The 56,567-nt window shown below is 62.2% G+C and carries 52 protein-coding genes and 1 tRNA gene (2 of these 53 running past the window's edge); 10 read left to right on the top strand and 43 right to left on the bottom strand.

What is annotated here, in order from left to right; genetic code table 11:
* A protein-coding gene (locus tag JFN91_RS05125) for a sugar phosphate isomerase/epimerase family protein (RefSeq protein WP_199388116.1) crosses the window boundary here: on the top strand, window positions 1-73 show its 3' portion. 722 nt of this gene lie to the left of the window's left edge; only the last 73 of its 795 coding nucleotides appear in the window; the start codon falls outside the window, past its left edge; its stop codon occupies window positions 71-73.
* Here JFN91_RS05125 and JFN91_RS05120 read toward each other — a convergent pair.
* The 12 genes from JFN91_RS05120 to JFN91_RS05065 form a co-directional block, all read right to left on the bottom strand.
* Window positions 63-518, bottom strand: coding sequence for a universal stress protein (locus tag JFN91_RS05120; RefSeq protein WP_199388115.1), 456 nt, complete (start codon window positions 516-518; stop codon window positions 63-65). The genes JFN91_RS05125 and JFN91_RS05120 overlap by 11 nt on opposite strands.
* 496 nt (window positions 519-1,014) lie before the next feature.
* Window positions 1,015-1,827, bottom strand: coding sequence for an inositol monophosphatase family protein (locus JFN91_RS05115; RefSeq protein WP_199388114.1), 813 nt, complete (start codon window positions 1,825-1,827; stop codon window positions 1,015-1,017).
* Entirely contained in the window at window positions 1,817-2,260 is a 444-nt protein-coding gene (locus JFN91_RS05110; RefSeq protein WP_199388113.1) for a ferritin family protein, read from the bottom strand. Before JFN91_RS05110 ends, JFN91_RS05115 begins: the two co-directional genes overlap by 11 nt.
* Before the next feature lie 254 nt (window positions 2,261-2,514).
* Window positions 2,515-4,065 (bottom strand): ammonium transporter, encoded by a 1,551-nt coding sequence (locus tag JFN91_RS05105; protein WP_199388112.1) that lies wholly within the window; start codon window positions 4,063-4,065, stop codon window positions 2,515-2,517.
* Window positions 4,066-4,117: 52 nt separating this feature from the next.
* Window positions 4,118-4,456, bottom strand: a complete 339-nt coding sequence (locus JFN91_RS05100) for a P-II family nitrogen regulator (protein WP_183346759.1) — start codon at window positions 4,454-4,456, stop codon at window positions 4,118-4,120.
* Window positions 4,457-4,939: 483 nt separating this feature from the next.
* The gene (locus JFN91_RS05095) at window positions 4,940-7,123 is read right to left on the bottom strand and encodes a putative bifunctional diguanylate cyclase/phosphodiesterase (protein WP_236014966.1); all 2,184 of its coding nucleotides are present in this window, start codon (window positions 7,121-7,123) and stop codon (window positions 4,940-4,942) included.
* On the bottom strand, window positions 7,117-9,582 hold the full coding sequence (locus JFN91_RS05090; RefSeq protein WP_199388111.1) for a response regulator: 2,466 nt from the start codon (window positions 9,580-9,582) through the stop codon (window positions 7,117-7,119). Before JFN91_RS05090 ends, JFN91_RS05095 begins: the two co-directional genes overlap by 7 nt.
* Before the next feature lie 117 nt (window positions 9,583-9,699).
* Entirely contained in the window at window positions 9,700-10,386 is a 687-nt protein-coding gene (locus JFN91_RS05085; RefSeq protein ID WP_199388110.1) for a type 1 glutamine amidotransferase, read from the bottom strand.
* A 175-nt stretch (window positions 10,387-10,561) separates the two neighbouring features.
* Window positions 10,562-11,584 (bottom strand): CapA family protein, encoded by a 1,023-nt coding sequence (locus JFN91_RS05080; RefSeq protein ID WP_236014965.1) that lies wholly within the window; start codon window positions 11,582-11,584, stop codon window positions 10,562-10,564.
* A gap of 233 nt (window positions 11,585-11,817) precedes the next feature.
* Window positions 11,818-13,812, bottom strand: a complete 1,995-nt coding sequence (locus JFN91_RS05075; RefSeq protein ID WP_199388109.1) for a (Fe-S)-binding protein — start codon at window positions 13,810-13,812, stop codon at window positions 11,818-11,820.
* A 69-nt stretch (window positions 13,813-13,881) separates the two neighbouring features.
* Entirely contained in the window at window positions 13,882-15,207 is a 1,326-nt protein-coding gene (locus JFN91_RS05070; protein ID WP_199388108.1) for an FAD-binding protein, read from the bottom strand.
* Window positions 15,208-15,229: 22 nt separating this feature from the next.
* The gene (locus JFN91_RS05065; RefSeq protein WP_199388107.1) at window positions 15,230-16,042 is read right to left on the bottom strand and encodes an electron transfer flavoprotein subunit beta/FixA family protein; all 813 of its coding nucleotides are present in this window, start codon (window positions 16,040-16,042) and stop codon (window positions 15,230-15,232) included.
* Window positions 16,043-16,254: 212 nt separating this feature from the next.
* Here JFN91_RS05065 and JFN91_RS05060 point away from each other — a divergent pair, with 212 nt between their 5' ends.
* A complete protein-coding gene (locus tag JFN91_RS05060) occupies window positions 16,255-17,109 on the top strand; it encodes an energy transducer TonB (RefSeq protein WP_199388106.1) in 855 nt (284 codons plus the stop codon).
* A 70-nt stretch (window positions 17,110-17,179) separates the two neighbouring features.
* Here the strand turns inward: JFN91_RS05060 and galU are convergent, their stop codons facing one another.
* From galU to JFN91_RS05025, 7 genes are all read right to left on the bottom strand, one after another.
* A complete protein-coding gene (gene galU, locus JFN91_RS05055; RefSeq protein WP_199388105.1) occupies window positions 17,180-18,046 on the bottom strand; it encodes a UTP--glucose-1-phosphate uridylyltransferase GalU in 867 nt (288 codons plus the stop codon).
* Between the two features lie 307 nt (window positions 18,047-18,353).
* The gene (gene folD, locus JFN91_RS05050) at window positions 18,354-19,199 is read right to left on the bottom strand and encodes a bifunctional methylenetetrahydrofolate dehydrogenase/methenyltetrahydrofolate cyclohydrolase FolD (RefSeq protein ID WP_199388104.1); all 846 of its coding nucleotides are present in this window, start codon (window positions 19,197-19,199) and stop codon (window positions 18,354-18,356) included.
* A gap of 174 nt (window positions 19,200-19,373) precedes the next feature.
* Window positions 19,374-19,616 (bottom strand): FmdB family zinc ribbon protein, encoded by a 243-nt coding sequence (locus tag JFN91_RS05045; RefSeq protein ID WP_199388103.1) that lies wholly within the window; start codon window positions 19,614-19,616, stop codon window positions 19,374-19,376.
* A gap of 85 nt (window positions 19,617-19,701) precedes the next feature.
* Complete coding sequence (locus JFN91_RS05040) at window positions 19,702-20,160, bottom strand: CBS domain-containing protein (RefSeq protein WP_199388102.1); 459 nt, start codon at window positions 20,158-20,160, stop codon at window positions 19,702-19,704.
* Window positions 20,157-20,471: a DUF167 domain-containing protein gene (locus JFN91_RS05035; protein ID WP_199388101.1), complete on the bottom strand. Its 315-nt coding sequence runs from the start codon at window positions 20,469-20,471 to the stop codon at window positions 20,157-20,159. Before JFN91_RS05035 ends, JFN91_RS05040 begins: the two co-directional genes overlap by 4 nt.
* Window positions 20,471-20,917: a DivIVA domain-containing protein gene (locus JFN91_RS05030; RefSeq protein WP_183346772.1), complete on the bottom strand. Its 447-nt coding sequence runs from the start codon at window positions 20,915-20,917 to the stop codon at window positions 20,471-20,473. The genes JFN91_RS05035 and JFN91_RS05030 overlap by 1 nt, the downstream gene beginning before the upstream one ends.
* Window positions 20,914-21,246: a YggT family protein gene (locus tag JFN91_RS05025; protein ID WP_199388100.1), complete on the bottom strand. Its 333-nt coding sequence runs from the start codon at window positions 21,244-21,246 to the stop codon at window positions 20,914-20,916. The genes JFN91_RS05030 and JFN91_RS05025 overlap by 4 nt, the downstream gene beginning before the upstream one ends.
* Before the next feature lie 249 nt (window positions 21,247-21,495).
* Between JFN91_RS05025 and JFN91_RS05020 the strand changes: the two genes are divergently transcribed.
* From JFN91_RS05020 to JFN91_RS05005, 4 genes are all read left to right on the top strand, one after another.
* Window positions 21,496-21,593: transfer RNA gene (locus tag JFN91_RS05020), tRNA-Sec, on the top strand.
* Window positions 21,594-21,792: 199 nt separating this feature from the next.
* The gene (locus JFN91_RS05015) at window positions 21,793-23,028 is read left to right on the top strand and encodes a tyrosine-type recombinase/integrase (protein WP_199388099.1); all 1,236 of its coding nucleotides are present in this window, start codon (window positions 21,793-21,795) and stop codon (window positions 23,026-23,028) included.
* Window positions 23,029-23,209: 181 nt separating this feature from the next.
* Window positions 23,210-23,380: a helix-turn-helix transcriptional regulator gene (locus JFN91_RS05010; RefSeq protein ID WP_268898687.1), complete on the top strand. Its 171-nt coding sequence runs from the start codon at window positions 23,210-23,212 to the stop codon at window positions 23,378-23,380.
* A 101-nt stretch (window positions 23,381-23,481) separates the two neighbouring features.
* Window positions 23,482-24,669 carry a Fic family protein gene (locus JFN91_RS05005; RefSeq protein WP_199388098.1) on the top strand — a complete coding sequence of 396 codons (1,188 nt, stop codon included), beginning with the start codon at window positions 23,482-23,484 and terminating at the stop codon, window positions 24,667-24,669.
* A gap of 129 nt (window positions 24,670-24,798) precedes the next feature.
* Here the strand turns inward: JFN91_RS05005 and JFN91_RS05000 are convergent, their stop codons facing one another.
* The 6 genes from JFN91_RS05000 to mobF form a co-directional block, all read right to left on the bottom strand.
* On the bottom strand, window positions 24,799-25,314 hold the full coding sequence (locus JFN91_RS05000) for a GNAT family N-acetyltransferase (protein ID WP_236014964.1): 516 nt from the start codon (window positions 25,312-25,314) through the stop codon (window positions 24,799-24,801).
* Window positions 25,295-25,606, bottom strand: coding sequence for a type II toxin-antitoxin system TacA family antitoxin (locus tag JFN91_RS04995; RefSeq protein ID WP_199388097.1), 312 nt, complete (start codon window positions 25,604-25,606; stop codon window positions 25,295-25,297). Before JFN91_RS04995 ends, JFN91_RS05000 begins: the two co-directional genes overlap by 20 nt.
* A gap of 157 nt (window positions 25,607-25,763) precedes the next feature.
* Complete coding sequence (locus tag JFN91_RS22475) at window positions 25,764-26,219, bottom strand: STY0301 family protein (protein WP_407932146.1); 456 nt, start codon at window positions 26,217-26,219, stop codon at window positions 25,764-25,766.
* Window positions 26,220-26,230: 11 nt separating this feature from the next.
* Window positions 26,231-26,620 (bottom strand): BPSL0067 family protein, encoded by a 390-nt coding sequence (locus tag JFN91_RS04990; protein WP_199388096.1) that lies wholly within the window; start codon window positions 26,618-26,620, stop codon window positions 26,231-26,233.
* 530 nt (window positions 26,621-27,150) lie between these two features.
* A complete protein-coding gene (locus JFN91_RS04985) occupies window positions 27,151-27,528 on the bottom strand; it encodes a hypothetical protein (protein ID WP_199388095.1) in 378 nt (125 codons plus the stop codon).
* Between the two features lie 236 nt (window positions 27,529-27,764).
* Window positions 27,765-30,914: a MobF family relaxase gene (gene mobF, locus JFN91_RS04980; protein ID WP_199388094.1), complete on the bottom strand. Its 3,150-nt coding sequence runs from the start codon at window positions 30,912-30,914 to the stop codon at window positions 27,765-27,767.
* Window positions 30,915-31,233: 319 nt separating this feature from the next.
* On the opposite strand from mobF, the gene JFN91_RS04975 reads away from it, so the two are divergent.
* The 4 genes from JFN91_RS04975 to JFN91_RS04960 all read left to right on the top strand — a co-directional run bounded on the left by JFN91_RS04975 (window position 31,234) and on the right by JFN91_RS04960 (window position 34,073).
* Window positions 31,234-32,040 (top strand): hypothetical protein, encoded by an 807-nt coding sequence (locus tag JFN91_RS04975; protein ID WP_199388093.1) that lies wholly within the window; start codon window positions 31,234-31,236, stop codon window positions 32,038-32,040.
* Between the two features lie 140 nt (window positions 32,041-32,180).
* Complete coding sequence (locus JFN91_RS04970) at window positions 32,181-32,597, top strand: hypothetical protein (RefSeq protein ID WP_199388092.1); 417 nt, start codon at window positions 32,181-32,183, stop codon at window positions 32,595-32,597.
* 168 nt (window positions 32,598-32,765) lie between these two features.
* Window positions 32,766-33,296: a hypothetical protein gene (locus tag JFN91_RS04965; protein ID WP_199388091.1), complete on the top strand. Its 531-nt coding sequence runs from the start codon at window positions 32,766-32,768 to the stop codon at window positions 33,294-33,296.
* A 153-nt stretch (window positions 33,297-33,449) separates the two neighbouring features.
* Window positions 33,450-34,073, top strand: a complete 624-nt coding sequence (locus JFN91_RS04960) for a hypothetical protein (protein ID WP_199388090.1) — start codon at window positions 33,450-33,452, stop codon at window positions 34,071-34,073.
* Window positions 34,074-34,749: 676 nt separating this feature from the next.
* On the opposite strand, the gene JFN91_RS04955 is transcribed toward JFN91_RS04960, so the two are convergent.
* The 18 genes from JFN91_RS04955 to oadA all read right to left on the bottom strand — a co-directional run.
* A complete protein-coding gene (locus JFN91_RS04955; RefSeq protein WP_199388089.1) occupies window positions 34,750-34,971 on the bottom strand; it encodes a hypothetical protein in 222 nt (73 codons plus the stop codon).
* Between the two features lie 37 nt (window positions 34,972-35,008).
* Complete coding sequence (locus tag JFN91_RS04950) at window positions 35,009-36,211, bottom strand: bifunctional 3,4-dihydroxy-2-butanone-4-phosphate synthase/GTP cyclohydrolase II (protein WP_199388088.1); 1,203 nt, start codon at window positions 36,209-36,211, stop codon at window positions 35,009-35,011.
* 286 nt (window positions 36,212-36,497) lie between these two features.
* A complete protein-coding gene (locus tag JFN91_RS04945; RefSeq protein WP_199388087.1) occupies window positions 36,498-37,418 on the bottom strand; it encodes an electron transfer flavoprotein subunit alpha/FixB family protein in 921 nt (306 codons plus the stop codon).
* 11 nt (window positions 37,419-37,429) lie between these two features.
* Window positions 37,430-38,206, bottom strand: coding sequence for an electron transfer flavoprotein subunit beta/FixA family protein (locus tag JFN91_RS04940; protein WP_199388086.1), 777 nt, complete (start codon window positions 38,204-38,206; stop codon window positions 37,430-37,432).
* Between the two features lie 10 nt (window positions 38,207-38,216).
* Complete coding sequence (locus JFN91_RS04935; RefSeq protein WP_199388085.1) at window positions 38,217-40,166, bottom strand: (Fe-S)-binding protein; 1,950 nt, start codon at window positions 40,164-40,166, stop codon at window positions 38,217-38,219.
* 64 nt (window positions 40,167-40,230) lie between these two features.
* Entirely contained in the window at window positions 40,231-41,571 is a 1,341-nt protein-coding gene (locus tag JFN91_RS04930) for an electron transfer flavoprotein subunit alpha (RefSeq protein ID WP_199388084.1), read from the bottom strand.
* A gap of 16 nt (window positions 41,572-41,587) precedes the next feature.
* Window positions 41,588-42,400: an electron transfer flavoprotein subunit beta/FixA family protein gene (locus tag JFN91_RS04925; RefSeq protein WP_199388083.1), complete on the bottom strand. Its 813-nt coding sequence runs from the start codon at window positions 42,398-42,400 to the stop codon at window positions 41,588-41,590.
* A gap of 137 nt (window positions 42,401-42,537) precedes the next feature.
* The gene (sucD, locus tag JFN91_RS04920; protein ID WP_199388082.1) at window positions 42,538-43,467 is read right to left on the bottom strand and encodes a succinate--CoA ligase subunit alpha; all 930 of its coding nucleotides are present in this window, start codon (window positions 43,465-43,467) and stop codon (window positions 42,538-42,540) included.
* Window positions 43,464-44,642: an ADP-forming succinate--CoA ligase subunit beta gene (sucC, locus tag JFN91_RS04915; protein WP_199388081.1), complete on the bottom strand. Its 1,179-nt coding sequence runs from the start codon at window positions 44,640-44,642 to the stop codon at window positions 43,464-43,466. The genes sucD and sucC overlap by 4 nt, the downstream gene beginning before the upstream one ends.
* A 304-nt stretch (window positions 44,643-44,946) precedes the next feature.
* A complete protein-coding gene (locus tag JFN91_RS04910; RefSeq protein WP_199388080.1) occupies window positions 44,947-46,947 on the bottom strand; it encodes a heterodisulfide reductase-related iron-sulfur binding cluster in 2,001 nt (666 codons plus the stop codon).
* A gap of 363 nt (window positions 46,948-47,310) precedes the next feature.
* On the bottom strand, window positions 47,311-48,093 hold the full coding sequence (locus JFN91_RS04905; RefSeq protein ID WP_199388079.1) for an enoyl-CoA hydratase/isomerase family protein: 783 nt from the start codon (window positions 48,091-48,093) through the stop codon (window positions 47,311-47,313).
* A gap of 11 nt (window positions 48,094-48,104) precedes the next feature.
* Entirely contained in the window at window positions 48,105-48,953 is an 849-nt protein-coding gene (locus JFN91_RS04900) for a 3-hydroxybutyryl-CoA dehydrogenase (RefSeq protein WP_199388078.1), read from the bottom strand.
* Window positions 48,950-50,137, bottom strand: a complete 1,188-nt coding sequence (locus JFN91_RS04895) for a thiolase family protein (protein WP_199388077.1) — start codon at window positions 50,135-50,137, stop codon at window positions 48,950-48,952. Before JFN91_RS04895 ends, JFN91_RS04900 begins: the two co-directional genes overlap by 4 nt.
* A gap of 334 nt (window positions 50,138-50,471) precedes the next feature.
* Window positions 50,472-51,368 (bottom strand): amidohydrolase family protein, encoded by an 897-nt coding sequence (locus JFN91_RS04890; protein ID WP_199388076.1) that lies wholly within the window; start codon window positions 51,366-51,368, stop codon window positions 50,472-50,474.
* A 1-nt stretch (window position 51,369) separates the two neighbouring features.
* Window positions 51,370-52,233: an enoyl-CoA hydratase-related protein gene (locus JFN91_RS04885; RefSeq protein ID WP_199388075.1), complete on the bottom strand. Its 864-nt coding sequence runs from the start codon at window positions 52,231-52,233 to the stop codon at window positions 51,370-51,372.
* Between the two features lie 37 nt (window positions 52,234-52,270).
* Window positions 52,271-53,125, bottom strand: a complete 855-nt coding sequence (locus JFN91_RS04880; RefSeq protein WP_199388074.1) for a class I SAM-dependent methyltransferase — start codon at window positions 53,123-53,125, stop codon at window positions 52,271-52,273.
* Window positions 53,126-53,135: 10 nt separating this feature from the next.
* The gene (locus tag JFN91_RS04875; protein ID WP_199388073.1) at window positions 53,136-55,469 is read right to left on the bottom strand and encodes an NADP-dependent malic enzyme; all 2,334 of its coding nucleotides are present in this window, start codon (window positions 55,467-55,469) and stop codon (window positions 53,136-53,138) included.
* A gap of 356 nt (window positions 55,470-55,825) precedes the next feature.
* Window positions 55,826-56,567 carry the end of a sodium-extruding oxaloacetate decarboxylase subunit alpha gene (oadA, locus tag JFN91_RS04870; protein WP_199388072.1) on the bottom strand. It continues 1,331 nt past the right edge of the window, so the window shows 742 of its 2,073 coding nt (coding positions 1,332-2,073); its start codon lies beyond the right edge, outside the window; its stop codon occupies window positions 55,826-55,828.

The following is a 56,567-nucleotide window of genomic DNA, read 5'->3' as shown; positions in this document are numbered from 1 at the left end:
AGGGATCATCCAGGAAAGCCTCAAGGAGATCCTCGCTTACCTGAGGCAGGAAACCGCCAAGACTACCCCCTGACCACGTAGACCGAGCACTTGGCGTCCCGCACCACCTTGTGCGACACGCTCCCCAGCAGCTTCCGCTTCAGAAACCCCTTGCCGGTGCTCCCGATTACGATCACGTCGATCTCCTCCTTCTGCGCGAAACGGATCAGTTCGTCGGCGGGATCCCCGTAGACCACTGCAGTCTCCAGCGGCACCTCCAGCTCACCGGCAAGCTTCTCAACGACGTAGAAGATGCGTTCCTTGAGCTCGGTCCACTGGTCCTGTTCGGTGATGGGTTTCGCGGGGACGAAGTCGGTGAAGGTGTTGCGTGTCGCGTTGGGGAGTACCAGCAGCCCGTAGACCTTGCTCTTGAACTGGCTCGGGATGCCCGCCGCGAAACGAACCGCCTCCTCGGCGGCCTTGTCCGAAAGCGGTGAGCCGTCGATGGCCACCAGGATCTTCTTGCGCAGGTTGAGCATCTTTCCTCCGGGGTGCGGCTGGGGGGTGAAAGGCTGCACAACTATATAACATCGCCGCGGTTTTTCCTACATCATTTTAACGGAAATCCCCCCTGTCCCCCCTTCGCAAAGGGGGGACGCGAGGGCTCGTGCAGCGCTTCATGGCAAAGGCATCGTCGTTCGCAGGATTCTCAGAAGAGCCTTTACTGTCCATTGATCTCGTTCCCAAGGTCCGCCTTGGGAACGCAAAGCCTCTCCGAAGCTCCAACTTCCCTCGGATGCAAAGCTGGAGCTTTGCGCAATATGGGGTTCCCAAGCTGGAGCTTGGGAACCAGGAAAACGTGACTACTACGCTCCCCCCTTTGCGAAGGGGGGACGGGGGGGATTTGCTTGGGACTGGGGGGACATCATGCCGCGCTGCATTTTGAGTCCAGTGCATCTTATAGCTGAGGGGCTGGGAATTGGAGCAATAAAAAAGGCGCCCGAAGGCGCCAGTTGTTGAGGTTGTTCCGCCGGTTCACAGCACCGGCTCGGCCCTTTCCGCCCGCTCCAGCAGCGTCTCTATCTCGTCGTGAATGAGGCCGTTGGTGGCCAGGATGCGGTGGTCGTCGATGCGGTGCGGCTCACCCTTGTGATTGGTCACGGTCCCGCCCGCCTCACGGACCAGCAACGCGCCGGCGGCCACGTCCCACGGCTTCAGCTTGCACTCCCAGTAGCCGTCCAGGCGCCCCGCCGCCACGTAGGCCAGATCGAGCGCCGCGGCCCCGGCCCGGCGCACCCCGCGCGCCGCGAGTTGCAGTTCAAAGAAGTTGCGGAAATTGTTCTCGTTGCCGCGCGCGGCATCGTAGGGAAACCCGGTGGCGATCAGGGACTGCCGCAAGGGCTTGCGCGACGAGACGTGGATGGGTGCGCCGTTAAGGAAGGCCCCTCCCCCGCGGATGGTGGTGAAGAGTTCGTCCATCATGCAGTGGTAGATCGCCCCCAAGGTAAGCTCGCCGTCCTGCTCCAGGGCGATGGAAACACAGAACCAGGGGAAGCCGTGGGCATAATTGGTGGTGCCGTCCAGGGGATCGATGACCCAGCGCCAGGCCGGGTCGCCGTCGGCGTAGAGGTTTTCTTCGGCAAGGAAACTGTGGCTGGGGAAGGCGCTCCGGATCCGGTTGACGATCATCTCCTCGCAGGCCCGGTCCACTTCGGTGACGATGTCGACCTCCCCCTTGAAGGAGAAAGTGAAATCGCCCCAGAGTTTCTGCTTCTGGAGCGCTCCGGCCTCGCGTGCCGCCGCCACCGCCACATCGAGCATCTGCTGCAGCCCTACATCATTGGACATCTGTATCCTCCAGCAGTTCCTGCATCTCCTCGAGCAGCGTGAAATGTATCTCGTCCTCGTCGGCCATGGTCTGGAACATGGCACGCTCCCAAGGGTGCTGCGCCTCGCGGGCCAGTTCGGAGCAGGCACGGGCGGAAAGCGCCTCGAACTGCATTGCATGCTGGTATACCCCGAGGTCGCCACGATACCGGGACAACTCCTCGGCCGAGAGCCGGCGCAGGATGCTGCGCGCCCCCTCCAGCGTCGCCGAGTGGCGCAGGTCCACCCTCCCCCCGTCCCGTAGCGCGCGCAGCGCCCCCGCGTGACGCAACTCATCCTCGCTGAACATCCTGAAGATGGTGGAGAGTCCCGCCACACCCGCCTCTGCGCTGCAGCGTTCGTAGTACCCCATGCCGTCGCCTTCCTTCCGGAGCTCCATGTCCCTGGAATTCATAATCTCCCTCCCGAGATGTCTTTTTCTGGCTGGAAAACAGTAACAGGAAATCTCTATATTTCAAAAGGGTAGGTGATATTTTCCCAAGGGGACTGGCTCCGCCAGGTGCCTGTCCCCTTAGTGCTTGTGGGAGCTGGCTGAGCTGAAAGAAGCGTTCCGCCAGAGGGCCAGGCACCTAACGGAGCCAGTCCCTTCAGCCAAAAAGAAAGGGGGACCTTGCGGTCCCCCTCTCATTGCAACCTGTGCGGGCAATCCTAGTTGTAGGCGGTCTCTGAGTGCTGGGTCTGGTCGAGGCCCATGATCTCGTCTTCCTTCTCGACGCGCAGACCGATGGTCTTGTGCAGGACGAAGGCGATTACCAGGGTCACCACCACCGCGTAGGCGGCTGCTGCGCCAACGGCGACCAGCTGGGTGACGAACTGCTTCATGTTGCCGGAGGTGAGGCCGGTGGCGCCGACGGTGGCGAAGACGCCGGTCAGGATGGCGCCGGTGGTGCCGCCTACGCCGTGCACGCCGAAGGCATCCAGGGAGTCGTCGTACTTAAGTTTCGCCTTGAGCAGCACGCCGCCGTAGCACACCAGGCCGCCGGCTACGCCCATGAGCAGGGCGGCACCCGGCTGCACGAAGCCGGCAGCGGGGGTGATGACGACCAGGCCGGCCACCACGCCGGAGCCGAAGCCCAGGGCGGAAGGCTTGCCGGCGTGGATCCACTCGGCGATCATCCAGGTCAGGCCGGCAGCGGCCGGTGCGATGGTGGTGGTCATGAAGGCGAGGCCGGCCAAGCCGCCTGCTGCGTCGGAGCAGCCGGCGCCTACGATGGCGGAACCCGCGTTGAAGCCGAACCAGCCGAACCAGAGCAGGCCGACGCCGAGCAGGGTCAGCGGCAGGCTGTGCGGAGCCATGCGCTCGTTGGGGAAGCCGTGACGCTTGCCGAGGAAGAACAGTACTACCAGTGCCGAGATACCGGAGGAGAGGTGAACGACGGTGCCGCCTGCGAAGTCAAGTGCGCCCATCTTGAAGAGCCAGCCGTCGGACATCCAGACCCAGTGTGCCAGCGGATCGTAGACCAGGGTGGTCCAGAGCAGCACGAACAGGCAGTAGGCGGAGAACTTGATCCTCTCGGCCAGTGCACCCGAGATCAGGGCCACGGTGATGATGGCGAACATGGCCTGGTACATGGCGAACACGTACTCGGGGATGGCGCCCGGCTCGGTCGGGACGTTCTGGAACAGCGCGTAGATGGCGTTGCCGTCCTTGAAGGTGATCAGCCCGTTCAGAAGAGCCTTGCTGAAGTCGCCCACGAGGCCGTGCCCCATGTCGGGGCCGAAGGCCAGGGAGTAGCCGATGATGGCCCACTGCACGCCGACGATGCCCATGGCCACCAGGGAGTGCATCATGGTGGAAAGGACGTTCTTCTGACGCACCATGCCGCCGTAGAACAGGGCCAGGCCGGGGGTCATGAAGAGGACCATGGCGGCGGAAACCAGCATCCAGGCGGTGTCGCCGGTGTTGAGGACCGGGGCCACGTTCTTGGCAGCCGGTGCTGCAGCCGGTGCAGCCGGTGCGGCGGCTGCTGGGGCGGCTGCGGCCGGAGCAGGCGCCGCTGCAGGGGCTGCGGTTGCGGTGGCGGCGGTTGCGGTGGCGGCAGCCGGTGCCGCGGCGGAATCGGCCGCCTTCTCCTCGGCGATGGCCAGGACCGGGACCAGCATCAGGCTGGCCAGGAGGGCCAGCTTCCCAAGTTTCATGGTGAGGCAGCTGGAAGCGGGCTTAGCTGCATCCTTTACCTTTCTAATGTCACGCATCATAACACTCTCCATTGATCGTATTTATGGGTTTGGATTGAGAGAACCTGAAGTCCTAGATCGCCTCGTCGCCCTTCTCGCCGGTCCTGATGCGGACCGCCTCTTCCAGCGACAGGATGAAGATCTTGCCGTCACCGATCCTGCCGGTCTTGGCGGTATCTTCGATGGTGGTCACGGCCTTTGCCGCGAGCTCGTCGGCCACCACGATTTCCAATTTCACCTTGGGTATGAAGTCCACGACGTACTCGGCGCCACGGTACAGTTCGGTGTGCCCTTTCTGGCGCCCGTACCCCTTCACCTCGCTCACGGTGATCCCCTCGATTCCGATCTCATTGAGGGCGTCCTTCACCTCGTCCAGCTTGAACGGCTTGATGATTGCTTCTATCAGCTTCATCGCTTGCCTCCTTTGTTAGTTAATGGCGGTGGATTGGTCGTTAGCACACTGCGTGCATCACAGGTCTTGCAGAACATTCAGCAGGCCGATCAGCCGGCTTGCAGACATAGCATCCATCGGTTCCAGGTTTTACCCTCTTTTCAGGCCCCTGAAGGCTTCGATGCCCTTGCCTCTTGTTCAACTTTGAATAAACAGATCTTTGCAGCCTTGAAAACAGTCCCCCTTTCCCAATAATGATGCCCCTCCACCTCGACCTGTGCACCATTGCCTAAACGGGCGGGAAAGCCTTCTGCGGCACACCATCGTGCCGTGTGACCATCCTTTAGCACAGGCTGTGCCAGCGCGTCGTTAGGCTCACAACCCATCGAAATCAGGTGATTATTTACTACATCACCGTAAACGCCGCTGCGAGGCGGTCGTTTATTGCGGCAGGCTTGATCATTTTTTAGGCAAGGAAAATGGGTGGGATGCAGGTTGGAAAGGTCAGGGCGCGGCAGGCTCGGGGACAACGTCTTCAAGGGTCGCGGGCGCGTGATCAGGAGCAGCGGCATCATTATGGGCGGGAGCAAACAGGCGCGGATAATCCTCCGGCCGCATCGGCTTGCTGAACAGGTATCCCTGGTACATGTCGCAACGATTGTTGGTGAGGAATTCCAGCTGTGCCTGGGTCTCGACCCCTTCCGCGATCACCTGCAGTTTCAGCGTGTGCGCCATCTCAATGGTGGCGAGGGTGATGGCGGCGTCGTCGGGATCGTTGGTGATGTCGTTGATGAAAGTCCGGTCGATCTTCAGCACGTCGAGCGGGAACCTTTTCAGATAGGAAAGCGAAGAGAAGCCGGTGCCGAAGTCGTCTATGGCCAGGCGCACCCCCATTCCCTTCAATGCCTGCAGGGTCTTCACGGTCCGCTCGGTGTGCGCCATCAGGACCCCTTCGGTGAGTTCCAGCTCCAGCAGGCCCGGGTCGAGGCCGCTGCGCTGCAAGACGGCGGTGACGGTGTCCAAAAGCTCGTTCTTCAGAAACTGCTGCCCGGAGATGTTGACGGCGATGGTGACCGGCGGCAGCCCCTGGTCGATCCAGAGCTTGTGCTGGCGGCAGGCCTCCTTCATCACCCATTGGTCGATCTGGATCACCAGCCCGATCTCCTCGGCCAGCGGCAGGAAGCGCCCCGGTTCGACCACCCCCAGCTCCTTGCTGTTCCAGCGCACCAGCGCCTCGATGCCCACCACTTGGCCGGTACGGCAGCTGACCTGGGGCTGGTAGTACACCTCGAATTCCTCCTCCTTGAGCGCCTTGTGCAGTTGGCTCTCCAGGATGATCCGCTCCAGCGCCTTGGCGTTCATCGACTCGTCGTAGATCTGGTAGCCGTTACGCCCCTGCTCCTTGGCCTGGTACATGGCGCCGTCCGCGTTGCGGATCAGGTCGCTGGCCGTGGTCGCGTCGAACGGATAGAGACTGATGCCGATGCTGGTCGAGACGAAGACCTCCTGCCCTTCCAGCGAGTACGGGACCGACACCGCATCCAGGATGCGCCGGGCCACCTTGGCCACGTCCTGGAAGTGCTCGATGTCCGAGAGCATGATGGTGAATTCGTCGCCCCCCAGCCGCGACACCAGGGACGGGGGACAATCGTCCTCGGCGCGCGCCAGACAGTCGCTGCGGCGCACGCAGCGCAGCAGGCGGTCGGCGACATCCTGCAGCAGCCGGTCTCCTACGCCATGCCCCAAGGTGTCGTTCACCAGCTTGAAGCGGTCCAGGTCGAGGAACAGCACCGCCAGCATGCGGTCGTTTCTGTTGGCGAACACGAGCGCCTGCTCCAGTTGCTGCTGGAAGAAACGGCGGTTAGGGAGCCCGGTCAGTGCGTCGTAGTAGGCCAGGAGACGGATCTGCTCCTCGGCACGCTTGCGCTCGGTGATGTCCTGGATGGTGCCCGTCAGGCTGACGGCTTCCCCCTCTTCATCAAGGACCGTCACCAGTTCGGCGTGCAGGGTCCTTTCGCCCCCGTCCAGGGTGATGCGGTAATCGAAGCTGAGCGGGGAGCGTTTGGCGATGGCGTCGTCGATGGAGCCCTGCACGAAGGCGCGATCCTGGTGGTGCACCGGGTCGAGTATGGGATTGCCGTCGCGCTGTACGGGATCGATGCAGCAGATGCTGTAGACCTCTTCGGAGCAGCGGATCTCGCCGCTGGTGAGGTCCCATTCCCAGGAGCCGATGTGGGCGAGGCTCTGGGCGTGGGCGAGGCCGGCGCGGCTCTCCCTGAGCTGCTCCAGCGCGCTGCTGGCCCGGAGCATGTAGCTCACCCGGTAGCCCAGGATGTGCCAGTTGATGGGCTTGGTGATGAAGTCGGTAGCACCGACCTCGTAGGCGCAATCGATGGATTCCAGGTCGTCCAGCCCCGTCATCATCAGCACCGGGGTGTCGCGCCCCCCCTCGGTGCGGCGGATGGAACTGCAGACGGAGAAGCCGTCGACGCCGGGGAGCATCACATCCAACAACACGAGGTCGGGGGCGTGCGCAATGAAATCCTCCAGCGCCTGCTCGCCGGTCTCGGCATCACGCACCGCGAAGCCGGAGCTCTCCAGTGTCTCCCGGGCCAAAAGGCGCACGGCCTGGTCGTCGTCCACCACCATGACCAGCGGGACGGCCCGTTTGGACTTCCTGGTCAACATAGCGGCCCTCCCCGCAACGCGTCGCGCACCAGGCGGTACTCCTCCTCGACCTGGTGCAGCAGCGGCAGTGCTCCTTCCGTAGAACCAGCCCGACCGAGGCTCTCCAGCTCCATACAGACGCCGGCCAGACGCAGGGCGCCCAGGTTAGCGCTGCTGGACTTGAAACTGTGGGCGGCAGCCTTGAGCTTCTCCGCATCGCCGCCGGATTCGGCCTCGCGCATGGTCTGCAACAGGGCCGGGGTACTGGCGAGATACAGGTCCACCACCTTGCGCAGGATCTCCATGCCACGGTTGCCGGGAAGGGTGCGGATCATCTCCAGCGCGCCGCTCATCTTGTCGTGGGAGATGACCTGCAGCGGCTCCTCGGGAGCTCTCTGCGCATCCCGGTTCCCCTCTGCCGCGGTCTCGGTCACTGCAGAGCCGTCGAGCTGCCGCTCCATCGCCTTGGCGATCTGCTCGCAGGTGAAAGGCTTGGAGAGATAGTCATCGGCGCCGGCTTCCAGGCAAGCCACCCGGTCACCAGGCATGGCGTAGGCGGTGAGCGCTATGATGGGGACGCGGTTGCCGCTCCCCTGCTCCCCCCCCCTGATCCGCCTGGTCGCCTCCAGCCCGTCCATGACCGGCATCTGGCAATCCATGAAGACCACGTCATAGTGGTTGCGCTGCACCTCGCTCACCGCTGCGGCGCCGTCCTCCACCACCTTGACCCGGCATCCCAGGCTCTCCAGCATCCCCTTGCCGACCTCCTGGTTCACCACGTTGTCCTCGACGAGGAGCACCTGGCGCTGGCGCGGTGCCGGTGCGCCGCAGCAACCTGCATCGAGCCTGTCCTCCTCGTCCATGCCCAGTGCCGCCATCACGGCGTGGTAGAGCCCCTCCTGCCCCAGCGGCCGCCTTGGGAATGAAGTCACCTCCAGCTCCGCCAGGCGCGGGTCGCGGCCCTGTTCCTCACGCTCGGTCAGGAGCAGGATCCGGATCGAGCGTCCGGCAGGGACCGTGCGGAAGGTGGCGGCCAGCTCGATGCTGTCGGTGCCGGCCAAACGATGGTCCACGACCGCAAGGTCGAAGGGGGCTGTCACGATGCGGCAAAAGGCGTCTGGGGCGTCGCCGACGCATTCGAGGTCGATTCCCCAGGAGGTGAGCTGTTCGCCGATCCCTTCCCGGGTCGCTTCATCGTCGGTCGCCAGGAGCACCCGTTTGTCCCGCAGTGCCGTACAGCAACGCTCCAGGCGCGGGGCCTCATCGTGCACCTCCAGCCTGGCGGTGAAGCTGAAACGGGAGCCGCGGCCCTGCTCGCTCTCCAGTTGCAGTGAGCCCCCCATCAGTTCGGTCAGCTGCCGGGCGATGGCCAGTCCCAGGCCGGTGCCGCCGTACTTGCGGGTCATGGACTCGTCTCCCTGGGTGAACTGGTTGAAGATACGCAGCTGCGCCTCGGGGGCGATGCCGATGCCGGTATCCTCGACGGTGAAAGAGACCAAGGCCGGGGTCTCGGCCACCGCCAGGGAGAGGCGCACCCACCCCTTCAGGGTGAACTTCACGGCGTTGCCCAAGAGGTTCACCACCACCTGGCGCAGCCGTCCCGGGTCCCCCACGAACATGCGCGGCAGCCCCGGTTCCAGTTCCAGGGTCAGATCGAGTCCCTTCCTGACCGCGTCTTCCGCGCAGACGGCGATCGCGTCGGAGGCCAGCTGGTGCAGGTCGAAGGGTATCTGCTCCAGTTCCATGCGCCCGGCCTCGATCTTCGAGAAGTCCAAGATGTTGTTGATGATGGAAAGGAGCGCCTCGCCGGAGCGCCGCACCGTGTCCACGTAGCGGGTCTGCTCCTTGGTCAGGTCGGTGCCCAGCAGGAGTTCGGTCATGCCGAGCACCCCGTACATCGGGGTCCTGATCTCATGGCTCATCTGCGCCAGGAAGTCGGACTTGGCGCGGTTGGCGGACTGGGCGCTCTGCATGGCGTCGCGCACGCTCTCAAGGCTTGCTTCCAACTGGTGGTTCACCTCCGACAGCTCCAGGGTCCGTTCCGCCACCTCCAGCTCCAGTTCCTCGGAGTGCAGCGCGAGGCGTTCGTCGCGGATCGAGATCTCGGCCAGCATATTGTTGAAGCAGGCATAGAGGACCGCCAGTTCGTCCTCGCCGGCGCGCTCCACCCTGACCCGATAATCCTGGCTCTTGGAGACGATTTCCATCTTCCGGCTCAGGTCACGAATCGGTTCCGAAATGATCCAGTCGATGCGCTGGGAGAGGAGCGCAGCCAGCCCCGCCGAGCAGAGCAGGGCCAGGGTCAGCTGGAAACAGGCGAAGAGAGGCAGGGTGGATTCCGAGGCTGCCGGGTATGAAGCGGGGTAGCGGTAGCAGATGAAGCTGAGGGTGAGCGAAAGGAGCAGCAGCGTGTTGCAGCCGAGGAGAAGCGTGATCAGTCTGGACTTGAGGGAAGACTTCCCCGGCCACGGCAGCTGCACGACACCTCCTTTGTCGCATTCCGGAGGGGGAATTGACCGAAAGCGCCCCCGGAGGGGGCGCGGTCTCGTGATGCCCGGAAGACAAACGTTAGAACTTTACAATATAAGGTTTGGATTTCAAGAAAGGCGGGAGTCTGCGGCGAGGGAGATGAAGTTGGCCAGGATGGCGTGGGAGTCCGCATTGAACGCCGCTTCGGAGGCAACGAAGCCGGAAAGGTAGTCGGCGCGGGGGGAGAACAGGCCGTCCCAGTCGCCGACGATGGCGCGGTCGACCTCGGGGTGGAATTGGACACCGTAGACGCAGCCGGGGAGCCGGAAGGCCTGCGCCGGGCAGGCGGCAGAGGATGCCAGCAAGGTACCGCCGGGGGGGACGGTGAAGCTGTCGCTATGGAGCTGGAAGGTGACGAAGGGGTTGGTTACGCCGGCAAAGAGCGGGTCAGCGCTGCCGTCGGCGTTAAGGTCGACCGTGCAGATCCCCGTTTCGCGGTGGGGAGACGGTGAGCTCACCACCCCGCCGGCCGCATGGGAGAGGAGCTGGCCGCCGAGGCAAATACCCAGGAGCGGCGTCCCCACTTTGATTGAGGCGCGGATGAAGTCGACGACGCGGGCGAGGTGCGGGTGCTCAGCGGTGTCGTGCACCCCCATTTCGCCGCCCAGCACCACGATCCCGGTCAGCGTCGCCGGGTCAGGAAAGGGTTCCGCGGCGTAGGCCGCCAGGCACCGCCAGGGATGCCCCGAGTTGTCGAGGATTTGGACCAGCCCCCCTGGCGGGCAGAGCGGGTCGTTTTGGACAATCAGGAACATCGCAACTCCTCCTATTGATCGGGGCACGTCACGCCCAAAGCCCCCCCTCCCGCCTTCGCGGGACGAAGCGCTTCGGCGCTCAGGCCCGTCAAGGGAGGGGGAGAGTTGGAAACGGTTCGTTTTTGATATCTGCAAGTAGGGAATCGGACCGCGCTGGTACGGCAAGCCCTCGCTCTTATTTCTTTACGCTGATCCGTCCCCCGTCCCCGATCACCAGCGGCGAGTCCGGGAAGTCCTCCGCCGAGAGCCTCCGCATCAGGCGCAGGGCGCGCCCCTTGGGGTCTGGTTGCGGCCCGGTATAGCGGAACTGCCGGAAGGAATCGATGCTCCCCGCCAGGAACGAGCCGTCGGCGGAGAGCTCCACGTTGAGCAGCGGTGCATAGCCGCTCTCGCCTGCAACGCTCACCCCGCCGTAGGTGGCGAAGTTCCCCAGACTGTAGGCGATCAGCCTGCCGCGGTAAAGTTCCAGGGCGCGCGGCACATGCGGCCCGTGGGCCAGCACCAGGTCCGCGCCACGGTCGATGGCGTCGTGGGCGAAGCGGACCAGGTCGCCGCGCGGCTCGTCCAGGAAGCGTTCTTCCCCGGGGGCCACGTGCAGCGCCCCCCTCCCCTCCGCGCCGGCGTGGATGGAGAGGATAACCACGTCGTGGTCGGCCGCGGCACGGGCGATTTCCTGCAGCGGCTGTGCCGGAAAGACGATGGAACGCGGCGGCGGGCCAAAGGAGAGCGCGATCACGGCGACCCGGACCCCGTGCAGGTCGAAGCGGGCGATCTCCCCTTTCTTGCTGGAGAACTGCAGCCCCGCCTCGGAGAGCGCCTGCCTGGTCGCCTCGATCCCGGCGCGGCCGAAGTCGAGGGCGTGGTTGTTGGCCAGGGTGAGCACGGAGAAGCCGGCTTGTTTGAGGTTGTTGGCGTAGGAGGGGGGGGTGCGAAACAGGTAGCGGCGCCCGGCAAGAGGCTCTTTTGTCGGCTTTTCCTCGCTGCACAGCGGCCCCTCCAGGTTGCCCAGGGCGAGGTCGGCGCGGCGCAGGTAGGGAGCGACCGCGGCGAAGATGTCCCGCCCGCCGCGGGGGGGGAGTTTGGCGGTCGGGAAGTCACTCCCCATCATGATGTCGCCCACGGCCGCGATGGTGACGGTAGGCGCAGCGTAGGCGTTGAACGGCAGCAGCAGTAAAAAAAAGAGGACGGCGCCCCGCAAGGGGCGCAGGCTGGCGGTGATGTGGGTGAAATGGGACAGGGGAAGATCCTTTCCTTGCCTAATAACGGTGCAGCGCGGCCTCGTTTTTAGGCGGCACGTCGTGTACGTGAGGAGGCGTCAGGCTAGGGCGAATAATTATTCGCCCCTACAGGCACGCGCTCCCCCTCCCCTAACCGGAAGCCGCGCCCCACGTTCCCGCCCCCGGAGGGGGAGGGACAGGGAGGGGGTGTGGTCTACGCGTTCTTCCTCAGAAGCCCCTCGGCGAGCACCTCGACCACGTCCCTGACCCGGACCTGGCCCGCCCCCTTGTCCTTGAGGCCGTCTTCCACCATGGTCATGCAGTACGGGCAGGCGACGCAGATGGTGTCCGGCTTCTGCGCCAGAAGCTCGTCCACGCGGGCATGGTTCACCCTCTCGCCGGTGAACTCTTCCATCCACATCCGTCCGCCGCCTGCGCCGCAGCAAAACGAGTTCCTGCCGTGCCGTTCTGCTTCAACCGCAGTGCTGCCGGTAGTTGCCTGGACCAGGGTACGTGGCGCGTCGAAGATGTCGTTGTGGCGTCCGAGGTAGCAGGGGTCGTGGTAGGCGATGCGCCCGAAGCTGTCATCCTTCTTGTCGAGGGCGATGCGGCCGCTGGCGATCAACTCCGCGATCAGCTCACTCTGGTGCACCACCTCGAGCTCGAGGCCGTACTGGCGGTAGTCGTTTTTCAAGGTGGTCAGGCAGTGCGGGCAGAGGGTGATGACCTTGGTGACGCCACGCTCGCGGAACAGCTCCACATTCTCCAGGGCCATCTTCTCGAACAGGTACTCGTTGCCGAGCCTGCGCAGCGAATCGCCGCAGCACTTCTCGTCCTTGCCCAGGATGCCCCAGGACACGCCGGCCGCATTGAGCACGGTGGCCAGCGCCACGGTGACCTGCTTGGCGCGGGAGTCGAAGGAGCCGGCGCACCCGACGTAGAGGAGGTACTCGGTCTCGCCGGCCACGAAGGGCTTGATCGGCAGGGTGGAGACCCACTTGGCGCGCTCGCCCGGGGCGATGCCCCAGGGGTTGGAGCGCTGCTCCATGTTCTCGAACAGGTTCAGGAGTTCCTCGGGGAAGCGCGACTCGGTCTCCACCAGGTGGCGCCGCATCTTGATGATCTTGGGCATCTGCTCGATCAGCACCGGGCAGGCCTCCATGCAGGCGCCGCAGGTGGTGCAGGACCAGATGGCGTCCTCGGTGTTGGTCCCCTCCCCCTCGTCGCCGATGAGCGGCAGCGTACCCTTTCTCCCCTCCCGCAGCGCTTGGCTGTTCTCCAGCAGGTTGGTCTTGATGGCGTGCACGATCTGGCGCGGGTTCAAGGCCTTGCCGGTATTGGTGGCCGGGCAGGCGGCCTGGCAGCGGCCACACTCGGTGCAGGAGAACGAGTCGAACAGGTCCTTCCAGGTGAAGCGCTCCACGCTCCCCACCCCGTACACCGCCCCCTTCTCGAACTTCTCGCGCGGCTGCGTGGCGGGCCAGGTCAGCGCCCCGAAGTAGCAGTTGGGGATCGCGGTCAGGATGTGCATATGCTTTGAGTGCGGCAGGAAGCAGATGAAAGCGAACAGCACCAGGGCATGCAGCCACCAGGAGACGCTATACACCGTGCCTATCAGGGACGGGTGCGGCCCAAGCCAGGCACCTACCAGGCTCGAGATAGGCATGGCCGCAGGATCGTTCTCCATGCCGAGGGCCGCCAACGACCCGTGCATGCCGAAGTAGGCCAGCATCAACAGGGCGATGAAGGAGAGGATCAGGAACGCCTCCGGGCTTTTCCCCTTCACGTACAGGCTGTCCAGGTAGGGGGGCTTGACCACCAGCCTCCTGATGAAGGAGAAGGCGATGGCGAACAGCGTCAGCAGAGACACCACGTCGAAGGCGAACAGGAGCACCCGGTGCACACCTTCCGGCAGCAGGGCGAGGCTCACCGAGGGGAAGACCCCGTTGACCAGGAACTCGCCGTTGGCAAGCGCCAGGATCACGAAGGACCAGAAGATCACGAAATGGTTCAGGCCGAAGGGTTTTCTCAGCACGCGCAGCTGGGCGAAGGCGTACAGGAACATCTCGGAGAGACGACGCGCCGGCTGGTCCAGCCTCTCTTCCGGCTGTCCGTAACAGAGCAGCGAAAAGCGGCGGTACACGCTCCAGCAGAAAAAGAGGAGCGAGGCGACCAGGAGCGTCGTGAAGATAACGTTTTGCGGCGTCATAGGGATACCTCGATATGGAATGCGGCACTGCCGCGCAACTGGGTCTTGTCGGTGATCAGGCTGTCGTCATCATGCCTTGGAGCGGGCGGCCTTGAGCGCCCTGAGCTTGTTGGTCAGCGCCGGGATGATCTTGAACAGGTCGCCGACGAGGCCGTAGCTCGCCACCTCGAAAATGGGAGCCTCGGCATCGCGGTTGATGGCGATCACCACGTCGGAGTCCTGCATGCCGACCAGGTGCTGAATGGCGCCGGAGATGCCGCAGGCGATGTAGACCTTGGGGCGCACGGTCTTGCCGGTCTGCCCCACCTGGCGGTCCGGGGGCATCCAACCGGCGTCGACGGCGCTCCTGGAGGCGCCCACCACACCGCCCAGGACCTCGGCCAGTTCCTCGAGCATGGAGAAGTTCTCCTTGGCCATCATGCCGCGCCCACCCGAGACGATGAACTCGGCCCCGGCGATGTCCACCTTGGAGCCGCCGCCGTCCATGAGGATGTCGAGCACCTTGACCAGTACCTGTTCCTCGGCCACCGGCACCGGCTCGCGCACGATCTCCCCCTTGGCCTGCGGGATGAAGTCCGGCATGGGCATCACGTGCGGGCGCACCGTGGACATCTGGGGGCGGAACTTGTCGCAGACGATGGTGGCCATGATGTTGCCGCCGAAGGCCGGGCGGGTCTGCATCAGGTTCCCCTTGGCGTCGATGGAGAGACCGGTGCAGTCCGCGGTGAGCCCGGTGGCGAGCACGGTGGCGACCACACCGGCCAGGTCGCGACCGAGACCGGTGGCGCCCATCAGGATCACCTCCGGCTTGTACTTCTCGACCAGGGCGCACAGGCTCTTCTGGTAGGCCTCGGTGCGGTAGTGACGCAACACCGGCGCGTCCATGAGGTAGACCTTTTCGGCGCCGTAGCCGAAGGCCTGGTCGCAGAGCTTCTCCACGCCATCACCCATCACCACGGCGCACAACGGGCACTTCCTGGCCAGGGCCAGTTCCTTCCCTTTCCCGAGCAGTTCCCAGGAGACCTTGGCGGCCTCCCCCTCGGTCTGCTCCACGAAGACCCAGACACCCGAATAGGCGGAGAGTTTCTTCCTGAGCGCCGCGTCCTCGGCGTCCTCCTCAGAGGGCTCGCCGCCGGAGGCCGCCGCCATTTCCTGCAGGATACGCAGTTCCTCCGGGGTAAAGGCCATCTCCAGGGCCTGCACCGGGCAGACCTTGACGCACTTGACGCAGCCGATACAGCGAGAGGCATCGATGATCGGCTCCCCCGCGTCGTTCATCTGGATGGCGTCCACCGGGCAGGCGCTCTGGCAGCGGGCCCCGCAGGCGATGCACTTGTTCTCCAGCAGCCTTGCCTTGCCGCGCGGTTTCTTGGGTGGTTTCACAGCATCGGTCATTGCTTTTCCCTTGGTAATGTAGTTAAAGAGCCAGGAGGTCCTTCTCCAGCATCTTGTCGATCAGCAACTGCGCCGCACCTTCCGGGTCGTGCACACCGTCCCCCAGCATCTCCCCCTTGGCCCGCTCGGGCGAGAAGATGCGGCTCACCCAGGTGGGGGAGCCCTTGAGGCCGATCGTGTTAACGTCCAGTTGCAGCACCTTGTTGTCCCACACCTCGACCTGCGCGTCGGCCGACTCGAGGCGCATGGCAACTGTCGGGTAGCGGGGCCGGTTCAGCTCGCGCACCACGGTCAAAAGCACCGGCAGCGGCGCCTCCACGTGCTCGTGGCGCCCTTCCAGCTTGCGGCTCACCCGGATCTTCTTGCCGGAAAGATCCAGCTCGTCGACCCGGTCCACCAGGGTGAGCTGGGAGAAGCTGAGCCGGGTGGCGATGCCGGGGCCGACCTGGGCGGTGTCGCCATCGATGGTCTGCTTGCCGCAGATAACCACCCCGACTTCCTCTTCCTGGGCCAGCTTCTCGATCGCGGCGGCCAGCACCTTGCTGGTAGCGAGCGTGTCGGCACCGCCGAAGGTGCGGTCGGAGAGAAGCACGGCGCGGTCGACGCCCTGGGCCAGCGCCTTTCTCAGCGTCGCCTCGGCATTGGGCGGTCCCATGGAGATGGCGGCAACGCGGCAGCCGAAGCGGTCCTTGAAGCGCAGCGCCTGCTCCACGGCATGGGTATCGTAGGGATTGACGATGAAGGGGACACCCTCGCGGATCAGGGTGTTGGTGACGGGATCGATCTGTACCTGCGTTGTGTCGGGGACCTGCTTAACACATACCACTACGAGCATGGCGACCTCGGATTATTTGATGCCTTCAGGTTACTAAGAGATTTGGTAAAAAAAGTTGACCTAGGTCAAGGAGCGGATGTTTACGGAAGGGTTTTGGGGGTCAGCAATAGATCGTGGTGCCCGGGAGCCCCCCAAACCCCTTGCAATTTGCCGGATGATCTTCTACCATCACGCGATATTTACTAATCACCCGGAACAGCGGGTGGAGATACATGTCCAACAGATATATCGAAAAAAACTTCCTCTACCTGCTGGCGCTGTCACTACTAGTGCACCTAGCGGTATATCTTGTTATCACGATTATCCCCCCGGAACAACCCAAAACGGCACCTGAGCCGACCATGGTCGACCTCACCGACCTGCCGGACCTGACGCCGCAGCCCCAGGCCCAGCCCAAAGAGAAGCAGGAACCAAAGCCCGAGATCAAGCGGTACTCAGAAAAACCGCAGCGTGTTGTCAAGGAGACGGCGCCGAAGGGGCGTGATGAGGTGGATCGGATGCTGCCCAGGACGAAAGCGCTGCCGCAGGTGAGCCGCCCGGTGCCGGTGCCGCGCCAGCCGGTCTCGCCTCAGGCGGTGCAGCCCTCCCAGGAACCGGTAACCCCGGGCCAGGGGATCTTCAAGCCCAAGGCGGCCCAGCTTCCCGACCGCGCCAAGCTCTTTCCCAGCGCCACCAAGATGGCGCGCCTGGAGGAAAGCTACCGGGAGAAGTACCGCAGCGAAGTCGAGGAGGGTGACACCCGCTTCCTCAACACCGACGACATCCTGTTCGGCTCCTTTTTACGCCGCCTGGAGACGGCGATCTACGGCGTGTGGCACTACCCGCAGGCGGCGCTTCTGCGCGGCATCGAGGGGACCACGCCGGTGCGGATCACCTTCAACCGTAAGGGCGAGATCGTCCGGGTCGACATGCTGGAAACGTCGGGGAGCAAGATCCTCGACGACGAGGTACTGCGCACCCTGAACGCCCTGGGGCCGATCGGCTCCTTCCCCAAGGGGTACACCGGCGAAACCTTCAAACTGATCGCCTTCTTCCACTACGGCAGCGGCAGCGGCAGGCTGCACTAACAGCCTCACCGCCGTATCCCAAATGGCCTCCGAGTAGCAGCCCCACCGCCGTATCGCGAACTGCCTCCAACTAGCAGCCCAGCCGCTGCCTCAGAAACGCCTCGAAATCCCCGTTGAACTCGCCGCGCTTGAGCGCCATGTCCACCGTCGCCTTCAGAAAGCCCAGCTTGTCGCCGCAGTCGTGGCGAATGCCGTCGAAACGGCAGCCGTAGATCGGCTCCTTGCGCGAGAGCGTCTTGATGGCGTCGGTCAACTGGATCTCTCCCCCCTTGCCCGGCTCCTGGTTTTCCAGGATGGGGAAGATCCCCGGGGTCAGGATGTAGCGGCCGATGATGGCCAGATCCGAAGGAGCCTCCGCGACCGGCGGCTTCTCCACCAGGTCCAGCACCTCGAAGGCGCGTTTGGCAAGGTGGTTGGCCTTGACGCAGCCGTACGAAGAGATGGTCTCCATGGGAACCTGCTCCAGGGCGAGCACCGGCGAACGGTAGCTCTCGTAGGTCTCCAGGAGCTGGGCCAGGCAGGGCTGCTGTGCGTCGATGATGTCGTCGCCGAGAAGTACCGCGAAAGGCTCGTCGCCCACAAAGTCCTTGGCACAGAGGATGGCGTGACCAAGCCCCAGGGCCTCCTTCTGCCTCACGAAGAAGATGTTGGCCATCTCCGCTATCTGGCGCACCTGCTGCAGCTCGTGGTCCTTCCCCTTCTCGTAGAGGAGCGTTTCCAGCTCGAAGGAGATGTCGAAGTGGTCTTCGATCGCCCTCTTGCCGCGGCCGGTGACGAAGAGAATCTGTTCGATCCCCGAGGCTACCGCCTCCTCCACCACGTACTGCACCAGCGGCTTGTCGATGAGTGGCAGCATCTCCTTCGGTGTGGACTTCGTGGCCGGCAGGAACCTGGTGCCCAGGCCCGCGACCGGAAACACCGCCTTTTTAACGCGCATAGCGAACTCCTTGGTCACATTAAATAATTAATTGCAGCGGACCTGCACCCGCTATGTACCCGCAGCACGTTTCCCTGGGTCAGCGGTGGGGCAGATATCTGGGAAGGACGTCCCTGGCGAGGAATCCGCCAACCCTGTAGGGGCGAATAATCATTCGCCCGCCTTTGCTCTCCTCTCCCCTTGCGGGAGGTCCTGCGAAAAAAGCCCGGCAGCGTGCAGTATGTTGCCACGAAGCGCCGCCCGCGCCCCCCTGTCCCCCCTTTTGCGAAGGGGGGACAGGGGGGATTTGCTTTTAGCCGACCCCGACCTACATCCCCCTCTTGGCCGACTCCAGCGTATTCTGCAGCAGCATGGTGATGGTCATCGGCCCAACGCCCCCCGGCACTGGGGTGATGGCCGAGGCGCGCTCGCTGGCAGCCGCGTACTCCACGTCACCAACCAGCTTCTTCTCACCCACGCGGTTCACGCCCACGTCGATGACCACCGCCCCTTCCTTGATCCAGGAGCCCTTGATCATCTCGGGCACCCCTACCGCCGCGATCACCACGTCGGCCTGGGCCACCTTGCCGGCGAGATCCCGGGTCTTGGAGTGGCACAGGGTCACGGTGGCGTTTTGCTGCAGGCACATGAAGGCCACCGGCTTGCCCACGATGTTGGAGCGCCCCACCACGACCACCTCCTTGCCGGAGAGCTCGACCCCCGCCTCCTTGAGCATCACCATGACGCCGTAAGGGGTGCAGGGCTGGAAGAGCGGCTTGCCGATCACCAGGCGCCCCACGTTGTAGGGATGGAAACCGTCGGCGTCCTTCTCCGGAGAGATCGCCTCCAGGATGCGCTCGGTGTTGATCTGCTTGGGGAGCGGCAGTTGCACCAGGATGCCGTGGATCTTGGGGTCCGCGTTCAGCTTCTCGATCAGGGCCAAAAGCTCGTCTTCGGTGGTCTCCACCGGGAGCTTGTATTCGTCCGAAAAGATCCCCACATCAGCGCATGCCTTCTCCTTCATGGAGACGTAGACCTTGCTGGCCGGGTCCTCCCCCACCAGCACCACGGCCAGACCGGGCACGATCCCCTTCTCCTTGAGTCGAGCCGCCTCTGCGCTGATTTCTGCGCGGATCTTCGCCGCGATGGCCTTCCCGTCGATGATTTTCGCCATTAACGTGCACCCCTTTTTTCAATGAAATATGCAGGCGCGGTGCGGGCGCGCGGGCCCGACCGGCGTCGGTTTTAAGCTGTCGATAATAAGTAAAGAGAGGGTTTTTGTAAAGGACTTTGCCGGAAAACGGGACAAAAAAAGGCCCCCGCGAACGGGGGCCTCGGTGGGCTTCAATCAGGAGGCAGATGGGCAGCCGGCGCAGCTTCCGCCGGAGGGGCAAGCGGGTGCGGCCTTGGAACTGCTGCCGTAACCGTCACCGTACCACCCTCCCCCCTTCAGTGAAAAACCGGACTGGGAGATCAGCTTCTCGACCGGGCCGCCGCAGGCGGGGCACTCGGAAGCGGGTGCGTCGGAGAACTTCTGGCGCAACTCAAAGGTATTATTGCAGCTTTTGCATTGATACTCGTAAAGTGGCATTTCTTTGCTACCTCCTAATAAACTGTGACACCGGCCAAAAGACGGCTAAGGGCAGGATTAATATAAGGACCTGCCACCATCTTTGTCAAGGGGCAACCTGGAGACTCTGGGAAATGGCGAAGAGCAGGCGCGAGCGGTAGATGATGCCCACCACCTTCTTGCCGTCCACCACCGGCACCCTCTGGAAGCGGTGGGTGAGGAAGAGCCGCGCCACGTCGCTGACGCTGGCGTCCTGGGTTACCGAGATGGGCTGGTGTTCCATGATGACGGAGATGGGAAGATCCTTGATGCGGTCGCACAGGGAGCCGAAGAAGGCGGGGTCGGATTTGCCCTCCGGCGCGCCGTCCATGATGGCCGTGATGATGCTGAGCGGCGTCAGGATGCCGGCCAGCGCTCCCCTTTCGTTGACCACGATCAGGCCCGGCGCTGCGTTCAAGAAACTCTCGTCGCCGAAGTTGCTCTTCATGACCCGGACCGCCTGTGCCACCGTGGTTCTCTCGGTGATGGAGGGCACGTCCGTCACCATAATGTCTTTCGCCTTCATGACTGCTCCTTGTCTATTTTGAATAGCGGGTCGAGATCATCCTGCTCTACCCCCTCCACCCTCACTACCTTGTGCCGGGACTTGGCCCCGGACTTGATGCTCACCTTGGACTTGGCGATGCCCAGGCTCTTGGCGATCAGTTCCACGCACTGCTTGTTGGCCGCGTCGTCGACCGGAGGCGACGTGAGCCTGACCCTCAGCTCGCCCTCCTTGGGGCCGCAGATCTCGCAGCGCGAGGCGCGCGGCTGCACATGTACCGTGAAGAGGAGCCCCTCCGGCGTCTGCGTTACCCGTACCGACTCTTGGCTCATTATTTATCCAAGGCGAGCAGCTTGTAGTAGGTGTCCAGGAGGTTTTTGAAGCCGGTCTCGAACTGGAGCTTGTCCCGTTTCAGGTCCTGGATCTGGTTGTTGAGCTGCACCAGCTTGTTCTCGGCGTCGGCGACGATGCGCTCCCCCTTGAGCTCCGCCTCCGAGATCATGAGGTGCGCCTCCTTTTGGGCGTTGGCCTTCATCTCCTCGGTGATGCGCTGGGCCGCCAGCATGGTCTCGCGCAGCTGCGCCTCGCGGGCCTCCATCTCGGCCATCTGGGTCGCGTTACGGTTCAGGCGCTCCTTCAGGTCGTTATTCTCCCTGATCAGTTCCTCCATCTCGCCGGCCACCAGTTGCAGGAAGGCATCCACGTCCTCGGGGTCGAGACCGCCGAGCATCTTCCCCTTGAACTGCTGCTGCTGGATATCCATCGGGGTAATCTTCACAGCGCCCCCCCTCCTTTGAGCTGGTTACTGAGGATCATCAGGTAGGTGTAGGCGGTGTCGAAGACGATGATCTGCACCAGGTAGATGAGGGCGAACAAGACCAGCGGTGAGAGGTCGAGCATGCCGGTGTCCGGCATGTAGCGGCGGATGCGGCGCAAAGCCGGCTCCGTCACGCGGTAGATGAAGTTGACGATGGGGTTGTAAGGATCGGCGTTGACCCAGGAGATGATGACGCTGGCGAGCAGTATGTACTTGTAGATGGTTAAAAGACCACTGGCCAACTCGACGATCTTCGCAAGGGCCAAGAGGATGTTGGCAAGCAGGATCATTTTTCCCCCTCAGAGATTGGGTGGTTAAGCATGCCATGCTATACAGAAATCACGATGGTTTGTCAAGGGCGGGCGGGGTAGATACAGATCGCTAAGTAACAGCAATATCGGTGACAATTGAGACTCAGCAACAAATTAAAGAGAGACAGAGCGCGCCGCTCAGATCGAAGTCAGAGGGTTTATATTCGATTTTACATATTGACTTAATGTTGGAGATGTTTTAAACAAGTGCGACAGAAAGATCAGTATGGAAGCACCACCGTCGCTGGTGGGCGGCCCGGTCTTCAAAACCGGTGTGGGGGGTGAGAAACTTCCCAGGTGGGTTCGATTCCCATGTGCTTCCGCCAATTACCATTTCACCACGTTTCAACGTGATTCTAAACCCGCTAAATCAGCGGGTTTTTTATTTTGCAACGTCCATTTCGGTGTTATACTGACCTACAGAATACGGGTAACTTTTGGGTAACTTGTGGGTAACTCCCGTCCAAACATCCCCCAAAATGTGGGTAACTGGGGCTTTTTGGTGTGGGTAACTGGAGGTAAGTCATGAGACTCAGTGACCTTCAGATCAGGAAAGCGCAGCCGAAGGAAAAGGTCTACAGGCTGTCGGACGGCGAGGGCCTTTACCTATACGTTCATCCCAGGGGCGGGAAATGGTGGCGCTTCAGGTACCGCTTCGACGGAAACGAGAAGCTGATTTCCTTCGGGGTCTACCCCTACATTACGCTTGCTGATGCGCGGGAGCGCACCTACCAGGCGAAGTGCATGGTCGCCAAGGGCATTGACCCGTCCCAGGAGCGCAAACGGGCCAAGGAGGCTAAGCTCGAACGTATTGCCAACGCCTTTGAGGCCATTGCACGTGAATGGCACAAACACATGGTGGGCAACCAGATGTGGTCCGCGGACCACGCCGCCACCGTCCTGACCCGGTTGGAAAAGGATGTCTTCCCCTGGATCGGCACGAAGCCCATTGCCGAGGTGACAGCGAAAGAGATCAAGGGGATCCTGGACCGGGTGAGGTCGCGCGGGATCATCGAGACGGCGCGCCGGGTCCGCACCATCCTGGGGCAGGTCTACACCTACGCGATCGCAACCGACCGGGCCAACTACGACATCTCCGCGGGCTTCAAGGGGTACCTGCCGCCAACCAGCAAGACCCGGAAGCACATGGCGGCTGTGACTGACCCAAAGGAACTCGCTCCGCTGTTGCGCGCGATGGACGGCTACCAGGGGAGCCTGGTGGCTCAGTCCGCCCTGAAGCTCCTCCCCATGCTCTTCGTCCGGCCGGGGGAATTGAGGCACATGGAGTGGGCCGAGATCGACCTGGAAGCCGGAGAGTGGAGCATCCCCGCCTCAAAGATGAAGATGGGGCTACCGCACCTGGTGCCCCTTTCACGGCAAGCGGTGGCTATCCTCGAGGAACTAAAGCCCTTGACCGGCCACGGCAAATACGTCTTCCCTTCCACCAGATCTTTTTCCCGCTGCATGTCCGACAACACCATCAACGCCTCCTTCCGGCGCATGGGCTTTGACGGCAACACCATCGTCGGGCACGGCTTCCGGGCTACGGCGCGTACCATCCTGGACGAGGTCCTGAACTTCAGGCCCGACCTCATCGAGCACCAGCTGGCCCACGCGGTACGGGACCCGAACGGCAGGGCCTACAACAGGACAGCTTTTCTCCCCCAGCGAAAGGAAATGATGCAAATCTGGTCCGACTACCTGGACGGTCTGAAGGCCGGCGCCAAAGTGCTCCCGTTCCGGAAAACCAGCAAGGAATGATCCGCCAAGGGCGCTGACTGCTTGTCGGCGCCCCCAACCATCCCTCCCGCCGTGGCGGAAAAATCCCAATATGCTACCCTTGCACAGTCTAAGCGGCCCACCTGCACAACGAATAAAACGCATGCGAACGGCGCTCGGCGCCGGGGAGGCTGACATGGGAGGCGAGATCCCGGAATACTGACTGTTACGACTTTCGAAGGTCCTGCAACTGATCCCCGTCAGCAAGAGCACCTGGTGGGCCGGGGTGAGGAGCGGCCGGTTTCCCAAGCCGGTAAAGCTCGGGCCGCACACGACCTGCTGGTACTGGCAGGACATCCAGCCCCTGATCGAGAAGCCTCCGCCCAGATCCTGATGAAGGGGAGCAGGCAGCTCTTATCCGTTAATAACGAATCTTGTTATTTACGTTTATGACCTTATATGTTAATAGTGGCAAAAACTATTAACGGATAAGCCATGCGTAAAACCGACCTCAGCCCTGACCGTCAACAACTGTTGGTCCCCCTGGACTCGCACCCGGGCGCGCTCGCCCTGGTGCCTCCCCCTACCCCCACGCACCTGCAGCTTCCGAATCTGAGAGGCGAAATCGCCAAGGCCCACGAGGCGCTCGGGCGCCTCCAGGCCTCGGCCTCCTCCCTCCCCAATCCAAACCTGATAACCAGGACCCTGGACCGCCGGGAAGCGGTGCGAAGCAGCCAGATCGAGGGAACAAGCTCCGACCTCGATGACGTCCTCACCTTCGAGGCTACCGGCAGCGACGAAGGGCTTCCCCCCGACGTCGTGGTTACCCTGAATTACGTGAAGGCCTTAGAGTACGGACTGGCAAAAGTGAGCCAAAACGGGGTGGGCGCGCTCGACATCGAGCTGATAAAGGAACTGCATGCCCGGCTCATGGATGGCGTCCGAGGTTACGGCAACAAGCCGGGTGAAATGCGCACCCGCCAGAACTGGATCGGGGGATTGAGGATCTACGACGCGAAGTTCGTCCCCCCTCCCCCGGACCGGGTAGAGGAGTGCCTGGAGGACCTGGTGCGCGTGCTCCAGTACGCCCCGGCCGAAGAGGATTTCTACGAGGTGCCACTCGTCATGCGCATGGCCATCGTGCACGCGCAGTTCGAAACCATCCACCCTTTCATCGATGGCAACGGCCGCGTCGGCCGCATCATTCTCCCCCTCATGCTGGCCGCCGAAGGGTATCCCCCCGTCTACCTCGCGGGTTTTATGAAGGCCAACCAAGGTGCTTATTACGAGACCCTTGGAGCAGTGCAGCTTAAGGGGGAATGGACCGAGTGGGTGAGATTTGTGGCCACCGGCGTCGAGGTCGCCTGCCGCGAATCGATGCAGACGGCGCAGGAACTGACCGCCCTTCTGGCTCAGTGGAAAGAGCGGCTTGCTGCCCTGAAACTGCGCGCCGACGCCGCCGCTTACCGGCTCCCGGAACTCCTGATCGGGACCCCGGTGCTGACGGCGACTCACGCGGCCGAAGCCCTGGGTATCACCTTCCCCGCCGCCAACCGGGCCCTGGCGCAACTGCAGGAAACGGGCATCGTGGAGCCGCTGGCCGACCGGAAAAGAAACCGTGTCTTCGTGGCCAAAGAGGTGGTTGAACTCCTGAGCCGCCCCACCCTGCCGGAGAGTTACTGACCTGCTAAGGGGCGGCAGGAGCATGAAAGCATCCACCGCCCCCCTTTACCAGAGCCTCCCTCCCCAAGGAAAGGTTCCCAGAGGACGAAAAAGGCCGGAGTTCTGGCGCATCCGGCTGCACTGCCATACTTATTCAAAACTCTCACCAATCAACTTTTGCAGCGTGCCTATCGGCAGGAACAGCTGCATGGGCTTAACCGGGTTGATAACTACGAACCCGTACCTCTCGTAAAAACGCCTGGCATTCTCGTCCTTGGCGTCAACGTAAAGGCCCATGATCCCAACAGATTCCGCCACCACCGCGGTCCGAACCATCGCTTCCGTCAGGAGGTACTCACCGTACCCTTTGCCTTGCTCCTTTTGCGCCACGGCAAGCCGAGCCAACCGTACAGCGGGCAGTCCGTGCTGCGGTGGATATTTCTTCTGATATGCCAGCGGTACGTCCGCTATGTTCACTTCACAGCTTGTCAGAGAGAAAAAACCTAATATTTTCTCAGGGGCCGCCTCGTCCGTCAGCACGAATGTCCGGCTGATATTCCTGGAACTGGCCTGCCTTGCCATCTTTCGGAGAAAGCTGTTTAACTCAGCGCTGCCACAGTCAAAACTACTTCGATCATGATCGGCGTTAAGAGGTACTATCTTCAAGGAATGCTCTCCTTCTCTTCATCGCCCTCTTAAGAGCTTCATTTGGTTCAGGCGGATTTGCTATCAAATCGAGTACGATTTTGGCAGATTCAAAACTGAGATTGATCGTCCGTTCCCTTTCCAAGACAGCATTTGCTTTATCCAGTGCTGCAGATACTAAAAATTCGTTGATAGTTGATCCGGTTATAGTTGCTGCTTCCTGGATTCGTTCCTGAATTTCGTGTGGCATCCGCGCAGCAAGGCGCGCCTCACGTTCCGGTTTTACTTTAGCCAGTGCAGTTGCCGCTGACATAACACCCCCCCGGAGATCTAGTCTCCCTCTGTACCCTCTCGACTGGGCACTTTCCTTTTGGCCACTCTGGGCACTTTGACTAAGCAACCATACAGCTGTGGCGCCAAATTGGCAACAAAAAAATGGCGTCATTTTGACGCCATCCTCTGCGTCTTTTCTAGTAGGCTTGACTTCGGTCGTGCTCCCCTGCCCCCTCTCCACTTTCGGTGGTACAAGAAATCCTCCTTGGGAGCGGAGTAGCAAAGCCTCTATCATACACGACTCGGCACGAGGTAGTGCCGCTTCGCAGTTTTCTGGAGACGACAACGCTCGTATTGTTGTAGCTGCAAGAAACCCAATATCCCTCTGCTGAAGGGGTAAAGTCCCAAACCGAAACCGCTCCTTTTTCCCCGGTCGGCAGGACCGTAACTTTTTTACTCGGCTCCCCCTCGGAAAACTCCACCGACATCAGAGGATGCTTGCTATCCGGTTCGTAGGCGAGCCACCCCGCAGGCACCGCCCTCGCCTGCTGCTGTACTTCAATAGCGGCAGGGCATTGCACGATCTCCGATGCAAAGGAGACTGCAGGGAGAACCGAAACCATCATCAGGATAAAGCAACGGGCCACGTCCATCCGCTCACCTCTCATTCAATCACAGAATATGCATCTCCGTCGTTCACTCGTTGATTCCCGCCTACGTTCCCTTTGAAGAGAATCTTTCTTTTGCGGATTTTTTGCAAATGGCTCGACTGATCAACGACCCAAATGCCGGAAGCATCCTGTCCGCAATAAAAGGCGGCGTGATTGCCGGTAGCATAGCTTGGGTACCTGCCATTTATGAATGTTGCTATCGCTGTGCCGACCCTTAGCCCGTGATTACCTTTGACTCGGGCGCCTTCCTTCCATTGGGATGTTGGCACCGCAGGCGTGTATTTTTTCACCAGCGATACACACTGCCCTGGGTAATTACCGGCTCCGTCGTCGACCCTTTCATTCCCAACCAACTTCTCTACGTCAGGGTAAATGTATGCCATCGCCCCTCCCGTCACTGCCGTTGTTTGGATGAAAAAAATCAGAGGATAGCAATACTACTCGCCATGTCAACCAGGGGGATAACAGCCGACCCCGAACTCCCAGGCGCCGCTTTAAGATGGGACAGGTGAACTACTCCTTGCGCCTTTTGGGTATTTGCGGGTGTATTTACGGGTGGAGGGGGCGGATGATCAGACAGGAAACTATAACCATCGACGCGACGGTACTGAACCTGGTTTGCGGAACTGGATGAGTTTAAGGGGCGCTGGGAGTTGCTAGGAAAACTCGCTCCGGATGTGCTGCAGTCGCTGCGCCGGGGCAGGGGGACCTGGTACTCGCCCGGACGTTAGGGCACTCCTGCCTGTGCCGTATCGGCATAACTCACGCGATAAAGGAAAGGAGGCCGGTCCGGAAACCGCGAGCAAGTCGCGGCTTCCGGACTGGCCGCGACCGTCAAAGCGGCCGGTACCTTGGTGCCGGCGGCTTTGGTCCAAGCGCCCGCCTTGGCAGTTGCTGAAAACCCGTCGACGGATCAGTAATAGGTCCCTTCAGGCCGCGGGAAGGTATTTTGAAACCGTCCCACCTCGGCCTTGTCGTGCTCGACAATCTTCTTCTCCACCATAGCGTAAAGGTACTCCAGGCGCTCTTTCTCGTTTATGCTTGCCTCACTGAATTTACCGTCCATCCTCTCCCCGAAAACGGCAATAAGGTCGTAGAGTGCGAGCATGTTTTTCTCCAGCACGGCGACTCGGTCCAGAAGTGAATCCGCCTCCCGATTCTGCATTTCGACGAGGCCAATTGCATGGTCAATCAGGTCGTTCACTGAGACATCTTTCTGCCGCGCGATCCGGTTGATTTTTTCCACCAGCTCCCGCTCCAGGCGGGCCGTCAGCATCACCTTCGAGGACATGAACCACCTCCTTTTTCCCGCCGAAGGGGCGCTGGCGGAAAGCTTGCGATTTGGCGCCAGACAAGTGCTCGGCAACGGGTGCCTTTTGCGCATGTTGGCGCCAGAGCTGCTAGCAAAACGATAGCAAACCGCAGCCGTGATAACGGCAGGTTGCGATTTAGCAGGGCCAAAGGCACTGCGTGAGGTGTGAAAAGAAAAAGCCGCCGAGCGAAGCGAGGCCCGTCGTCTCTCTCAACTCACCGCTCGAGCTTCCATCCGCCTTTCCTGGTAAGAGAAAGTTCCAGCTGCCGTCCGACCTCCTTCACGGCCGGAGTCGTGACGTTTTGTGAGCGCGGCAAAACCGGAGCCGGCGTCACCTTCGCCGCCTCGTTCTCCAACTTGAGCTTCACTTGCAGGCGCCCGATCTTCTCCCCCAGATTCTTAAGCTGCTCCACCCGTTCCGGCCCGTTCAACTGAGGGCTCTTCGTCCTCGCCCTGTCAACCTCGATCATGGGATTCAAGGTGGAACTCTTCACGTCCACCTGCTGCACCGCCTGAGTAAACCTTTCCATGGAATTGGTGAAGACCCTCGTCTCGAACCGGGCGCGGGTGAGTGCCACGTTGAGCTCGTTGTACGTCGAGCGACCCAGTGGTTCCACCGTCACCTTCTCCCCCTCCCCGTCCATGCCACGACTCTCGGGCTGCAGGCGCATGGGAGCGTACATGATGCTTTGATCTACTGTTGCGCCCTGGCTCTTGTAGATAGTGACCGCGTAGGCATGGTCAACGAAGCTATATTTACTCAGATCGATCTCCACATCCCGCCCGTCCAGGTCGAGGCGCATGCGCCCCGATGCATCCACCTCCCGGACCACTCCAATGGTGCCGTTCTGGAGCTTTAGCTTCGAATCATTTCTGAGCAGCACCACCCGGTCGCCGACGGCGAAGTTTCGCTCCTCTTCGCGAAAGACGGTGGTGCGCCCGGACATCTCGGCGGCGGGGAAATTCTTACACACGTTTTTCGTAACACCGCCATCCTCCCCTTTCGAGGTAACAAAGCTGTAGCTCACCTCCACCTGATTGCTGTTTCGGTCCAGAGAGGTCACCGTCCCCTTCGTGTTCAGGCGCGCCCCCCAGGGTTCCACCCCGCCATCCTCCCGGGTTCTGCCGTCGAAGTGAACGGCGTCCCCCACGCGGTACCCCTCCACCGTCACCCCCTGGCGCACCGGCGAGAGCACGGGAAAAGTCTTCCCGTCCCCTATCTCCCCGGCTTTCACCCGTGCCTCGCGGATCTCCCGGTTTAGCAGCTTCCGGGACGCGTTGGTCGTTGTTACCAGGATGAGCTCCTGCGGCTGGCCGGCACGCTCCGGCATCGGCGAAGGCTTGCGGCTCTCACCGAGGTAGTAGTCGACCACCTCGCGGTGCAGATCCGCAGGATCCTCCCTGACCACGATCCGCCCTCCCTTCTCGAGGAGAGCCATTGCCTCCCGTGCGTTCTCGGCGAGCGGCCGGTCCTCCCGGTTCAGCGCCTTGGCGATCTGCAAAAGTTCCGGGTTGCGCTGCCTCAGGATCTCGGAGAGGCGGACCTGGTCCACCTCCCCTGCCTCCTGCAACTGAGGCATCAGGTTCCCCGCCTGGATCCCCTGCATCTGCTTGGCATCCCCGAGAAGGTGGAGCTTCACCCGGACCCCGGACGCCCGCAGTTCATCCATGACGGACAAGAGCGAGTCCGCCTGCCTGGCTCCCAGGAACCCCGCCTCGTCCACCCGGAACACCACCTGCCCCGACGCCCCCTGCGGCATGAGTTTTTTTTCACCCGCGACCACTACCATGGGCGGCTCCCCGTTCGCCCTCTGTAGGGCAAATTTGGAAGCCGGATTGGCCTTCTCGAAACTGTGGAGGGTGCAGGCGGGCCTCCCGGTGGCGTCGGCGAGTTCCTTGGCCGCCTTCGCCGTATAGGCGAGGTTCACCGAGAGGTGATCCTCCCCCCGGGGGCGCAGCACCTCCTCGTTGAAGCGCTCCACGAACTTGAGGGTCGATGTCTTGGCCGTGCCGGGGTCTCCCCTGGTGACGAGGCAACCCCGCTCCCCTGCGATCTCCAGGCGCACCTCGCTACGCTGCCCTTCGGTGAGCTTTCGCTCCCCCGCCAGGAAGCGCTCCACCTCGTCCGCCGGGGCAACGCTCCTGAACTCGGGGAGCGCCTTGATCCGCTCAAGGTTCCTCGCTTCCAGTTCGACCATCTCGGCCGTGGTGCAGAATTCCCGCCCCCTGTGATCCTGGCCGAGCCGTACCAGCCCGGGGGTGCCGCCGTCGATGGCCGCGTTCAGCTCGTCGACCCCATGTTCCCCCCCCGAGACGCGGACGGCCTGGTCCAAAAGCCTCGCCCGCTGCAGCACCGCCTCGTGCTCGGTCATCTCCCGCACGGCTACATCCACCACCCGCTCGGCGGGGACCGGTTCCAGTTGGGGAATAGACACTGCACGTGCCTGCTCCACCTCCCCCGTCACCTCCCCCATTGTGGTGCCGCAGGCCGTAAAGCCGTTCTCGAAGAGCCGGTCCACGTCCTCCTTCAGGATCTCCCGTTTGGGATCGCGGGTCTCGAGCGCAGCCATCTGCCAAAGTCGTCCGTGCGAGACGCCGGGAAACGCCCCTGAGGCGGTCCAAGCCTTCACCTGCTCCTTGATCTCTTCCCGTCGTGACGAAAAGTGCTCAACCAGCGTGCGCGGCACCCCGGACAGATGCAGATACATCCTGTCACGATCCTCCACCTCGACCCCGAAACCTCGCGCCCTCAGCTCCACGGCCAGCGCCTGTCGGTACAACAGCCCCAGGGAGAGCTGGTCTTTGTAGATCCGGTCCGGCTCGTTCGCACGCCATTCCCCGCCGAGGATCCTGGTGGCGTTGATGATGAAAACGTGCGAGTGAAGCTGCGGGTCAATGTTCCGGGACGTGGCGTGGTCGAACTTTGCCGCCACCATCATCTCCCCGCTCCTCACCACCCCCGAGGGGCGATAGTGGCAGTAGTGCTTCTCCATGTGGCGTAAAACTGAGGACACCGCCGCATCGTGGGCCTCCTTCATCCCCTCCACCCCGGCAACGTAGGCGATGGAAACGGACTTGGGGGCCGAGAAAGTGCAGTCGTTCCCGGCCCGGCGCGTCTCCGCGACCTCCCCAGTCGCAGGGTCGCGCATAGGCCTGCAGCGCACCAACACGCTGCCGCCAGGCGCTTTCCCTGAACAAAGGGCGCGAAACTCCTCTTCCCCGACCGGGCCGGAAAGCTCAAGGGCCAAAGCCCCCGAACCGCACCAGGAGCTGCAGCCCTCCTCCATACCTTGGATGTAGTAGTCCTCCCTGGAGAAGTAACTCGTTGCCTGCCCAGCAGCCATCCCTTCGGATAGGGACATCATGGTGACCTCCGCCCGTGTCGCATCGGCTTCGTCACAGGGTAAGGCAACTCTGCGATCTTTCAACTCAACAAGAAGAAATTTTACATTGATCGGAATTAACTAGCATGTTAGCCTGCGGCACGTGCTGCGACGTAAAGAGCGGAGCAGAGCCTTATTATCGCAGTCTTAAGGGTGCCTGGTGCTGCCGCTTCTAATACCTAAGTTCCTTATATAGGGAGCTTGAACTTGTTATTTGGATAGGTACAAGAAGCTTATATAGGCAGCCGGTAACCTGTATAGGGGTCTTTTCTAACCGGTCAATGACAATGTTGGAGAAATTATGGGTTTGTGCGGATTGTGCAGAAAGTACTCCGAACTAAAAGACAGTCATCTTATGCCTAAATCCCTTTACGGTGCTTTGAGAAATGCTTACCCAGAGAGCGGTCATGATCTTGTCTTCGCCAGAAAAAGTACTAAAACAGCTGGTTTTACAGACTATCAAGTTAAAAAACCTTTCCTTTGTGCATGCTGCGAAGACCGTTTTAGTAAATTTGGTGAGAATATAGTCGCTCCGGAGTGTCATCGTGGAAAAGGAAATTTTACGCTTCTTGATAAGATAAAAGTTGCCAAGGCAGAATTTATTCAAAATGAGGAGAGATGGATTAGCCCACAAAATTGTGGAACCATAGAGTCCAGCGCATACTTATACTTCGCTGTTAGTATTATTTGGCGAGCCTCTGCTGGTGATTGGGCTGATGGACTTGAGCTTTACCATGGTGCATTGGGGGAAAAATACCAAGAGCGTATTCGACGCTACTTATTAGGTGAAACTGATTGCCCGAAAAATATCTATCTCGCTGTATATGTTGATAATGATAACGACCTGCTACCATTAATGTCCTTTCCAGTGGTTAATAATAAAAGTGGCTATCACCATCACATATTTTACATCCCTGGCGTTAAGTTTTCTTTAGTTATAGGTTCGAAGGCTGATGGTGTAAAAGAACTATTTGAACAATCACAGACAAATATTTACTTTATTGAATATTCCTTTAGAAAGCATCCTGATTTCAAACTATTTCAACGAGAGACAAAGTACGGGCTAACCCCAAAAGGACGGTTAGCTAAAGGACTTTCTAGAGAATGAATAAAGGTGTCAGTAAGATCAGCTAATGCTAGCTGTCAGAAAACACCAACTCGCGCCAGACCGGCCTAAAGGCCGCCGGTCAGGCTTAGGCGTTGGAAAAAACTATCATAGTCAATTATTGGCAGTAAGGAGCGTAGAAAATGGCTGATGTGGCGTCTGTCCCTGCTTGGGTTCCGGTGGTTTCTGCACTCGGTGGCGGACTTGTTGTCGGTGTTTTAAATGTTCTCAATAACTGGTTGAATAAAAAATTTGAGGAGAAAAAGCACCACAAAGAACTGATGTTAAGTTTGGCCGTTGAACATTGGAAACAGTCAAAGGACCTTTTTATACAAAGTGTCCACAACGGAAGACGTGCATCTCTCCAGCCGCTTGACACCTATATTATTCATATGATGAAGTTAGCAGAGGTTTTAGGTACAGAAATAACAAAGGATGAACTTGTCTTTAAGCTCAAAGAGGTTGATGAGGTTATGAGTGTAGTGGAGAATTATCATCGAGCTAAGGATGCACCACCATGGGAGGAGAAGCAAACACCTCACTCGACATGGCAGGAGTAGCTGGGAAACCCATAACTGAAACGACGGGAAGTATTTGACAATTAGCACTCCGAGAAGTCTTTGAACTACGTATTATAGGGGCAATATAAAGGGCGAGGCCGTTTGTAGAGGGTCGGTAAGAGTAGCCAGTTCCGGTGTTATTTCGACAAAAATTAGAAAGGAGTAGCTATGAGCATTATGAACAACCATCTTCTGTCTGCAGTCGGAAGTTTCGGTTTGGGAACTGCGCACTCTATGGTCATGAAGGCTTGGCGCGAGTACCAGCGTTGTGTAAATGCCGGGTCGGACGATGACCACCGCGATGCTGCAATCAACTGCGCCATTACGCTGTGGCATCTAAATGACTGGGTATGGAATGGGATAGCTGTCTCAGCCCGCGACAAGTTGGAGGTGAAACAGCTATTGGGTGTGACTGGCCGTCGACTTGAGAAGGACGATCTTGTTAAATGGGCCGTGACCTCCTGCCCAGAGTTGAAAGTCTGTCAATCCATCTGCAACGGCACGAAACATGTTGTATGTTTGGGAATCACGGAAGCGCGTCTGACGCCAGCCGATGTTCAAAAACCGGCTGAGGAAGGAAAGGTTTTAGGTCGCCTCGAAATCGTAGATGCTGGAGGCGTGCGTGATGGAATCCAAGTGCTATATAAAGGTTTCGAGTTTTGGCACCACCATGCAACCAACGACAATGTATTGCTATAAGGTACTACAGTTACGCGGTGAGGTGTGCCACCTCTGGTGCAGGCATTGAATAGACGAGAACCCGGACGAACGAACCCCAATCAGGCAACAGCAGCGGCTGCGACCTGCGTCGCTGCTCTACTAGGGCATCAGGTTTTATATATGTGAGAACAAATGACGGAATCAGAGAAAAAAGAAATTTCAGAGATTATAAAGCGCATTCTTGTTGGAAATTATCAACACAATGACATAAGGCTCTTACTCATCGCAGTTCGAGACCACACTAAGAATGAAATCATCCGGGAACTCGGCAATTTCGTAGCCCACCCCCAAAGAAATCAGGGGCTGATGCACGATCGTGTTTTTAGATATTACGACCAACTCGCCTCAGCGCTACAATCAGGTTCACCGACACTCGATGTAGAACTACCAATTACCGAAGACATAACGATATTTAATTTGATCCATGTTCTACTTGACCTATTTCCAACACTGGAAGTCTACATCAATCGATTAGGTGAACAGGCAAATGGAATCCAAATTAGTGTTATGTGCATACTTCAAGGAGCTTCGTTTCACCGGAATGGTGTAAATGTACCCTTACGTTGGGGGGTTGGTGAAAATAGTAACTTTTGCCTCTTTGCAAACTTCCAAAGTAAATATTTACAAAATTCTGGTGACGTCTCAGTAATAATTCTTGAAAGCAGTGTAAAGCTTACAGAGGCAAACATGTTGCAAGAGCCGCCGTTTGGTTGCTACGTTCGTGATGGACTAGCTACAGTTCATATGCTCTGGTAAAAAACCTAACAGTCGACAGCGGTTGCCTGCTGCACCTCATTACCGTATCGAAAGGATAAATCAGGGGTAAGCTTGTGGGATGTTTGATTACTTTCTCGACGGATTTCGCTCAAACATTTATAATCAAAGTGGATGTGAGGAGTTTATAGTTTTGCCAACTCACCTCACCATTTTCGGAAGCGAACCCACTCAACTAATTAATTTTTTATAATACAATATGGGTAACTACCGTCTGCTACAACTAAACACCTTATGTAATTTAAGGCACTTGAGTGTGAAGCCGTAATCCCATGCGCTCCGCCATTAACCGTTTCACACCGTTCCAAAGTGTAGCTAAACCCGCCAAATTGGCGGGTTTTTTATTTTTCAAGGTTCCTTATCCGTTAATAACAAATCTTCTTATTTACGTTTATTGGCTTCATTCGTTAATAGCGTCAATGACTATTAACGCATAAGCCATGCGTAAAGCCGACCTCAGCCCGTGACCGTCAGGGGGGCATGGCGGGAGATGTGATCGAGATCCTGAGCGGCCCCATGTTGCCGGAGCAGTTCTGACGCGACTGGTGAAACGGACAACCTGGCGACTTCCAAACGTTCACCAGTAAAGAAAAGAGAGGGCCAACAGCCCTCTCTTTTCTTGTGCTACCAAATCTGCACCGAGATGTTGCGAGCCCATTTATGACTTCGCGGTTTTTTGCCGGCCCTCGTCCTGGCGCCGGCGCGGCTTCCGGAGCGTGGTGGGCGGAAAGACAGCCAGGCGCCCCAGAGCCTCCCGCACCAGGTCGGAGATGGTCATGTTCTGCCCGTTCAAAAGGCGCAACAGGAACTTCCGTTCGGCATCGGTGATCCGGACCGAGATGATGTAGCGCCTGCAATCAAGGTCTCCACAATCGTTCATACTTCCCCCACAAGCCGCAGCGCCTTCTCCCGCACGCTCAGATGAACTGCAGCATATGTCCCATTTTCTCCCGCTTTGCGCGGAGGTATTCGATGTTGTTACTGCCGGGTGCGACCTCCAGGGGGACGCGCTCGACGATGTCTATGCCGTACCCCTGCAGACCGACCAGTTTCTTCGGGTTGTTGGTCATGAGCCGGATCTTCTTGAGCCCCAACTGGGCCAGGATCTGCGCCCCGATGCCGTAGTCGCGCATGTCGGCCTTGAACCCAAGGGCCAGGTTCGCCTCCACGGTATCCTTACCCTGGTCCTGCAGCGCGTACGCCTTCAGTTTGTTGGTGAGCCCGATGCCGCGCCCTTCCTGCCGCATATAAAGGATCACCCCCCTCCCCTCCGCTTCCACCATCTCCATGGCATGGTGCAGCTGATCGGCGCAGTCGCAGCGGACACTGCCGAACACGTCGCCGGTCATGCATTCGGAATGGACCCGTACCAGGACCGGCTCGTCACCGGAGAGGTCCCCCTTGACGAGGGCGATGTGCTCGAGGCGGTCGACGTCGTTCTCGAAGGCGACGGCACGGAAGGAGCCTGCCTTGGTCGGCAGCGCTACCTCCACGGAGCGCCGCACAAGGGACTCGTGCCGCAGTCGGTGGGCGACCAGGTCGGCGATGGTGCAGATCTTGATGCCGTGCTGCAGCGCGAAGCGCTTCAAGTCGGGCATCCGGGCCATGGTGCCGTCCTCTTTCATGATCTCGCAGATGACGCCGGCCGGTTCCAACCCGGCCAGTCGCGCGAGATCGACCGAACCCTCAGTCTGCCCGGAACGGACCAGGACGCCGCCCTCCCGGGCGCGCAGGGGGAAGATGTGCCCCGGCCTCGCCAGGTCCGAGGCCTGCGCGTCGGGCGCCACCGCGGTCAGTATGGTGCGGGCCCGGTCCGCCGCCGAGATGCCGGTGCTTACACCGGAGCGCGCCTCGATGGAGACGGTGAACGCGGTGCCGAAGGAGGAGGTGTTGTCCCGCACCATGGGAGGGAGCGCCAGATGGTCGCAGCGGTCAGCGGTCATGGTAAGGCAGATGAGGCCGCGCCCGAAGCGGGCCATGAAGTTGATCGCCTCGGGGGTTACGAACTGGGCGGCCATGGTGAGATCGCCTTCGTTCTCGCGGTCCTCGTCATCCACCAGGATGACCATCCTGCCGGCCCTGATATCTTCGATCGCTTCTTCTATGCTCGCCACGGACATGACACCCTCCTTGACTGTTGGCACCGGTTGAGAGTCGCACCACGCGCAGGGAAGCCAGGAAAACCCTGCGCGTGGTGCTGTGGTCCCAGGCACTAGTCCCGAGCCATTTCGGAAATCGTTACTCGTGTTGCCGGAAGGCGGCATCTCCCCCTCTCGCTCCGGGAGAGGGTCCGCTCCTCCCCCCGGAGGGGGGAGGCTGGGTGGGGGGCATCAGACGCCCCCAGACGTTCCCCCTCCCTAACCCTCCCCCTCCGGGGGAGGGAACATTGGGAAGGTCAGAGTACCGTTACGCCGCGCGCAGCTTCTCCGCGAGGACCGGGGCCAGTTGCAGCACGTCGGCTACCACCATGACGTCAGCGGCCTCGCTGATGGGGGCTTCCTTGTCCTTGTTGATGGCGACGATGAAGTCGGATTTCTTCATGCCGGCCAGGTGCTGGATGGCGCCGGAGATGCCGCAGGCGACGTACAGCTTGGGCGACACGGTCTGGCCGGTGGTGCCGACCTGGTGGCTGTGCCCGACCCATCCGGCGTCGACCACAGGGCGGCTCGCGCCGAGCTCGCCGCCAAAGGCCTTGGCAAGTTCAGCGATGACGGCGACGTTCTCCTTCTTGCCGACGCCGCGGCCGGCGCTGACGATGATCTCCGCGCGTCCCAGGTCGACCTCTTTCTTCTCGGCCGGCTCGTAGCCGACGAACTGCAACGCGGAGCTCCCCTGGGAGATCTCGATAGCCTCAACCTGCGGGGCGCCGGACTGCTGGCCGGCATAGTTGAAGGCGCCGGCCTGGACGGTCAGGACGGCGCGCGCCCCTTTCGGGCTCACGGTGCGACGCAGCTTGCCGTTGCACAGGCTCACTTCCAGCTTGCCGTCAACGATGTTGACGACCTCGGACACCTGCCCCACCCTCAAGGTCGCGGCCACCCTGGGAGCCAGGTCCCAGCCGTAGGAGGAGTGCGGGAAGATGATGTAGTCGGGGTTCTCCTTGAGGACCGCGGCGACCACGATGTGCTTGTGCAGCTCGGGGCTGTACTCACCGTATTTGTCGACGTCGGCCAGGTACAGCTTGGCGGCCACCTGCGGGGCCTGCGCCTCCTTCCCCACCAGGACCAGGCTCACCTCCGCCCCCAGACGTTCCGCGAAGGCCACCAGCTCGTAGCTGGTATCCAGTAATTTTCCTTCCCGCTGTTCACAGACAAGCAGTGCTTTCATGGCTCACCTCCTTATTTCATGACCGTGGTCTTTTCCTTGAGAATGCCCAGCAGGCGATCGGCGATGTCCCCCAGATCCCCTTCCAGGACAATGCCGCCGCCGCTCTTCACCGGCGGGTAGAGCTTCTCGGTGCCGGTCGCGGCCTCCTCTTTCAAGAGGCTCGCAACGGGTACCAGCTGCAGCTCCTTCTTCTTCGCCTTCATGATGTTGGGCAGGGTCGGGTAGCGCGGCACGTTGAGGCCCAACTGGCAGGTAACCAGCGCCGGTACCGGGACCTTGACCACGCTCTTGACGCCCCCCTCCAGCTCCCTCTTCGCGGTGACCACGCCGTCGGCGTACTCGAAGCCGACCAGGGTGCTGGCGCAGTTGTGGCCCAAAAGTTCCGCGACGGTGACGCCCACCTGCGCCGAGCCGCGGTCCTGCGACTGCATCCCGGTGAAGATGACGTCGAAGTTCTTGTCGCCCGCGTAGGCGGCGATGATGTTGGCGATCTGCCACGGGTCCTTGCGGGCGCTGTCGTTGTCCTGCACCTGGACCGCCTTGTCGCACCCCATGGCGAGCGCCTTCTTGAGCGCCTCGCCGACGCGGTCGGCGCCGATGGAGAGGACGGTGATCTCGGGCTGGTTCCCCAGCTGCTCCTTGAGCTGCACCGCCTGCTCGACGGCGTACTCGTCATACTCGTTCATCCTGTAGGCCAGGTCGGCCTCGTCGTACCAATCCCCCGTCCCGTTCACCTTGAAGCGGGATTCCATGTCCGGTACCTGTTTGATGCAGACTAGAATGTTCATGTGCGCCTCCCTATCGGTCGTTTAATGCCTCGGCCATTACCTCTGCGATGTCCCTTACCCGTACCTTCTCCGCCCCCTGGTCCTTGAGCCCGTCCTCCAGCATGGTCATGCAGTAGGGGCAGCTGACGCAGATGGTGTCGGGTTGCTGCTTGAGGGCTTCCTTGACCCGTTCGTGGTTGATCCTCGCTCCGGTCTGTTCCTCCATCCACATCCTGCCGCCGCCAGCGCCGCAGCAGAAGCCGTTCTCGCGGTTGCGCTCGAAGTCGCCGGGGACCCCGCCGGTGGCCGCCTCGATGACGGCGCGGGGTGCCGCGTAGGTGTCGTTGTGGCGTCCCAGGTAGCAGGAGTCATGGAAGAGCACCTTCCCCTGCCCTGCCTTCTTGGGCGCCTTGAGCCTGCCGTCGCCGACCAGTTGGGCGATCAGCTCGCTGTGGTGCACCACCTCCAGCTCGACGCCGTACTGCCTGTAGTCGTTCTTCAGGGTGCTGAAGCAGTGCGGGCACGCGGTGACGATCTTCTTCACGCCACGCTCGCGGAACATCGCCGCGTTGTCGCGCGCCATCTTGTCGAAGACGAATTCGTTCCCCAGGCGCCGGACGCTGTCGCCGCAGCAGATCTCGTCCTTGCCCAGGATGCCCCAGCTGATGCCGGCCCGGTCCAGGGTGGTCGCCAGGGCGAGCGTGGTCTGCTTGGCGCGGCTGTCGAAGGAGCCGGCGCAGCCGACGAAGAAGAGATATTCCGTCTCCCCCGGTTTGAAGCTGCGCTCACCGAGGACCGAGATCCACTTGCCGCGCTCGGAGGGGGCGATGCCCCAGGGGTTGCTGCGCTGCTCCATGTTCTCGAAGAGGTTCAAAAGCTCTTCCGGGAACCGGGCCTTTTCCTGCACCAGGTGCCGGCGCATCTTGACGATCTTGGGGAGGTGCTCGATGAGGACCGGACAGACCGAGAGGCAGGCGCCACAGGTGGTGCAGTCCCACAGCGATTCCTCGCTGCTGGTCCCATCCCCCTTGGGTCCGATGAGCGGCTTGCCACCCTTTTCCAGCAGGTTCACCTTGACGTCGTGGACGACGCGGCGCGGATTGAGGGATTTCCCCGTGTTGTGCGCGGGACAGAGGTCCTGGCAGCGTCCGCATTCGGTGCAGGAGAAGGAATCCAGCAGGTCCTTCCAGGAAAACTGCTCGACGCCGCTGACACCGAACCGGTTCCCCATCTGGAACTCCTCGCGCGGCGGGACCGCCGGATGATCGAGGTTTCTGAAGTAGCAGTTGGGGATGGCGGTCAGGATGTGCATGTGCTTGCTGCGCGGCAGCAGGTTGAGAAAAAGAAGCAACACTATCGCATGCGCCCACCAGGAGACCGAAGCGACGCCGTCCAGTGTTGCTGCAGGAAGACCCTGCAAGAAAAAGGAGACCGCCCGTGAGACAGGCTGCCACGTCTGCGACCCGGGGGCGAGGCGGGCCGCGTTCATCAGGAAGTACGCCGCCATGAGCGTCGCGATCATCCCGAGGATGAGCAGCGCCTCGCCGCTGCAGGGCTTGGTGTAGTCGTTGCCGAGATACGACGGCGCGAAGAAGAGCCTGCGCGCCAGTGCCACGAGGACGCTGACGAGCGCCAGCAGCGACACCAGGTCGAAGGCGAGTTCGAGCGGGTGGCGGACCGCTTCCGGCAGGGCGGAGAGCCCGCTTCCGGGGAAGAGCCCCTGCCACAGGAAGTCGGCGTTGGCGACCAGGAGCAGCAAGAAGGCCCAGAACAGCACGAAGTGGTTCACGCCGAACGGGCGGGACAGAACGCGCCTCTGGCCGAAGGCGTAGGAGAAGACCCCGGCCAGGCGCTCGCCGGGGCGGTCGAAGCGGTTCTCGGCGGCGCCGGCGGTGACCAGTTGCAGGCGCTGGTAGCAGCTGTAACAGAAGGTCAGCACGGCGACGAGCAACAACGGCATGAAGTACGGGTGGCTTTGCATGTGATACCTCGCAAGCGGTTGATGGGACTGGCCCCGCAGGCGCCTGTCCCCTTACAACTGTCGGTCAAACGGCGAGCCGGTCGGGGAGTCTCCCGCCGCGCTGCTCTTTCATGGTGCGCACCCTCTTGGTCAGGGCCGGCACGATCTCGAACACGTCACCCACGATGCCGTAGGTGGCGACCTGGAAGATGGGGGCCTCGGGGTCGCGGTTGATGGCGATCACCACGTCGGAGTCCTGCATGCCGACCAGGTGCTGGATGGCGCCGGAGATGCCGCAGGCGATGTAGATCTTTGGGCGCACCGTCTTGCCGGTCTGCCCGACCTGGCGGCTGTGCGGCATCCACCCGGCATCGACGGCGCTCCTGGAGGCGCCGACCACGCCGCCAAGTTCCGCGGCGAGCTCGTGCAGCATGGCGAAGTTCTCCTTCCCCATCAGGCCGCGCCCCCCCGAGACGATGATCTCGGCCCCGGCGATGTCGATGTCCTTGCCCCCCTTGTCGCTGATGGACTCGATCACCTTGGCGAGCACGTCCTCCTCACGCAGGTCGTACTCCTCGTTGACCACGACGCCGGTCCGCCCCGGGAGCCGTTCCGGCATGGCCATCACGTGCGGGCGCACCGTCGCCATCTGCGGGCGGAAGCGGTCGCACATGATGGTCGCCATGATGTTGCCGCCGAAGGCCGGGCGGGTCTGCATGAGGTTACGTTTGTCGTCGATGCCGAGACCGGTGCAGTCGGCGGTGAGGCCGGTCTTCACCACGGTGGCGACCGCGCCGGCGAGGTCGCGCCCCTGGCCGGTGGCGCCCATCAGGATGACCTCGGGCCTGTGCTTGTCGATCAGGTGGCAGAGCGCGTCGCAGAAGGGCTTGGTGCGGTAGTTCCCGAACACCGGCGCGTCCAGCACGATGGCCTGGTCGGCGCCGTAGCTGAAGGACTCTTCGCAGAGCGCGGCGACGCCGTGGCCGATGATCACCGCGGAGAGCGGCACCTGGAGCTGCCGCGCGAGGTCCGCGCCGGCGCCGAGCAACTCCCAGGAGACCTTGGCGACCTCCCCCTCGAACTGCTCGATGAAGACCCAGACGCCGCGATAGGTGGCCAGCATCTCGCGCAGCTTCTTTTCCGCGGGATCGAGCTCCTCCCCGGCCGCGCCGTGCTGCGCCTCCCACTGTTTGAGAAGCTCCAGCTCTTCCGGCGTATAGAACATCTCCAGGGCCCCGGCGGCGCAGACCTTGACGCATTTCGCGCAGCCGATGCACTTCTCGGCGTGGATGGAAGGCTCCCCCGCATCGTTCATGAGGATGCCGCTTACCGGGCAAGAGCTCTCGCAGCGGGCGCCGCAGGCTATGCACTTGCCGGCGACCAGGCGTGCTATGCCGCGCGGCTTCTTGATCTTCTTGCTGTCCATGTCAACTCCTTGCAGGCTAGATCGCTAACAGGTCTTTGCTGAGCATCTTGTCGAGCAGCAGATGGGCGGTGCCGACGGGATCCTTGATGCCGTCGCCGATGATCTCCCCCTGGTCACGCTCGGGAGAGAAGATCTTGCTGACCCAGGTCGCCGACCCCTTGAGTCCGACCGTCTCGACGTCCAGGTTGAGCACCTGGTTGTCCCACACGGTGACCTCGGTCAGTTCGGCGGACAGACGCATCGGAACGGTTGGGTAGCGGGGCCGGTTCAGCTCCCGCACCGCGGTGATCACCACCGGCAGCGGGGCCTCGACGATCTCGTGCCTCCCTTCCAGCTTTCTCCGGACCCGGATCCTCTTCTTGTCGAGATCGAGCCATTCGATGCGGTCGACGAGGGTGAGCTGGGTGAAGCCGAGGCGGGTGGCGATGCCGGGGCCGACCTGGGCAGTGTCGCCGTCGATGGTCTGCTTGCCGCAGAAGACGATCCCCACTTCCTCCTTCTGCGCGAGACGTTCGATGGCCGAGGCGAGCACCTGGCTGGTGGCCAGGGTGTCGGCGCCGCCAAAGGCGCGGTCGGAGAGGAGGATGGCCTGGTCGACCCCGAGGGCGCACGCCTTTTTCAGGGTGGCGACCGTGTTGGGCGGCCCCATGGAGATGGCGACGGAGCGAAGGCCGTAGCGGTCCTTGAGCGCCAGCCCCTCTTCGAGGGCGTGGGTGTCGTAGGGATTCACGATGAAGGGAATCCCCTCCCTCACCAGGGTGTTGGTGACCGGGTCGATCTTGACCTGGGTGGTGTCCGGCACCTGCTTGATACAGGAGATCACGAGCATGACCTTCTCCTTCGCTTTGACTGCGGGTGAGCTGTTGGTTCGAGTAAGGGGACGGGGGAAGATGCCATCAGTTTCAGCTGACTTGCGGCTTCACCCACCCCCCTGCCCCCTCCCGTCAAGGGAGGGGGTGGTCGGTGCTAGACGGCGGCTGCGGCGGCCGCGGGGGCGGCCACGTAGTGGTGCGTGTTCTTGACGCCGGGACGATAGATCTTCATGAGCGCCTGGGCCATCTCTGCGGGGGTCGCGGCGACGCTGATGCCGCAGGACTCAAGGACGGCGACCTTCTCGGCGGCGGTGCCCTTGCCGCCGGAGATGATGGCGCCGGCATGCCCCATCCTCTTGCCCGGGGGGGCGGTCCGGCCGGCGATGTAGGCGGCGACCGGCTTGGTCATGTACTCCTTGACGAAGTAGGCTGCCTCTTCCTCGGCGTAACCGCCGATCTCGCCAATCATGATGACCGCCTCGGTGTCCGGGTCCTCCTCGAACATCTTCAGGCAGTCGAGATGACTGGTGCCGTTCACCGGGTCGCCGCCGATGCCGACGCAGGTGGACTGGCCCAAACCATAGCCGGTCAACTGCCAGACCGCCTCGTAGGTGAGCGTGCCGCTCCTGGAGACGACGCCGACCTTGCCGGGCTTGTGGATGTAGCCGGGCATGATGCCGATCTTGCATTGCCCCGGGGTGATGATGCCGGGGCAGTTGGGGCCGATGAGCCTGGTGCTTTTCCCCTGCATGAACTGCTTCACCTTGACCATGTCGAGGACCGGAATCCCCTCGGTGATGCAGCAGACCAGTTCCAGCCCAGCATCGACCGCCTCCATGATGGAGTCGGCGGCAAACGGCGGCGGGACGTAGATGACGCTCGCGGTGGCGCCGGTTTCGCGCACGGCGTCGGCGACGGTGTTGTAGACCGGGAAGCCGTCCACCGTGGTCCCCCCCTTGCCCGGGGTGACGCCGCCCACCATCTGCGTGCCGTACTCGCGGGCGCCCTGCGCGTGGAAGAGGCCGGTGGCCCCGGTGATCCCCTGGGTGATCACCTTGGTGTTCTTGTCGACCAGGATGCTCATGCTCTACCCCCTTTGGCGGAAACGGCCATGATGATTTTCTGCGCGGCGTCAGCCATGCCGTCGGCGGCCACGATATCGAGCCCGCTCTCGGCGAGGAGCTGTTTGCCCTTCTCGACGTTGGTCCCTTCCAGGCGCACCACCAGCGGTACCTTGAGGGATACCTGCTTGGCGGCCTGGATGACGCCGGTGGCGATGACGTCGCACTTCATGATGCCGCCGAAGATGTTGACCAGGATGCCCTCGACGTTCCTGTCCGAGAGGATGATCTTGAAGGCCTCGGTGACGCGCTCGATGGTGGCGCCGCCGCCGACGTCCAGGAAGTTGGCCGGATCGCCGCCGTAGTGCTTGATGATGTCCATGGTCGCCATGGCGAGGCCGGCGCCGTTAACCAGGCAGCCGATGTTGCCGGTGAGCGAGATGTAGGAGAGGTCGTGCTGGCTCGCTTCGATCTCGTTGGCGTCCTCCTCGTCGAAGTCGCGCATGTCGCCGATCTGCAGGTGGCGGAAGAGCGCGTTGTCGTCGAAGCCGAACTTCGCGTCCAGGGCGAGCAGCTCGCCCGCGCCGGTCACGACCAGCGGGTTCACCTCGAGCAGCGAACAGTCGCAAGCGATGAAGGTGGTGTAGAGCGCCTCGAACATCTTGGCCGCCTTGCCGATCTGCTTTCCTTCCAGGCCCAGGGCGAAGGCGAGCTTCCTCCCCTGGAACTGGGTCAGCCCTACCAGCGGCTCGATCTTCTCGGTGAAGATCTTCTCCGGCGTCTTGGCCGCCACCTCCTCGATGTCCATCCCCCCTTCGGTGGAGGCCATCACGGTCACCTTCGAGGTGGAGCGGTCCACGACGAGGCTCACGTAGAGTTCACGGGCGATGTCGCAGCCGTTCTCAACCAGCACCCGGTGCACCACCTTCCCTTCCGGACCGGTCTGGTGCGTCCTGAGCGTCATGCCCAGCATGTCGCGGGCGATCATCTGCACCTCGCTGGAGGTCCTGGCCAGCTTGACGCCGCCCCCCTTGCCGCGCCCGCCGGCGTGGATCTGCGCCTTGACCACCCAGGGCCCCTCACCGAGCCGCTTGGCCCATTCCCTGGCGCTGGCGCCGTTGTAGCAGACGTGACCGTCCGGTACCGGCACTCCGAATTTCCTCAGTATCGCTTTGGCCTGATACTCGTGAATGTTCATCCCTTTTATCCTCCCGGGCGCGTGGCGCCTCCTGAACTCGCCTGCCGCGCTCATCGTCAGTTGCCTCAAGGTCCCCGTGCCGTTTGCGGCGGGGGCGCTGCGTTCCTATTGGCCCCTGATCATGGGGGTTTTAACAACTGGATTGCTCTGCTGTTGCGGTTTCCGTCGACCCCACTGGGGCCATCTGCACATTGGATTCGGCTCATCGGTGTCCTCCGTCAGATTTTCGCCTGCCCGGAGTCGGATGCGGTACTTGCCGCTACCGGCTCTACCTCGCCTCACTGCATTACATTTACTTCGTCCCTCACCCAGCCTGCGCTGCCACTACTCTTTCCAGCAGGATCTCCGATACGTCCCGCGCCACCAGGAGCCCTTCCAGTTCGGCCCCCTTGACGCCGTCCTCGAACATGGTGAGACAGAACGGGCAGTTCGATACCAGGACCCCGGCGCCGGTCGCGGCGGCCATCTGCACGCGCTTCACGCTGATGCGGCTTCCCAGCTTCTCCTCGGCCATGATGCGTCCACCGCCGGCGCCGCAGCAGAAGCTTTCCGCCTCTTTGCGCTCCATCTCCCTGATGGTCCCGCCCGCCGCCTGCACCAGGGCGCGCGGGGCCTGGTAGGTGTCGTTATAGCGACCGAGGTAGCAGGAGTCGTGGTAGGTGCATTCGAAGGCCCCCTGATCGATCTTCAGCTTGCCGTCCGTGATCAGGCGCTCCAGGAAGGTGGTGTAGTGCTCGGTCTCGACATCGAAGCCGAGGTCGCGGTAGTCCTTGGACAGGGTGTTGAAGCAGTGTGGACAGGCGGTGACCACCTTCTTCACCCCGTACCCCTTGATGGTCTCGATGTTCTCCGTGGCCAGGGTCTGGTACAGGTACTCGTTGCCCAGCTTGCGCATCGGCTCGCCGCAGCACTTCTCCTCCTTGCCGAGGATGCCGACCCTGATGCCGGCGGCGGCGCAGAGCTTCACGAAGCTGGTGGCGATCTTGATGTTGCGCTTGTCGAAGGAGGCGTAACAGCCGACGAAGTACAGGATGTCGACCTCGGCCCCTTCGGAGAGCTGGGTGACCGGCAGCCCCTCGGCCCAGTCGCCGCGGGAGGCGAAGGACATGCCGAGCGGATTGCCGTTCACCTCGACGTTCCCCATCGCGGTGACCACTTCGTCGCCGGGGAATTCTCCTTCCATGAGGACCAGGTTGCGGCGGATGTCGACCACCTTGTTGACGTGTTCGATGGCGGCGGGGCAGATCTCCTGACAGGCCCGGCAGGTGGTGCAGGACCAGAGGGCGTCCTTGCCGACCGCTTCGACCAGGTTGTCCTCGACGGCCTCGCGGGCCACCTCGCCCAGTTGGGAGATGACCTTCATGGGGGAGAGCGGTTTCTCGGTCGCGTGCGCGGGGCAGCGGTCCTGGCAGCGCTTGCACTTGGTGCAGGCGTCGGTGTCGAAGATGTCCTTCCAGGTCATGTCGCCTATCTTCGCCGCGCCGAAGCTCTCGGCGTCACCCTCCATGTCCACGGTCACCAGCGCTCCCTTGGGGCCGAGCGGTGCGAAGAAGTAGTTCGCGGAAGTGGTGAAGATGTGGCGGAACTTGGTGAAGGGGATGGCGCAGATGAAGGCGGCGACCAGGACGAAATGGAACCACCACAGACCGCGGTGCACCAGGGCCAGGTCCCCGGGCTGCGAGCCCGACAGGATCTTGGCGACCATGAGGCCCACCGGCGACCAGAGCGCAAGATCGGGCTGCTGCACCACTTCGGTCACGGCCATCCTGGCCCCCTCGATGAGGAAGCCGGTGACGATGATGGCGAAGAGCAGGCCGTGCATGACGGCGTCGTCGCGGGTCGTCTCCAGCCCCTCCGGGCGCACCAGGTAGCGGCGCACGAACAGTCCGGCCAGCGTGATGAGGGCGGCGAGGCCGGCGACATCGAGCACCAGGGAGAAGACCTTGTAGAAGGTGCCGGTCAGAAAGCGCACGCCGAGGAGGAGATCGGTGCCGTCGGCCTGCAGGGCCACCAGTACGGTGCCGGCGAAGAGCGTGGCGAAAGACCAGAAGAAGAAGCCGTGGGCGAAGCCCGGGCCCTTGACCTTGAGCACGCGGCTTTGCAGAAGGACGTTCTTCACCAGCATCGAGATGCGTTCCGGGCGGTTGCCGGTCCGGTCCAGGGGCTTGCCCTTGCCGTAGATCCGCAGCCGCTGGTAACCGTAGTAGCCGAGCAGCGCCAAAGCGGCCACCGTGATCAGGTACATCGGGACCAGTACCGCCGCCCCGTGGCCTATGTTCCAATAGAGTTCGCGCGTTGCTTCCATGACTCACCTCGTTTTGCCGTTGCTGATTGCCTCACACATTGCCAACGGTGTCTTGCCGGTATACGCCCCTCACCCCGGAGGGGGGAGGCCGGGAGGGGGGAAACAAGGATTGTGCAGCTGCTTCCCCCTCCCTGACCCTCCCCCTCCGGGGGAGGGGAGCTGCTATCATCTTGCCGTCTGCATCGCCCTCACCCTGGCCCTCTACAGCGTCTACAATCCCTCTGTTGGCCTCCTCCCCATCCCTTGACGGGAGGGGGCTGGGGGGTGGGTGAAGCTGCAATCTGCATTGCCGGCGGCATGTTCCCCCACCCCCTGCCCCCCTCCCGCAAGGGGAGGGGGAACTTGGGGCAGGACTTTATCTCTTTACGCCCCGGTGAACGCCGGTTTCCGCTTCTCCACGAATGCCGTCATCCCCTCTTTTTGATCCTGGCTTGCGAAGAGAGATGCGAAGCTTATCGCCTCGTGGTTCATCCCCTCCGCGAGCGACATGTCCAGGCCGCTTTTCACCGCGTCCTTGGCGCGGGCAACGCCTATCAGCCCGTTGCCGGCGATCTTCGCGGCGGTCGCCAGCACCTCGTCCAGCAGCCGCTCGGGGGGATACACGGCCATGACCAGCCCCCAGCTCTTGGCTTCGGCGGCAGTCACTACCTTGCCCATGAAGATGAGCTCGTTGGCGCGGGATCTTCCCACCAGGCGGGGCAGGTTCTGTGTCCCGCCGAAGCCGGGCATGATGCCGAGGGTGACCTCGGGAAGGCCCAGTTTCGCGTTGTCCGAGGCGTAGGCGAAGTCGCAGGCGAGGGCCAGTTCCAGCCCCCCGCCGAGGGCGAAGCCGTTCACTGCGGCGATCACCGGTTTTCTCACCCTGCCGATCAGCGCCATCAACTGCTGCCCCTTCTTCGCGAAGGCGAGCGCCTGCTCCACGTTGTAGTCGGCCATGGCGGCGATGTCGGCGCCGGCCACGAAGGCCTTCTCGCCGGCGCCGGTCAGCACCACGGCGCGCACCGTGCGGTCCAGGTCGAGCACCTCGAAGGCGTGCAGCAGTTCGTCCAGCACTTCATCGTTGAGGGCGTTCAGCACCTTCGGGCGGTTCACTATGAGCAGCGCGACCCCGTCTTTTTTTTCCAAGAGCAGATTCTGGTATGGCATGGCGAGCCCCCCTAGGCGTAGTTGTAGAAGCCCCTGCCGGACTTCCTGCCGAGATGACCTGCCTCGACCTTCTTGACGAGCAGCGGGCAGGGACGGTACTTGGGATCCTTGAACCCCTGGTACAGGACCTCCATGATGGCCAGGCAGGTGTCGAGCCCGATGAAGTCGGCCAGCGTGAGCGGACCCATGGGCTGGTTGGTGCCGAGCTTCATGGCCTTGTCGATGTCCTCAACCGTGGCGATCCCCTCGAAGACAGCGAAGGCGGCCTCGTTGATCATCGGGATCAGGATGCGGTTGACGATGAAGCCGGGGTAGTCGGCGGAAACCGCCATCTCCTTCTGCAGCCTGGCCACGAGCGAGGAGGTCGCCGCGAAGGTCTCGTCGCTGGTGGCGAGCCCGCGGATCACCTCGACCAGTTTCATGACCGGCACGGGATTCATGAAATGCATGCCGATCACCTTGTCCTGCCGGCCGGTCACCGCCGCGATCCTGGTGATCGGGATTGAAGAGGTGTTGGAGGCGAGGATGGCGTCTTTCTTCACCACCTGGTCGAGCTGCCGGAAGATCTCCAGCTTGAGCGACTCCTTCTCGGTGACCGCCTCGATGGCCATGTCGCAATCGGCGAGGTCGTCCATCTTCTGCGTGGCGACGATGCGCTTGAGGATCTGCTGCACCGCTTCAGCGGCGAGCTCACCTTTCTGCACCTGGCGGTCCAGGTTCTTCGCGATGCCGGCGAGCGCCTTGTCGAGCTGCGGCTGCGCGATGTCGAAGAGGACCACTTCGGTCTCATACCGGGCCAGGACCTGGGCGATGCCGCTCCCCATCTGCCCTGCGCCGAGAACACCAACCTTCCTGATCATATTGCCTCCTGAACGGACTCGAGGATGACCGCTACCGCCTCACCGCCGCCAATGCAGAGGGTGGCGAGACCGTAGCGTGCTTTTCTTTTGTTGAGCTCGCGGACCAGCGTCGCGGTGATACGCGCGCCGCTGGCACCGAGGGGATGGCCGATGGCGACCGCGCCGCCGTTGACGTTGACCTTCTCCGGCTCGATGCCGAGCTTTTTGAAGGCGATGAGCGGCACCGCCGCGAAGGCCTCGTTGATCTCGAAGAGGTCGATGTCGGCAACGGATATCCCCGCTTTCGCGCAGGCCTTCTCGATCGCGCCTACCGGCGCCTCGGTGAAGTCGTCGGGGTGGACGCTGTTGGTCGCGTAGGCAACGAGGCGGGCCTTGGGCTTCAGCCCGTGCTTCTTAACCGCCGCGGCGCTGGCCAGAAGGGTCATGCCGGCGCCGTCGTTGATAGTCGATGCGTTCCCCGCCGTGATGGTGCCGTCCTTCTTGAAGGCCGCGCGGAGTTCGGGGAGCTTCTTGAAGTCCACCTTGAACGGCTCCTCGTCGTCCTTGACGACCACCTCGCCGCTGCGGGTTTTCTTGGCGACCGGCACGATTTCGTCGGCGAAGACACCGTCCATCTGCGCCGCCTGCGCCTTCATGTACGAGGCAAGGGCATAGGTGTCCTGGGTGGAGCGGCTGAGGCCGTTCTTCTCGGCGCTCGCCTCGGCGATCACCCCCATGTGGCTGCCGCTGTAGGGGTCGATGAGGCCGTCGTGGACCAGGAGGTCGAGCATCTCGGCGTTACCCATCCGGTAGCCGTAGCGCCCCTTGCTGAGTGCGTACGGGGCGAGGGACATGTTCTCCATGCCGCCCGCCAGCACGAGGTCCGCGTCACCCAGGCGGATGGAGCCCGCGCCGAGCATGATCGCCTTGAGACCCGAGCCGCAGACCTTGTTGATGGTCAGGGCCGGAACGCTGTCGGGGAGTCCCGCGTAACGCATCGCCTGCCTGGCCGGCGCCTGGCCGTTGCCGCCGGAGAGGACCTGGCCCACGATCACCTCGTCGACGGAGTCCGCCGGGAGCCCGGTGCGCTGCAGGATTTCCTTGATCACGGCTGCGGCAAGACGGGGGGCCTCGACATCGGAAAGAGCGCCTCCAAACGATCCCAAGGGTGTTCTCAGTGCTTCGACAAGGTAGACCTCGGACATGGTGTTTCTCCTCTGGGTACGGCGCCTGGCAGAGCCGCGCCGGCGGTAGCTGGTAAATAGGTACTACAATACCAATTTACTGTCAACAAAAAAAGAGAACGGTGTTACAGGATTTTGTTTTTTGAGAAATTCGGTAACGGCTCCACCGACGGAAGGTGCTATGCCGAGGAGATTGGATCCCTCCCCCAGGAGGGGGGAGGCTAGGAGGGGGGGAGGACACCAGCCCCCTCCCTGTCCCTCCCCCTCCGGGGGCGGGGACGCCCGGGCAACCGCGCCAAGGTTTTGCCATCCCTTCGCCCGGGGGGAAAGGGGATGTGGACGGATTCAGCGGAAATTACACACATGCTCCTGACAGCGCACTCCCCATGAGCTTAAGCGGGTTCTCCACGCAGACCTTGTGCAGCACTTCTTCCGGGAGCCCCAGGTCGTACAGCGCGTCCAGGTAATGAGCCGATCCCTCCACCTTGTAGAGGATGGCGTCGCTCCCGAAACAGACCCGGTCCTGGTACTGCAGGATGAAATCGCGGTAGCTCTCCCGATTCTCCCTCATGTGTGAGAGAAGACCGGAGAAGTCGGTGTAGAGGTTGGGATAACGGTCGAGGAACGGGCTGAAGGCCTTCCTGCCGATGCCGAAATGGGGAAAGTTGACGCGCACCCTCGGAAAGTCCGCCAGAAGCGCGGCCATGGTGTCGCCGTAGCGCCTGGCATCGATGTGGTACAGGACCGGGAGGTCGTTGGCCTCGGCGAAGGAGAAGATCTCCCATTCCCTCTTGCGGTACTCTGCGACGGTAATGCCGAAGGTGTCGGGCACCCCCTTCACACCCAGGTCATTGCCGGGGTCGGGGAGGTAGACCCCCTTGATGCCGCGGAACCCCTGCCTCAGGTACCGGCCCAGCGCGCCGGGGATGTCGCCCCAGAGGTAGCGGGTGTCGAGCAGCGGGACGATGGCCCCCTTTGAAAGCCGCGCGTGCTCCAGCAGGTCGCGGGCCTCGTCGAAGAGCCCGTCGCCGCGGTTTTCCACCCAGTCCGGGACAAGCCCCCAGATCTGCTGCGCATCGAGACGGTCGTTCACCATCCCCGCCACGGCCACCTGGGTGATGCCGCGTTGGCGAAGGCCCGCCAGTTGCCGCGCGACGTCCCCCGCCAGGTCCTTCGAGGTGAAGCAGTGGGCATGGACGTCGATGATCCCGGCGCCGGTTCTCCCCTCCCCTGTCGTCGTCTCCGGCTTCATGTCAGCGCCCCTTGTAGGTCGGCTTGCGCTTCTCCAGGAAGGCGTCGACCGCCTCAAGGTGGTCCTCGGTGTGGTGCGCGAAGGACTGGAAGCAGGCACAGAGGTCGAGGAAGTCGGGGAGATCGCTGCGCTGGGCGAGCTTCATCATCCGCTTGGTGAGCCTGAGGGTCACCGGCGGCTTGGAGGCGATTTCCCGCGCCAGTTCCATGGTGCGCGGCAAAAGCTCCTCGGGATCGACCACCTCCAGGAAGATGCCGAGCTTGAGCGCCTCGGCGGCGTCGATCACCCTCCCGGTGAAGATGAGCTCGGCGGCGCGCTGGTACCCCAAGAGCCGCTGCATGAACCAGGCTCCGCCGTCGCCGGGGGTGATGCCGAGGTTGATGAAGGTCTCGCCGACCTTGGCGCGGGTGGAGGCGATGCGGATGTCGCACATGTTGGCCAGATCGAAACCGGCCCCGATGGCCGGGCCGTTGATGGCGGCGATCACCGGGATCTCGGCCTTGTGCAGCAGAAGAGGGATCTGCTGGATGCCGCGGCGGTACTTGTCCTGGACCTCCACCGGCGAGCCGCCGAAGATGCCGTTTTGGGCCTGCATTTCCTTTACGTTTCCGCCGGAGGAGAACGCAGATCCGGCGCCGGTCATGACCAGCACCGAGACGCGGTCTTCGGCGTTTATCCAGTTGACGGTGGTGATGATGTCTTCGGTGAGGGCGGTTCCGGTGAGGGCGTTGCGGACATCGTCGCGCTGGAAGGTCAGAACGGCGACCCTGTCCTCCAGGGTCAGGGTGCAATCCTTGAGCTGCGGCATGGCCGGACCCTCCTTCGGATTTGGTAAGAGCGAAAATCTCCTGGCGGTACTATTCATGGTGAACCTCCTGTCCCTGCCCTGCTGTGAAAAATCATCACCCTCCCGATGCCTGGAATATCCCCTGCACCAGGGTAATGCGCTGTTGTTCCAGGTTGCGCAGCTGGTTCCCGATCATCTGCGGGAAATCGTCGCCAAGAAGCAGCTGCAGCCCGAAACCGTGTTGCGGTCCGCCGCCCCCCTTCTGCTGCCTGCGGCGAAACCAGTCAAGCCCCTCATCCGTCACGTCTTTCCAAACCACGGTCTCGAACCCTGCCTCCGAGAGAATCCGGCGGAACTCCAGCTGGTCCACCAGGAAGCTGCCCGACGGGTCCCGTGCCCATGGCACCGGGAAAGAGACCTCCCCACCCGGCCCCGATAAGACCTCGTAGCAGGCGAGCCTGCCACCGGGTGCCAGCACACGACGGATCTCGCGATAGAAACGGCGCTTGTCGTCGATGTTCATCGAGACATGCTGGGTCCAGACGACGTCGAAGGTCCCGGCTGCGAAGGGGAGCGTCAGTGCGTTCGCCTGGAGGTAGGCGACCTTGCCGCCCATCCCCAGCTTCTTCGCGAGCATCCTCGCCCCTGCGCAGTAGTCGGCGCTTTGGTCGACGCCGATGACGTGGCAGTCCAGAAGACGGGCAAGGTAGCGCGACGCGCCTCCCAGACCGCAGCCGACATCGAGGACGCGCAGCCCCGGCGCTGGCTTCAGCGCCGCCGCCAGTTCCCTGGTGGCCGCGGCGCCGCGCACGTGGAATTCATCGATGGCCGCCAGTTCTTCCGGCTGCAGCCGGTCCGGGTCCTTTCCCGCCGCGACCAGCCCCGCCAGGACCTTTGCTTCCAGGTCCGGGCAGCGGTAGTGGCCGGCCACAGCGGTGGCTGCTCTCATCGGTTCGTGTGCGGGCATCATGGACGCCTCCTCAGGCCCCGGCGAAGGCCCCCTCGGACTGAGGGGCTCGCTGCACCTTCTTCGTGGCCGGCGCGGTGACGGACCTGCCGCAGTTCTGGGCATCGACGACGGCGATGGCGGCCATGTTGACGATGTCCATCACGTCGTCCCCCTGCTGCAGGATGTGCACCGGCTTGTTCATCCCCATGAGGATGGGGCCGATGGCGTCCGCGCCGCCGAGCTGCCGCAGCAGCTTGTAGCAGATGTTCCCCGAGGTGAGATCAGGGAAGACCAGGACGTTAGCAGCTTTTTTGAGCGTCGTGAAGGGAAAATTCGCCTGCAGCAGCTCGGAGACCACGGCGGTGTCCGCCTGCATCTCCCCGTCGATGTCGAGGCCGGGCGCCTTCTGTTTCACCATCTCGACGGCGCTTCTGACCCGATCGGCCTGCGGGTGCCGCACCGACCCGAAGTTCGACATGGAGAGCATGGCCACGCTCGGCTCGATTTCGAGCATGCGCGCCTTCTCCGCGGCAAGGATCGCCGTCTCGGCAAGCTCCGCCGCGTCCGGATCGATGCAGACGGTGGTGTCGGCGAGGAAGTAGATCTCCTGCTTGAAGACCATCATGTAGAGGCCGTGCACGCTGGAGAGCCCTTCCTGCTTGCCGATCACCTGCAGGGCGGGGCGGATCGTGTCGGCGTAGTTGGCGTCGACCCCGGCCAGGAGCGCGTCGGCGTCGCCGCGGCGGACCATCATGCAGCCGAAGTGGGTGCGCGACTTGCGGGACATGAGCCGGCGGCTCTCGGAGAGGGTGAGTCCCTTTCTCTGCCTGAGCAGGAACAGCTCGTTGGCATAGGACTCCAGGTTCTCGTCCTGCGCGGGGTCGATGATGGTGACGCCGCCGTTCAGGTCTATCTCCAGCGACTTGAGCGTGCAGCGGATCTTGTCCTCGTTACCCAGCAGGATCGGCCGGGCTATCCCCTGCTCGACCAGCATCTGGGCCGCGCGCAGGACCTTCTCGTTCTCACCTTCCGGGAAAACCACCGTCTTCGGGTCGCTCTTCGCCTTGTTGATGATCTGGCGCAGCGTTTCCTTGGACTTCCCTTGCAGGGACTCCAGGTGCTCCACGTACCTGTTCATGTCGGCGATGGGCTGGCGCGCCACGCCGGAATCCATGGCCGCCTTGGCTATCGCCGGGGCGACCCGCAACAGGGCCCTGGGGTCGAACGGCTTGGGGATGATGTAATCGCGGCCGAAGCTGAACTTGACGTTGCCGTAGGCGCGGCAGACCGAGTCGGGGCACTCTTCGCGGGCCAGTTCCGCCAGCGCGAAGACCGCGGCCTTTTTCATCTCCTCGTTGATGGTCGTGGCCCGCACGTCCAGCGCGCCGCGGAAGATGAAGGGGAAGCCGAGGACGTTGTTGACCTGGTTCGGGTAATCGCTGCGCCCGGTGGCGATCAGCACGTCGCCGCGGACCGCGTGCGCCTCTTCCGGGGTGATCTCCGGGTCGGGGTTGGCCATGGCGAAGATGATCGGGTTGGGCGCCATGCTGCGCACCATGGCCGGGGTGATGGCCCCCTTGGAGGAGAGGCCGTACATGACGTCGCAGCCGACCGCCGCCTCTTCCAGCGTGCGCAGGTGGGTGTCGGCGGCGAAGCGCTCCTTGTACTTGTTCATCCCCTCCGTTCTGCCCCGGTAGATGACCCCCTTGGTGTCGCACATGATGAGGTTTTCCATCCTGAGGCCGAGGGAGATGGCGAGGTTGGCGCAGGCGATCGCCGAGGCGCCGGCGCCGTTGACGACGATCTTCACCTCCTCGATCTTCTTGCCGACCAACTCCAGGGCATTGATGAGGCCCGCCGCCGAGATGATCGCCGTGCCGTGCTGGTCGTCGTGGAAGACCGGGATGTTCATGGTCTTCTTCAGTTCCTCTTCGATGTAGAAGCACTCCGGCGCCTTGATGTCCTCCAGGTTGATGCCGCCGAAGGTCGGCTCCAGAAGCTGGCAGGCCTTGATGATCTCGTCGGGGTCTTCGCTCCCCAGCTCGATGTCGAAGACGTCGACGTCGGCGAAGCGCTTGAAGAGCACCCCTTTCCCTTCCATGACCGGCTTGCCCGCGAGGGCGCCGATGTTGCCGAGGCCGAGGACCGCCGTGCCGTTTGAGACCACCGCCACCAGGTTCCCCTTGGCGGTGTACAGGTAGGCGTCCTCCGGGTTCTGCTCGATGGCGAGACAGGGCTCGGCGACGCCGGGCGAATAAGCCAATGACAGGTCCTGCGCGGTCTGGCACGGCTTGGTGGCGATTACCTCGATCTTCCCCTTGCGGCCTGTGGCGTGGTATTGCAGTGCATCGGACAACTTCTTCATAGCAGCATCCCTTTCAAGGCAAGTGGCGTTGACAACAGGGTTCGTGATTTAGGTCCCCCTTTGCGAAGGGGGATTTAGGGGGATTTGGTTTGGCTTGATCTCGTTCCCAAGGTCCGCCTTGGGAACGCAAGGCCTCTCCGACGCTCCAACTTCCATCGGATGCAAAGCTGGAGCTTTGCGCCATATGGGGTTCCCAAGCTGGAGCTTGGGAACCAGGAAAAAGGGCACAAGAGATCCCTCTCCCTTTGGGAGAGGATGGCCGGAGGCCGGGTGAGGGCGCCGGTACCAGGCAAATTGCCAGCCATGGCACCTCCCTCACCCCAACCCTCTCCCAGAGGGAGAGGGAGCCTGCGACGTTACTGAACGACCAGCAGGAGTTGGCCGATGTCGACGGCGTTTCCTTCCTGGATCATGATCTGGCCGACGACACCGTCCTTCTCGGCGAAGATCTCGTTCTCCATCTTCATGGCTTCCAGGATCAGGAGCAGATCGCCGGCCTGGACCGCCTGCCCCTGCTCGACCTCTATCTTCCAGACGTTGCCTGCCAATGGCGCCACGACGCCACCTTCGGCGGGAGCGGCGGCTGCGGCGGTTGCGGCCGGGGCCGAGGCGGCGGCCTGCGCGTCGTCGGCGCCGATGATGGTGACCAGGGCGGCGCCGATGTCGACGGCGGTACCTTCCTCGATATGGATGGCGCCCACGATGCCGTCACGGTCGGCGAAGATCTCGTTCTCCATCTTCATCGCCTCCAGGATAAGGAGCAGATCACCTTCCTGCACCTGCTGACCCGGCTCGCACTCGATCTTCCAGACGTTGCCGGCGAGGGGCGAAACGATGGTCTTGCCGGCGGCTGCGGCCGGGGCGGCTGCCGGGGCGCTCCCCCCGACGGCTGAGGCTGCCGCGGCTGCGGCTGCGGCCGCGCCGGTTGCCTTCGCCACCTGCACCACGAAGGTCTGGCCGCCGCCGGTGACGGTGTAGGTGTCGCCGCCGGTCACTTCGGCTGCCGCCGCTTTCTTGGGAGCCGCATCCTCGGCGGTCGGCACCGGCTCGAACATGTCGGGGTTGTCGCGATGCTCCAGGAACTTGAGCCCCACCTGC

Origin of the sequence: Geomonas anaerohicana (assembly GCF_016458305.1) — a bacterium.
In the GTDB taxonomy this organism is placed as follows: Bacteria; Desulfobacterota; Desulfuromonadia; order Geobacterales; family Geobacteraceae; genus Geomonas; species Geomonas anaerohicana.
This window is presented reverse-complemented; position numbering and strand designations above follow the sequence as displayed.

What these genes read in the sequence shown, in the direction of transcription:
- JFN91_RS05120 (WP_199388115.1), bottom strand. Translation starts at nt 518, where the DNA reads ATGCTCAACCTGCGCAAGAAGATCCTGGTGGCCATCGACGGCTCACCG.
- JFN91_RS05115 (WP_199388114.1), bottom strand. Translation starts at nt 1,827, where the DNA reads ATGTCCAATGATGTAGGGCTGCAGCAGATGCTCGATGTGGCGGTGGCG.
- JFN91_RS05110 (WP_199388113.1), bottom strand. Translation starts at nt 2,260, where the DNA reads ATGAATTCCAGGGACATGGAGCTCCGGAAGGAAGGCGACGGCATGGGG.
- JFN91_RS05105 (WP_199388112.1), bottom strand. Translation starts at nt 4,065, where the DNA reads ATGATGCGTGACATTAGAAAGGTAAAGGATGCAGCTAAGCCCGCTTCC.
- JFN91_RS05100 (WP_183346759.1), bottom strand. Translation starts at nt 4,456, where the DNA reads ATGAAGCTGATAGAAGCAATCATCAAGCCGTTCAAGCTGGACGAGGTG.
- JFN91_RS05095 (WP_236014966.1), bottom strand. Translation starts at nt 7,123, where the DNA reads ATGTTGACCAGGAAGTCCAAACGGGCCGTCCCGCTGGTCATGGTGGTG.
- JFN91_RS05085 (WP_199388110.1), bottom strand. Translation starts at nt 10,386, where the DNA reads ATGTTCCTGATTGTCCAAAACGACCCGCTCTGCCCGCCAGGGGGGCTG.
- JFN91_RS05075 (WP_199388109.1), bottom strand. Translation starts at nt 13,812, where the DNA reads ATGACGCCGCAAAACGTTATCTTCACGACGCTCCTGGTCGCCTCGCTC.
- JFN91_RS05070 (WP_199388108.1), bottom strand. Translation starts at nt 15,207, where the DNA reads ATGACCGATGCTGTGAAACCACCCAAGAAACCGCGCGGCAAGGCAAGG.
- JFN91_RS05065 (WP_199388107.1), bottom strand. Translation starts at nt 16,042, where the DNA reads ATGCTCGTAGTGGTATGTGTTAAGCAGGTCCCCGACACAACGCAGGTA.
- JFN91_RS05060 (WP_199388106.1), top strand. Translation starts at nt 16,255, where the DNA reads ATGTCCAACAGATATATCGAAAAAAACTTCCTCTACCTGCTGGCGCTG.
- galU (WP_199388105.1), bottom strand. Translation starts at nt 18,046, where the DNA reads ATGCGCGTTAAAAAGGCGGTGTTTCCGGTCGCGGGCCTGGGCACCAGG.
- folD (WP_199388104.1), bottom strand. Translation starts at nt 19,199, where the DNA reads ATGGCGAAAATCATCGACGGGAAGGCCATCGCGGCGAAGATCCGCGCA.
- JFN91_RS05045 (WP_199388103.1), bottom strand. Translation starts at nt 19,616, where the DNA reads ATGCCACTTTACGAGTATCAATGCAAAAGCTGCAATAATACCTTTGAG.
- JFN91_RS05040 (WP_199388102.1), bottom strand. Translation starts at nt 20,160, where the DNA reads ATGAAGGCGAAAGACATTATGGTGACGGACGTGCCCTCCATCACCGAG.
- JFN91_RS05035 (WP_199388101.1), bottom strand. Translation starts at nt 20,471, where the DNA reads ATGAGCCAAGAGTCGGTACGGGTAACGCAGACGCCGGAGGGGCTCCTC.
- JFN91_RS05025 (WP_199388100.1), bottom strand. Translation starts at nt 21,246, where the DNA reads ATGATCCTGCTTGCCAACATCCTCTTGGCCCTTGCGAAGATCGTCGAG.
- JFN91_RS05015 (WP_199388099.1), top strand. Translation starts at nt 21,793, where the DNA reads ATGAGACTCAGTGACCTTCAGATCAGGAAAGCGCAGCCGAAGGAAAAG.
- JFN91_RS05005 (WP_199388098.1), top strand. Translation starts at nt 23,482, where the DNA reads ATGCGTAAAACCGACCTCAGCCCTGACCGTCAACAACTGTTGGTCCCC.
- JFN91_RS04995 (WP_199388097.1), bottom strand. Translation starts at nt 25,606, where the DNA reads ATGTCAGCGGCAACTGCACTGGCTAAAGTAAAACCGGAACGTGAGGCG.
- JFN91_RS22475 (WP_407932146.1), bottom strand. Translation starts at nt 26,219, where the DNA reads ATGGACGTGGCCCGTTGCTTTATCCTGATGATGGTTTCGGTTCTCCCT.
- JFN91_RS04990 (WP_199388096.1), bottom strand. Translation starts at nt 26,620, where the DNA reads ATGGCATACATTTACCCTGACGTAGAGAAGTTGGTTGGGAATGAAAGG.
- JFN91_RS04985 (WP_199388095.1), bottom strand. Translation starts at nt 27,528, where the DNA reads ATGTCCTCGAAGGTGATGCTGACGGCCCGCCTGGAGCGGGAGCTGGTG.
- mobF (WP_199388094.1), bottom strand. Translation starts at nt 30,914, where the DNA reads ATGATGTCCCTATCCGAAGGGATGGCTGCTGGGCAGGCAACGAGTTAC.
- JFN91_RS04975 (WP_199388093.1), top strand. Translation starts at nt 31,234, where the DNA reads ATGGGTTTGTGCGGATTGTGCAGAAAGTACTCCGAACTAAAAGACAGT.
- JFN91_RS04970 (WP_199388092.1), top strand. Translation starts at nt 32,181, where the DNA reads ATGGCTGATGTGGCGTCTGTCCCTGCTTGGGTTCCGGTGGTTTCTGCA.
- JFN91_RS04965 (WP_199388091.1), top strand. Translation starts at nt 32,766, where the DNA reads ATGAGCATTATGAACAACCATCTTCTGTCTGCAGTCGGAAGTTTCGGT.
- JFN91_RS04960 (WP_199388090.1), top strand. Translation starts at nt 33,450, where the DNA reads ATGACGGAATCAGAGAAAAAAGAAATTTCAGAGATTATAAAGCGCATT.
- JFN91_RS04955 (WP_199388089.1), bottom strand. Translation starts at nt 34,971, where the DNA reads ATGAACGATTGTGGAGACCTTGATTGCAGGCGCTACATCATCTCGGTC.
- JFN91_RS04950 (WP_199388088.1), bottom strand. Translation starts at nt 36,211, where the DNA reads ATGTCCGTGGCGAGCATAGAAGAAGCGATCGAAGATATCAGGGCCGGC.
- JFN91_RS04945 (WP_199388087.1), bottom strand. Translation starts at nt 37,418, where the DNA reads ATGAAAGCACTGCTTGTCTGTGAACAGCGGGAAGGAAAATTACTGGAT.
- JFN91_RS04940 (WP_199388086.1), bottom strand. Translation starts at nt 38,206, where the DNA reads ATGAACATTCTAGTCTGCATCAAACAGGTACCGGACATGGAATCCCGC.
- JFN91_RS04935 (WP_199388085.1), bottom strand. Translation starts at nt 40,166, where the DNA reads ATGCAAAGCCACCCGTACTTCATGCCGTTGTTGCTCGTCGCCGTGCTG.
- JFN91_RS04930 (WP_199388084.1), bottom strand. Translation starts at nt 41,571, where the DNA reads ATGGACAGCAAGAAGATCAAGAAGCCGCGCGGCATAGCACGCCTGGTC.
- JFN91_RS04925 (WP_199388083.1), bottom strand. Translation starts at nt 42,400, where the DNA reads ATGCTCGTGATCTCCTGTATCAAGCAGGTGCCGGACACCACCCAGGTC.
- sucD (WP_199388082.1), bottom strand. Translation starts at nt 43,467, where the DNA reads ATGAGCATCCTGGTCGACAAGAACACCAAGGTGATCACCCAGGGGATC.
- sucC (WP_199388081.1), bottom strand. Translation starts at nt 44,642, where the DNA reads ATGAACATTCACGAGTATCAGGCCAAAGCGATACTGAGGAAATTCGGA.
- JFN91_RS04910 (WP_199388080.1), bottom strand. Translation starts at nt 46,947, where the DNA reads ATGGAAGCAACGCGCGAACTCTATTGGAACATAGGCCACGGGGCGGCG.
- JFN91_RS04905 (WP_199388079.1), bottom strand. Translation starts at nt 48,093, where the DNA reads ATGCCATACCAGAATCTGCTCTTGGAAAAAAAAGACGGGGTCGCGCTG.
- JFN91_RS04900 (WP_199388078.1), bottom strand. Translation starts at nt 48,953, where the DNA reads ATGATCAGGAAGGTTGGTGTTCTCGGCGCAGGGCAGATGGGGAGCGGC.
- JFN91_RS04895 (WP_199388077.1), bottom strand. Translation starts at nt 50,137, where the DNA reads ATGTCCGAGGTCTACCTTGTCGAAGCACTGAGAACACCCTTGGGATCG.
- JFN91_RS04890 (WP_199388076.1), bottom strand. Translation starts at nt 51,368, where the DNA reads ATGAAGCCGGAGACGACGACAGGGGAGGGGAGAACCGGCGCCGGGATC.
- JFN91_RS04885 (WP_199388075.1), bottom strand. Translation starts at nt 52,233, where the DNA reads ATGAATAGTACCGCCAGGAGATTTTCGCTCTTACCAAATCCGAAGGAG.
- JFN91_RS04880 (WP_199388074.1), bottom strand. Translation starts at nt 53,125, where the DNA reads ATGATGCCCGCACACGAACCGATGAGAGCAGCCACCGCTGTGGCCGGC.
- JFN91_RS04875 (WP_199388073.1), bottom strand. Translation starts at nt 55,469, where the DNA reads ATGAAGAAGTTGTCCGATGCACTGCAATACCACGCCACAGGCCGCAAG.